Source organism: Halorubellus litoreus (genome assembly GCF_055378595.1).
Genome location: NZ_AP043835.1, coordinates 346,029 through 398,080, shown reverse-complemented (window position 1 = coordinate 398,080; position 52,052 = coordinate 346,029). Strand labels below are relative to the sequence as shown.

38 protein-coding genes (1 of these 38 only partly in view) are annotated in these 52,052 nt (G+C 64.2%); 28 read left to right on the top strand and 10 right to left on the bottom strand.

Annotated features, from left to right (window positions below):
- Positions 1–287 precede the first annotated feature (287 nt).
- The gene (locus ACZ48X_RS04350; RefSeq protein WP_336351900.1) at positions 288–3,809 is read right to left on the bottom strand and encodes a PAS domain S-box protein; all 3,522 of its coding nucleotides are present in this window, start codon (positions 3,807–3,809) and stop codon (positions 288–290) included.
- A gap of 315 nt (positions 3,810–4,124) precedes the next feature.
- On the opposite strand from ACZ48X_RS04350, the gene ACZ48X_RS04345 reads away from it, so the two are divergent.
- The 4 genes from ACZ48X_RS04345 (at position 4,125) to gdhB (ending at position 9,215) form a co-directional block, all read left to right on the top strand.
- Complete coding sequence (locus ACZ48X_RS04345) at positions 4,125–4,574, top strand: hypothetical protein (RefSeq protein WP_336351901.1); 450 nt, start codon at positions 4,125–4,127, stop codon at positions 4,572–4,574.
- A 213-nt stretch (positions 4,575–4,787) separates the two neighbouring features.
- The gene (locus ACZ48X_RS04340; RefSeq protein ID WP_336351902.1) at positions 4,788–7,664 is read left to right on the top strand and encodes a bacterio-opsin activator domain-containing protein; all 2,877 of its coding nucleotides are present in this window, start codon (positions 4,788–4,790) and stop codon (positions 7,662–7,664) included.
- Between the two features lie 103 nt (positions 7,665–7,767).
- The gene (locus tag ACZ48X_RS04335) at positions 7,768–7,911 is read left to right on the top strand and encodes a rubrerythrin-like domain-containing protein (protein WP_336351903.1); all 144 of its coding nucleotides are present in this window, start codon (positions 7,768–7,770) and stop codon (positions 7,909–7,911) included.
- A gap of 2 nt (positions 7,912–7,913) precedes the next feature.
- On the top strand, positions 7,914–9,215 hold the full coding sequence (gene gdhB, locus ACZ48X_RS04330; RefSeq protein WP_336351904.1) for a glutamate dehydrogenase GdhB: 1,302 nt from the start codon (positions 7,914–7,916) through the stop codon (positions 9,213–9,215).
- Positions 9,216–9,311: 96 nt separating this feature from the next.
- Here the strand turns inward: gdhB and ACZ48X_RS04325 are convergent, their stop codons facing one another.
- Entirely contained in the window at positions 9,312–10,544 is a 1,233-nt protein-coding gene (locus ACZ48X_RS04325) for an ABC transporter permease (protein ID WP_336351905.1), read from the bottom strand.
- A gap of 288 nt (positions 10,545–10,832) precedes the next feature.
- Here ACZ48X_RS04325 and ACZ48X_RS04320 point away from each other — a divergent pair, with 288 nt between their 5' ends.
- Together ACZ48X_RS04320 and ACZ48X_RS04315 are read left to right on the top strand one after the other, a co-directional pair.
- A complete protein-coding gene (locus ACZ48X_RS04320; protein ID WP_336351906.1) occupies positions 10,833–11,741 on the top strand; it encodes an ABC transporter permease in 909 nt (302 codons plus the stop codon).
- A 281-nt stretch (positions 11,742–12,022) separates the two neighbouring features.
- Positions 12,023–15,253: a hypothetical protein gene (locus ACZ48X_RS04315; RefSeq protein WP_336351907.1), complete on the top strand. Its 3,231-nt coding sequence runs from the start codon at positions 12,023–12,025 to the stop codon at positions 15,251–15,253.
- 81 nt (positions 15,254–15,334) lie between these two features.
- On the opposite strand, the gene ACZ48X_RS04310 is transcribed toward ACZ48X_RS04315, so the two are convergent.
- From ACZ48X_RS04310 to ACZ48X_RS04300, 3 genes are all read right to left on the bottom strand, one after another.
- Positions 15,335–16,645 carry a tyrosine-type recombinase/integrase gene (locus tag ACZ48X_RS04310; protein WP_336351908.1) on the bottom strand — a complete coding sequence of 437 codons (1,311 nt, stop codon included), beginning with the start codon at positions 16,643–16,645 and terminating at the stop codon, positions 15,335–15,337.
- A gap of 135 nt (positions 16,646–16,780) precedes the next feature.
- On the bottom strand, positions 16,781–18,169 hold the full coding sequence (locus tag ACZ48X_RS04305) for an ATP-binding protein (protein ID WP_336351909.1): 1,389 nt from the start codon (positions 18,167–18,169) through the stop codon (positions 16,781–16,783).
- 540 nt (positions 18,170–18,709) lie between these two features.
- Positions 18,710–18,874: a hypothetical protein gene (locus ACZ48X_RS04300; RefSeq protein WP_336351910.1), complete on the bottom strand. Its 165-nt coding sequence runs from the start codon at positions 18,872–18,874 to the stop codon at positions 18,710–18,712.
- Between the two features lie 1,117 nt (positions 18,875–19,991).
- Here ACZ48X_RS04300 and ACZ48X_RS04295 point away from each other — a divergent pair.
- From ACZ48X_RS04295 to ACZ48X_RS04245, 11 genes are all read left to right on the top strand, one after another.
- Positions 19,992–20,303, top strand: coding sequence for a HalOD1 output domain-containing protein (locus ACZ48X_RS04295; protein ID WP_336351911.1), 312 nt, complete (start codon positions 19,992–19,994; stop codon positions 20,301–20,303).
- Between the two features lie 44 nt (positions 20,304–20,347).
- Positions 20,348–21,211, top strand: coding sequence for a zinc metalloprotease HtpX (gene htpX / locus ACZ48X_RS04290; RefSeq protein WP_336351912.1), 864 nt, complete (start codon positions 20,348–20,350; stop codon positions 21,209–21,211).
- 129 nt (positions 21,212–21,340) lie between these two features.
- Positions 21,341–21,940: a TetR/AcrR family transcriptional regulator gene (locus ACZ48X_RS04285; protein WP_336351913.1), complete on the top strand. Its 600-nt coding sequence runs from the start codon at positions 21,341–21,343 to the stop codon at positions 21,938–21,940.
- Positions 21,941–22,134: 194 nt separating this feature from the next.
- Positions 22,135–22,653, top strand: coding sequence for a zinc ribbon domain-containing protein (locus ACZ48X_RS04280; protein ID WP_336351914.1), 519 nt, complete (start codon positions 22,135–22,137; stop codon positions 22,651–22,653).
- Positions 22,646–23,260, top strand: a complete 615-nt coding sequence (locus tag ACZ48X_RS04275; protein ID WP_336351915.1) for a TetR/AcrR family transcriptional regulator — start codon at positions 22,646–22,648, stop codon at positions 23,258–23,260. Before ACZ48X_RS04280 ends, ACZ48X_RS04275 begins: the two co-directional genes overlap by 8 nt.
- Positions 23,257–24,717: an MATE family efflux transporter gene (locus tag ACZ48X_RS04270; protein ID WP_336351916.1), complete on the top strand. Its 1,461-nt coding sequence runs from the start codon at positions 23,257–23,259 to the stop codon at positions 24,715–24,717. The genes ACZ48X_RS04275 and ACZ48X_RS04270 overlap by 4 nt, the downstream gene beginning before the upstream one ends.
- On the top strand, positions 24,710–25,618 hold the full coding sequence (locus ACZ48X_RS04265; protein WP_336351917.1) for a hypothetical protein: 909 nt from the start codon (positions 24,710–24,712) through the stop codon (positions 25,616–25,618). Before ACZ48X_RS04270 ends, ACZ48X_RS04265 begins: the two co-directional genes overlap by 8 nt.
- A gap of 323 nt (positions 25,619–25,941) precedes the next feature.
- Positions 25,942–28,965, top strand: coding sequence for an MMPL family transporter (locus ACZ48X_RS04260; protein WP_336351918.1), 3,024 nt, complete (start codon positions 25,942–25,944; stop codon positions 28,963–28,965).
- Between the two features lies 1 nt (position 28,966).
- Entirely contained in the window at positions 28,967–29,374 is a 408-nt protein-coding gene (locus ACZ48X_RS04255; RefSeq protein ID WP_336351919.1) for a TrmB family transcriptional regulator, read from the top strand.
- 9 nt (positions 29,375–29,383) lie between these two features.
- A complete protein-coding gene (locus ACZ48X_RS04250; protein WP_336351920.1) occupies positions 29,384–30,205 on the top strand; it encodes an IS5 family transposase in 822 nt (273 codons plus the stop codon).
- Positions 30,206–30,455: 250 nt separating this feature from the next.
- Positions 30,456–30,779 carry a hypothetical protein gene (locus ACZ48X_RS04245; RefSeq protein WP_336351921.1) on the top strand — a complete coding sequence of 108 codons (324 nt, stop codon included), beginning with the start codon at positions 30,456–30,458 and terminating at the stop codon, positions 30,777–30,779.
- A gap of 120 nt (positions 30,780–30,899) precedes the next feature.
- Here ACZ48X_RS04245 and ACZ48X_RS04240 read toward each other — a convergent pair whose 3' ends face one another.
- Positions 30,900–31,535, bottom strand: a complete 636-nt coding sequence (locus tag ACZ48X_RS04240; protein ID WP_336351922.1) for a hypothetical protein — start codon at positions 31,533–31,535, stop codon at positions 30,900–30,902.
- Positions 31,522–34,293, bottom strand: coding sequence for a hypothetical protein (locus tag ACZ48X_RS04235; protein ID WP_336351923.1), 2,772 nt, complete (start codon positions 34,291–34,293; stop codon positions 31,522–31,524). Before ACZ48X_RS04235 ends, ACZ48X_RS04240 begins: the two co-directional genes overlap by 14 nt.
- 360 nt (positions 34,294–34,653) lie before the next feature.
- Between ACZ48X_RS04235 and ACZ48X_RS04230 the strand changes: the two genes are divergently transcribed.
- From ACZ48X_RS04230 to ACZ48X_RS04200, 7 genes are all read left to right on the top strand, one after another.
- Positions 34,654–35,475 (top strand): IS5 family transposase, encoded by an 822-nt coding sequence (locus tag ACZ48X_RS04230; protein WP_336351924.1) that lies wholly within the window; start codon positions 34,654–34,656, stop codon positions 35,473–35,475.
- 676 nt (positions 35,476–36,151) lie between these two features.
- Positions 36,152–36,475, top strand: a complete 324-nt coding sequence (locus ACZ48X_RS04225; protein ID WP_336351925.1) for a hypothetical protein — start codon at positions 36,152–36,154, stop codon at positions 36,473–36,475.
- A gap of 119 nt (positions 36,476–36,594) precedes the next feature.
- Complete coding sequence (locus ACZ48X_RS04220; RefSeq protein ID WP_336351926.1) at positions 36,595–37,104, top strand: PAS domain S-box protein; 510 nt, start codon at positions 36,595–36,597, stop codon at positions 37,102–37,104.
- Positions 37,101–37,580, top strand: coding sequence for a sensor histidine kinase (locus ACZ48X_RS04215; protein ID WP_336351927.1), 480 nt, complete (start codon positions 37,101–37,103; stop codon positions 37,578–37,580). Before ACZ48X_RS04220 ends, ACZ48X_RS04215 begins: the two co-directional genes overlap by 4 nt.
- A 1,489-nt stretch (positions 37,581–39,069) precedes the next feature.
- The gene (locus ACZ48X_RS04210) at positions 39,070–39,867 is read left to right on the top strand and encodes an IclR family transcriptional regulator (RefSeq protein WP_336351928.1); all 798 of its coding nucleotides are present in this window, start codon (positions 39,070–39,072) and stop codon (positions 39,865–39,867) included.
- A 310-nt stretch (positions 39,868–40,177) separates the two neighbouring features.
- Positions 40,178–41,548 (top strand): aspartate aminotransferase family protein, encoded by a 1,371-nt coding sequence (locus tag ACZ48X_RS04205; protein WP_336351929.1) that lies wholly within the window; start codon positions 40,178–40,180, stop codon positions 41,546–41,548.
- A gap of 32 nt (positions 41,549–41,580) precedes the next feature.
- Complete coding sequence (locus tag ACZ48X_RS04200) at positions 41,581–41,967, top strand: Rid family detoxifying hydrolase (RefSeq protein ID WP_336351930.1); 387 nt, start codon at positions 41,581–41,583, stop codon at positions 41,965–41,967.
- Between the two features lie 26 nt (positions 41,968–41,993).
- On the opposite strand, the gene ACZ48X_RS04195 is transcribed toward ACZ48X_RS04200, so the two are convergent.
- Positions 41,994–42,647 carry a hypothetical protein gene (locus ACZ48X_RS04195; RefSeq protein WP_336351931.1) on the bottom strand — a complete coding sequence of 218 codons (654 nt, stop codon included), beginning with the start codon at positions 42,645–42,647 and terminating at the stop codon, positions 41,994–41,996.
- Positions 42,648–43,118: 471 nt separating this feature from the next.
- Here ACZ48X_RS04195 and ACZ48X_RS04190 point away from each other — a divergent pair, with 471 nt between their 5' ends.
- Together ACZ48X_RS04190 and ACZ48X_RS04185 are read left to right on the top strand one after the other, a co-directional pair.
- Positions 43,119–44,738: a BCCT family transporter gene (locus tag ACZ48X_RS04190; RefSeq protein ID WP_336351932.1), complete on the top strand. Its 1,620-nt coding sequence runs from the start codon at positions 43,119–43,121 to the stop codon at positions 44,736–44,738.
- A gap of 108 nt (positions 44,739–44,846) precedes the next feature.
- On the top strand, positions 44,847–46,205 hold the full coding sequence (locus tag ACZ48X_RS04185) for an aminotransferase class III-fold pyridoxal phosphate-dependent enzyme (protein WP_336351933.1): 1,359 nt from the start codon (positions 44,847–44,849) through the stop codon (positions 46,203–46,205).
- A 32-nt stretch (positions 46,206–46,237) separates the two neighbouring features.
- Here the strand turns inward: ACZ48X_RS04185 and ilvA are convergent, their stop codons facing one another.
- Both ilvA and ACZ48X_RS04175 read right to left on the bottom strand, forming a co-directional pair.
- Positions 46,238–47,497, bottom strand: a complete 1,260-nt coding sequence (gene ilvA, locus ACZ48X_RS04180; protein WP_379762816.1) for a threonine ammonia-lyase — start codon at positions 47,495–47,497, stop codon at positions 46,238–46,240.
- A gap of 35 nt (positions 47,498–47,532) precedes the next feature.
- Positions 47,533–48,813: an amidohydrolase gene (locus ACZ48X_RS04175; protein ID WP_336351935.1), complete on the bottom strand. Its 1,281-nt coding sequence runs from the start codon at positions 48,811–48,813 to the stop codon at positions 47,533–47,535.
- A 167-nt stretch (positions 48,814–48,980) separates the two neighbouring features.
- On the opposite strand from ACZ48X_RS04175, the gene ACZ48X_RS04170 reads away from it, so the two are divergent.
- Both ACZ48X_RS04170 and ACZ48X_RS04165 read left to right on the top strand, forming a co-directional pair.
- Entirely contained in the window at positions 48,981–49,949 is a 969-nt protein-coding gene (locus tag ACZ48X_RS04170; protein WP_336351936.1) for a D-2-hydroxyacid dehydrogenase, read from the top strand.
- A gap of 6 nt (positions 49,950–49,955) precedes the next feature.
- Positions 49,956–52,052: the 5' portion of an FAD-binding and (Fe-S)-binding domain-containing protein gene (locus ACZ48X_RS04165; RefSeq protein WP_336351937.1), read on the top strand. 1,107 nt of this gene lie beyond the right edge of the window; the window shows 2,097 of its 3,204 coding nt (coding positions 1–2,097); the start codon lies at positions 49,956–49,958; its stop codon lies beyond the right edge, outside the window.

The window sequence follows — 52,052 nt, the reverse complement described above, 5'->3', positions numbered from 1 at the left end:
GGGATGGTCGACTCAACGAGTGTACTCAGACCTTGCGTTCGGACCCTCATCTGGCGTGTCGCTATCAACATAGGGACCGGACCCTATGGGGGGCTACGTGAGTACCCTCTCCTCCCGCTCCCTTCGCCGACCCCTGCCCGTGTCCCCCACTTCTCCCAGTATCCCGTTCAGAGACAACATCCGTGCCCCGACGGATCATACGTCATCCATGGCGTACCGGGTCCGTCACAGCCGCGCGACCCGACTGTCGGGGTAGTCGCTCCGACCCGGTGCGCTCGATGAGCCGCTCAGTTCACGCCGTCGAAGAGCAACGACATGACGACGCGCTCCCCGGTGCGCCGATGCGACTGGTACGTCGACGACGCTATCGAGAGCACCTCCGCGAGGTCCTCGTTGGTCGCCGACCGCGGCCACTCGTAGTACCCACCGTAGAACGCCGCCTGCAACGCCTGATACTGTCGGTCCGTACACCCCTCCCGCACCCGCTCCCGGATGGCTACCGGCGTCTCGACCGCCGACACGTCCGACCGCCGCGCCGCCAACTCCACGCCCGAGAACCGCTCGGACAGCGCCTCGACGAACCCCCGAACGCTCGTCGACGACGCCACGCGAACCGTCACCGCCGTCCCGCCACCCGTCGTCTCCATCGCCTCCAACGCCGCCCCGTACTCCGAGAGCAACTCGAAGAACGGCGATTCCGAGACAGTACACTGATAGAGGCCCGACCCCTCGTCCTCGGCCAGCACGGCCGCCGAACGCACCACGTGCAACGCCGCCGGGAGCGACCGAACGGCCGCCGCCGACTCCTCGGCCTGCACGTACGCGACGTGCGACCCCGACCCCGACGGCATCGCGCCACGGAGCACTACCTCGCCCTCCAACTCCGCCGCGATGCGATTCCACACCAGTCCCGGGTCCGAGATCTCGACGTCGAGTTCGGTTCGCCTCCCCGGCAACTGCGGCGTCGTCACGCCAAGCCGACCCATCGCACTCCCGATGAGGTGGCCGAGTTCCCCGAACACCTCGCGCTGGTCGGGCGTGAACGAGTTCGCAGCCGACGCGTGCACGACCAGTACCTCGTCGGGCTCGTTCTCGAGAGGAATCGGGACGGCCGCAACCGACTGGAAGCCGTGCTGGAGCGCGGTCTCTCGCATCGGCCGCCACGCGTCAGTGCCGACAACCTGGTCGACGACCTGGACGGCGTTCGACTCGACGGCCGTCTCGAGAAGCGACTGGAGTGGCGCGCCCACGGCGTCGTCCTCGACCGCGTCCAGCAACCCACCCATCGACCCGGCCGTCGACGCCGCGACGAACGACTCGCCGTCGTCGGCCCGCTCCCCGACCCAGACCGCCGAATACTCCTCGCGGTTCCCCAGTCGCGTACACACGGCGTCCCTGACCGCCTCCTGCGTGGTCACGTCGTACATCGACCGCGTGATGTCTCGGATGATGCCGTTCAGTCGCTCCATGGCCTCCAGGGTGTCCGTCTGACGCTCGAGTCGCTGTTCGCGCTCCCGGAGCGCCACCTCGCGCTGGACGCCCTCGAACGCCGCCTCCAGGTTCGCAGCCAGAATCGAACACAGCTCGATCTCGGTGTGCGACAACCCGTCCGGTCCCTCGGCCGTCGCACGAAACACGCCGTGCTCGCCGAGCGGAATGAACAACCCAGTCGAGGATTCGTCCACCCCAACGGGCGCCGCGTCGACACCCCCAGGGTCCTCCAGTTCACCAGCGACCGCGTCGACAGCTCCCACTCCGTCCCCCCTGGGGACGTGACGTCGACTGTCAGAAGCGAACGCCTCCCACGCGACGTGGTCGTCCGCGGGCCCGACCGCGCCTTCCTCCCCGGCCACATCGACCTCGGGTGCAGTAGCCGCGATCGGACACAGCGCGTTCCGCGACTCGTCGTACTCGTACACCACGCCGTCAGCGATATCCAGTAAGTCCCCGACCGCCGCCGTCGCCACCGCCGCGATGCTCTCCGTATCGTCAGCCCTGAACATGTCCCGCGTATTCTCGTGAAGCGACCGCACCGCACTCTGGTACCGATGCGCCTGCGTCCGGTCGTTCAGCACCGTCAACACCGCCGTTTCGTCCTCGTAGACGACCGGTCGGGACGTCGTCGTCACGTACCGGGTCTCTCCCGTCACGGTCCGTATCTCTCGCCGCCTGTTCGTCGGCAACCGGTTTCCGCGCTCGGTCGCCCGCGCCTGCTCCAGGACCGTCTCCTCGTCCGACGCCGGCACGTACTCGAGCACCGACGTCCCCACGACGTCGTCGGCGGCGCCCACGCCCACCTGGTGGGCGAACGACTCGTTCGCGTACAGTATCTCGCCGTCGGTATGCACGAGGATGGAGTGCGGCGACATCTCCACGAGCGTCCGGTACCGATTCTCCGACCGTCGAAGCTCCGCCTCCTTCTCCCGGAGTTCGGTCAGGTCCACGACGACCGCCTGCCCGACCTGCTCGCCCTCGAACCAGCCGGTCGTCGTCTGCACTTGCACGTGCCGGACGTCCCCGTCCGCTCGCTCGAGCCGGAAGTTCGTCGGCCCGACGGCGCTCTCACTCCCGAAGATGTCGTCGATCTCGCCCTCGGCCACGGGTTCGTCATCCTCGTGAATGAACTCGAATATCGACCGCCCGACGAGGTCGTCGAGGTCCGAGAGCCCCAACAGGTCCAAGACCGCGTCGTTCCCCCAGACGGTCTCGCCCGTCCCATCGAAGAGGTTGATCGGCGCCGGCGAGTTCTCGACGAGGTTCCGATACCGGCGTTCGCTCTGCTCGAGTTTCCGCTCTCGCTCCTTCCGGTCCGTGATGTCGCGGCCTTCCGGCACGAGGAACTGTACCTCCCCGTCGTCGTCGCGAACCGGGCGAATCGAGAAGTCGATGATCGCGTCCCGGTCCTCGCCCTGCACCCGGTACTCGTCCCGGAACAACTCCCCGTCACGCGCTCGTTCGACGCCCTCCTTGACCGTTCGCTGTGTCTCGGGTTCGATCTGGAACGAGTACGTCTCCCAGATGGGCTTCCCGACCACCTGCTCGCGGTCGACGCCCGCGAACGCCAGCGCGGTGTCGTTCACCTCGAGCAGCGTGCCGTCGGTATCCATCAGCCCGATGAACGTGTACGTGTTGTCGAACACCGCCTCGAACCGCCGCTGTCGCCGTCGCCGGTCGGTGACGTCCTGGAACTGGGAGATGACGGAGACGACCTCCCCGTCCTCGACCAGGACGCGATTGTGCCACTCGCAGTGAACGCGCTCGCCATCCTTTCGGACGTTCTCGTTCACGTGCTTGAACCCGCCCTCGTTCTCGAGGAGGGCCTCCACCATCTGCCCCACGGACTCCTGCTCGGACGCGGGCACGATCTCCGTCCACGACTCCCCGCGGAGGTCGGCCTCGGAATACCCCAGGATGTCCTCGGCGGTCTCGTTCACGCGCAGGCATTCCATGGAGTCGTTCCACTCGATGACGCCGAACGGTGACTGGTCGAACAACAGGTTCAGGCGTTCCTGTTCCGCTCCCCGACCCCGAACTGCCTCGTACTCGTCAAGTGCCTCCCGAACCCGCTCCAGGAGGACCTGCTTCGACCCCGAATCCGGGTTCCGAACGACGTAGTCGGTGACACCTTCCGCGATCGCCGTACTGGCCACTTTCTCGTCCCCCTGCGACGCGTACAGAATGAACGGCAGGTCCGAATCGCCAGCACGAACGGTCTCGAGCAACTCGACGCCGGTTCCGTCACCCAACTCGTACGCCGCCACGACGCAATCGAACGACTCCTCCGCAACGGCCTCACGTGCAGCAGCCACACCGCGCTTCTCGACCACGGTGGCGTCGACGTCCCGTGGCCACCGCACGGTTGATTCTTCGGCGAGCGGCTCGACGCACAGCAGACGAGCCGATCCTCGCCCAGCACTTAACATGCCTCGCTAGTCAGGCAGGAATCACCATATAGTTCAGGATTGTCGGTATTCCCGGGGACTCGCCAGTGTCGCACTGCGGATGGAACGACGCCACCTGCAAGCCACGGTTCGACCATCGACCAACGTTTTCCGTCCCTTCCCAGTTCAAGGGGTGACCTAACACATCGCTTCATGAGGCAGCCATCGTCTCCTCGGACGTCCATGACCGAACTCACCGAGTACGAGACGTGCATCTCGAGAGGAGTCAAAGTGATCTGTCCGTGTGACTGGTTGGACGACGAAATGCCCCACTCTGTTCCGGTGTCGCACGTGCTGTCGCGGGGGGCGTGCGATCGAGCGGGGGCGTCGCTGGATGGGATGCGGTTGGTGATGAACGACCCCGACACCGGAGCGTTCGCGCAGGAGTATCGGCTCGACCGCCGCATCGAGACGACCAGGAAGGGGGGCGAGATTCCGTACTACGTCGCGCTCGCGCAGTGTCCGTACGACTCGTGCGACGGCGAGATGAGCGTGAATTGGATCGAAAGCACCACCGGGTCCCGTGCCATCGACCGCGACGAGCACGGGCACTGCAAGGAGTGTTCGCGTCCGATCGCGGGCGTGGACTTCCGGGTCGGGACGGACTGCGTCGGTCGCCTCTACCCGGTTTGACGACGATAGCGAGCGCATACCCCCGATTTGAGGCGGGGGCGTGAAGCGGAGACGACGAGCCCGAGGGGGTTAGATAGCAAACGATTTTGAACGTGGGGGGTTTGATGGTGGACTAGTGATGTGTTCGCGGTCGAGTTCGGACGACGAGGGGAACTGGGAAGCGCGCCCGTTCGAAGCCGCGTTGATCGGTCGCGGTCGTCGCGGGGTGGCCTGATGGAGGCGTCCTCCCCGGTCGTCGATTCGGCGACGGTACTGGTCGTCGGGGACGCCGACTGGACCGCGGGCTTCACCGCGACGCTCGAAGCCGAGACCGAGGCGAGCGCGAAGCGTGCGGAGACGAAGGCGGCGGCGCTCGACGTCCTGCAGGAGGGCGGCGTGGACTGCGTCGTCAGCGCCTACGAACTCGGGGACGCCACCGGCATCGAACTCATCAGAGAGGTGCGGGGCGAGACCGGGACGCTCCCGGTCGTGCTCTGTACCGGCGAGGGGAGCGAGTCCCTCGCGAGCGATGCCATCGCGGCCGGGGTGAGCGATTACGTCGCGCTCTCGGACCCGGTCGACGACCAGTTCGAGGACGTCCTCGAGCGAGTGGAGCGCGCGCTCCGGACCGCCCAGCGCAGTGGGACCCAGCGGGAGCGCGCCAGACAGTTCGACGCCATGTTCGACGATGCGCGGACCGCGACGTGGGTGCTCGACCCGGACGGCCGGCTCGAACGGGTGAACGAGACCGCTCGCGAGATGGTCGACGCATCGACCGCCGACCTGGTCGCGGAGCCGTTCTGGACGCTCCCGTGGTGGGCCGCGGACGGGGAGAACGCGGACGTCGAGCGACTCGTCCAGACGGCGCTCGACGGCGAGTTCGGGAACGCCGTCGTCATGCAACCCCCGGAAGTCGCGGGGTCGCGGGTGTTCGACCTCTCCGTGCGACCGGTCGAGAACGACCGCGGCGACGTCGTGTCGGTCGTCGTCGAGGCCGTCGACGTCACCGAGCGCGTCGACCTCGAACGCGACCTCCGGCAGTCCGAGGAACTGCATCGCGTGACGCTCAACAACATGACCGACACCGTCCTCATCACGAACGAGGACGGCGAGTACACCTACGTCTGCCCGAACGTGCACTTCATCTTCGGGTACACGGCCGAGGAGATCCACGAGCAAGGCACCATCGACGACCTGCTCGGGTCGGACCTCTTCGACCGCGAGGAACTCGCCGCCGAGGGCGTCCTCAAGAACATCGAGACGACGGCGGTCGACAAGGCGGGCCGCGAGCACACGCTGCTGGTGAACGTTCGCGAGGTCGCCATCCAGGACGGCACCCTCCTGTTCAGCTGTCGTGACATCACGAAGCGCAAGCAACGCGAGGAGGCGCTCGCGACGCTCCAGGAGACGGCTCGCGACTTCCTGTACGCCGAAACCCAACAGGAGATCGCCCAGCACGTCGTCGACGATACGAGCGGCGTCCTCGGGCTGGACGCGAGCGCGGTCTACCTGTTCGACGCGGCGGTCAACGAACTCCGCCCGACGGCGTACACGTCGCAGATGCGGGAGCTCAACGGCCCGCTCCCGACGGTTCGCGCCGACGGCGAGACGCTCCCGAGTTACAGCTTCGTCGAGGACGAACCGCTGTTCTTCGAGGACGTTCACGACGCGTCTCGACTCGAGAACCGGGCGACCGACCTCCGGAGCGCGACGTACATCCCGCTCGGCGAGCACGGCGTGTTCGTCAGCGGGTCGGACCAGGTCGGTGGGTTCGACGCCGTCACGGGAGAACTCGCCGACCTGCTCGCGGCGACCGCCGAGGCCGCGCTCGACCGCGTCGCTCGCGAGTCGCGACTCCGGGAGCAGGACCGGATGCTGCAGGCGCAGAACGACCAGCTGACGGCGTTGAATCGCATCAACGAGACGATCCGCGAGATCGACCAGGCCATCGTCGCCGCGGAGACCCAGGAGGAGATCGACCACACGGTCTGCGAGCTCCTGACCGGCGACGACCGGTTCGCGTTCGCGTGGATCGGTACCGTCGACGCGACGACGGACGCGGTCACGCCGCGCGCGTGGGCGGGCCGCGAACAGGGGTATCTCGACAGCCAGGCGTTCGCGGTCGACGCCGCGAACGCGGAACCCGCGGGGCAGACCGCGGCGACCGGCGAGGTGACGAAGGTGCCGAACGTGGCTGCCGGGCTTCGGGACGACCCGTGGCGGAAGGACGCGCTCGCGCGGGACTACCTCTCGGTGGTGAGCATCCCGCTCGTCTACAACGACCTCACGCACGGCGTGTTGACGGTGTACGCGCCCAGTCAGGACGCGTTCGACGAGACGACGGAGGCCGTCCTCGCCGAACTCGGCGAGACGATCGCCGCCGCGTTGAGCGCCATCGAGCGCAAGCACGCGTTGCTCACGACGTCGATGACGCGCCTCGAGTTCGAGGTCGACGACCCGGCGTTCGTCCTCTCGCGGTTGGCGGCGGACGCGGGGTGTACGCTCTCCTACCAGGGCGGCGTCCAGCAGTCGACGGAAGGCAGCGACGTGTTCGTGACCGTCGAGGACGGGAGCGTGGATGCGGTCGTCGACGCCGCCTCGCAGTTGGTCGGTATCGACGACGCCCAGCGCATCAGCGGCGACGGCGAGGGCGGCGTGGTCCGGTTACGGCTCACGCAGCCGTTCCTCGCGCTCGAACTCGCCGACCACGGAGCCGTCTTCCAGGAGGCGACGGCGAGTCCGAGCGCCACGACGCTCGTCATCGACATCCCGGGTGGTATCGACGCGCGAACGCTCACGGGGCTCGTCCGGGAGACGTTCGACAGCGTCGCGCTGCGGTCGAAGCAGACGCTCGACCAGTCCATCGAGCACGACTTGACGGCGACGGTCCTGGAGAAGCTGACTGACCGACAGCTGGAGGTCCTGCAGACGGCGTACTTCAGCGGGTTCTTCGAGTCGCCGCGCGACAGCACCGGCGAGGAGGTCGCGGAGACGCTCGGCATCTCCCCGCCGGCGTTCTACAAGCACTCGCGGACCGTCCAGCGGAAGCTCTTCGAGACGCTCTTCGAGGAGTCCAACGCGCCGGTCACGGGCACCGGTAGGGTTCAATAACGAACCGGGGTCTTCTGTCGGGGTTGGGTGATTAATCCCTGTGTATTCCCTAATACACTTATTACACTGGGTCGGGGTGCCTCGCCGGCACACCCGACCAATCATGAGAGACGTCGACCCCGAATCCGACCAAGAGACACCGTACGAGTGCTTCGGCTGTGGCAACATCATGATCGCGGAGAACCCCCCCGAGGGGTGCCCGGACTGCAGCGGCGCGATGCGGAATCGCCGAACACCACTCGAATAACGATGGCATCACAGACAGATTCCGCGCGACCGACGTCGGACGATGCCGCGACCGAGGACCCGGAGCCCGAGACAGCGCTCGAAACCGCTCGGCGACAGCTCCACCACGCCGCCGAGCACCTCGACATCGACCCGAGCATCGTCGAACGACTCAGACACCCGAAGAACGTCCACGAGGTGACCGTTCCCATCGAGCGCGACGACGGCTCCGTCAACGTGTTCACGGGCTATCGAGCACAACACGACAGCGTCCGCGGCCCGTTCAAGGGCGGCCTGCGGTACCACCCCGACGTCACCAGAGACGAATGCGTCGGCCTCGGCATGTGGATGACCTGGAAGTGCGCGGTCATGGACCTCCCGTTCGGGGGCGCCAAGGGCGGTATCGCGGTCAACCCGAAGGAGCTGAGCGCGACCGAGAAGGAGCGACTGACGCGTCGGTTCGCGCAGGAACTCCGCGACGTCATCGGCCCGAACCAGGACATCCCCGCGCCCGACATGGGAACGGACCCCCAGACGATGGCGTGGCTGATGGACGCCTACTCGATGCAGGAGGGCGAGACCACGCCCGGCGTCGTCACCGGCAAACCCCCCGTCGTCGGCGGCAGCGAAGGCCGCGAGGAAGCGCCCGGCCGGAGCGTCGCCATCGTCACGCGACTCCTCTGCGAGTACTACGACCGCGACCTCGCGGAGACGACCGTCGCCATCCAGGGGTACGGGAGCGTCGGCGCGAACGCCGCCCGACTGCTCGACGACTGGGGCGCGACGATAGTCGCGATCAGCGACGTCAACGGCGCGATGTACGACCCCGACGGCATCGACACCCGAAGCGTCCCGTCGCACGACGAGGAACCCGAAGCCGTCACCGAGTACGCCGACGACGTCATCTCGAACGCCGACCTGCTCACGCTCGACGTCGACGTCCTCGTCCCGGCCGCACTCGGGAACGTCATCACCGAGGAGAACGCCCGAGCCGTCGCCGCGGACCTCGTCGTCGAAGGCGCGAACGGCCCGACGACGTCCACCGCCGACGCCATCCTCGCCGAGCGAGACGTCCCGGTGATACCCGACATCCTCGCGAACGCGGGCGGCGTCACCGTCTCGTACTTCGAGTGGCTGCAGGACATCAACCGGCGCGCCTGGTCGCTCGAACGCGTGAACGAGGAACTCGACGCCGAGATGCAGGCCGCCTGGGAGGCCGTTCGAACGGAGTACGAGACGCGCGACGTGACGTGGCGCGACGCCGCCTACATCGTCGCGCTCTCCCGGATCGCCGACGCCCACGAAGCACGCGGCCTCTGGCCCTGACCCCGCAGTTCTCCCACCCGCCCCCGAATTCGTCTGCTCTCGACGCGACCACAGAGCATCGAAACCAACTGACTGTGGGCACGTTCGACGCGCCGGTCAGTTGTCGGTCTGTGGGGTGACGGCTTCGCCGAGCGTCCGGCCGAGCAGGGCGAACGCCAGCATCGTTCCCACGAGCAACGCGCCCGGGATGGCGGCGACCCACCACTCGGGTGCGACGCCGCCCTTGGCGGTGCCGAGACTGATCGTCTGGCCCCACGACACGACGGTCGGGTCGCCGAGCGTGACCATCTCCCCGTCGAACGGCGAGCGGAGGACGATGAACGACAGTGCTGCCTCCGTCACGACGAGTAGCGGAATCTGGAGGGTGACGTTCGTGAGAACCGGCTGCGCGATGTTCGGGAGGAGGTGCTGGCGCATGACGTCGAGTTTGCTCGCGCCGGTCGCTCGCGCCGCCTTCACGAACGGGCGGTCGCGCAACTGGATGGCCTCGTTCCGGACGAGGCGGGCGAGCCCGCCCCAGTTCGTCAACCCGAACACGAGGAGCAAGACGAGCAGGCGGTACTCGTCGTTCCACCACCAGAACAGGAGGTAGACGACGAGCGCGGGCACGGTCTGTGAGACGCCGGCGGCGCGCATCAGGACCTCGTCGACGCGCCCGCCGGCGTACGCCGCGAGCAGCCCGACGCCGATACCGGTCGGGACCATGAGGGTCGCGGAGACGACCGCGACCACCAGCGCCGTGTGCGCGCCGAGCAGGAGGAACGGCAGGAGGTCCTTCCCCGTCGAGGTCGTCCCGAGCGGGTACTGGAGCGTGCCGTGACACCGCCCGTTCGCGACGTCGCCGACGCACGACCCGGGCGTGAACAGGTGCACGGTCTCGACGGAGAGCCCGACGGGTGGCTGGCTCGCCCGGTCGAACGCGATACCCGTCGGCTCGGAGACGAGGACGGGCGCCGCGATCCCGACCGCGACGAACGCGACGACGAACGCGAGACTCAGGAAGGCGGCCGGGCTCTGCCGGAGTCGCACCCAGTGTCGCTTCGCCGCCGCGGGCTCGCGAACGAGCGGTGCGACGACGAACGCGAGGATCGCGAGTACCGACGCCGCGAACAACCAGTCCAGCGGTTCGAGGTTCGCGACGAGTGGGAGCGAGTTTCCGGCGACGTGCTCGTGGGAGAAGCCGACCGCGAGCACCCCGAGTCCCGCGAGGAACAGCCACGTCGACCGAGAGAGCCACCGCTCGCTGCCGGTGGCCTGCTCCCAGTCGACGTCCTGGAAGCGCTCCGGCTGAGCGGCCGAATCCGACTGCTCTGTCGTTGGCGGGGTCATGGCGGGCGGCTCGCTGCTGTCGTTGGCGGGGTCATGGCGGGCAGGTCGCTGCTGTCGATGGAGGGGTCATGGCGGGCGGCTCGGTGTTGGGGTCGCGTCGAAAGATTAAGTGGTTCCAGTTCGCGAGGTGAACGTATCGATGTATCATCAAGTGTCCCCATCCCAAGTAAACGTTACCCCCGGCGGTCGCGCTCTGGTACCGGCCGCTGACACGGGCCAACTGCCAGCCCTCCACGACGCTGACCCGTCGACTCTGGCGACGTCCGACAACGTCGCCGTCCCGGCGCCATGAACCGACTCGGGTTCCTCGTGCGTCGGACGCTGGGGCTCGCGGTGACGGTGTGGGCGGCGTTCACGCTCGCGTTCGCGTACATCGCGCTGACGCCGTTCACCGAGGGCCTGCTCGCCAGCGACCAGGTCACTGCGTCGCCGTCGGACCCCGTGCTCGCGCAGTACGTCGACTGGCTCGCGTGGACGCTGACCATCTGGGACGAACCGGTCGTCGCGACGACCCTCGACCACCTCGCGTACACCGCCGCGTACCTCGTTCCATCACTCGCGCTCGCCGTCGTCGTCGGCGTCGGCATCCGCGTGTACACCATCGGCCGCGAGGGCACGACGCTCGACTCGTACGTCACTGCCGCGTCGCTGGTCGCCGTCAGCATCCCCGTCTTCCTGCTCGCGCTCGCCATGCGCGAGACGCTCCTCGTGCCGTTCTTCGAGGCCTTCGACGTGATACGCATCTACGACCGCGCGAGCGGCGCGTTCACCGTCCGGAACCTCGAAGCAGCCCTCTGGTCGACGACCGTCATGACCCTGTTCCTGCTCGCGGTCCAACTCCGGTACGCCGGCGACATCCTCAAGCAGTACGCGTCGGCCGACTTCGTCAAGGTCGCCCGCGCGAAAGGCGGCGGCAGCTGGCAGGTCGGCCGCCACGTCTTCCGACAGACCGCCATCCCCATGGTGTCCGTGTTCTTCACCGAACTCCTCGGCACCGTCGTCCTCGCCGTCTTCATCGTCGAGTACGTCTTCGGCGTCCCCGGCATCGGCGAACTCACCATCGAAGCCGTCCTCGACCAGAACCTCCCCCTCGTCCTCACCATCGCCGTACTCACCGTCCTCACCGGCGTCCTCGCGAACTACCTCCAGGACGTCGCCTACATGGTCTACGACCCACGCGTCGACTTCGAGAACTAGACCCACGCCTCGACGCGGGGAGCGTGGGACCGCGCGACGCTCGACCCAGCGACCTTCGCGAACCTGACGACGTTGCCGACCAGAGGCGAACGCTGAAGGCTACACGAGTTGTAGCCGGAGAGCAACGTGACGGCCGTTCGTGAACCGGTTCCCGACGCGAGCATGCTGACGGCACTCCTCGAATTGCCTGCTATCGAGCCGCCGCGGTCGCGTCGGGACCACAGCGGTGCCAATGCGACGCCGAAGAACGACCCTCCGCGTGACACGGTCGGTGAGTCTCCATGACCAGACCGCTACTGCGGTCGCCCGACGCCATCGAGGACGAGGCCGTCCGCGAACGGGTCGTCGACCTCGCCGAGCGACTTCGCGCACCGGACGGGTGTCCGACCGAACTCGGCGCGCTGACCGACCGACGAAAGGCATGCGCGGCGGTCAGAGAACTGGAGGACCGTTCTGCCAGGACGCTCCTCGTCCCGGTCCTGCTCGAGGTGTTCCGCGAGGAAGCGAAACGGTCGTTCGGCCATCGGGCGGGAACGATGCTCCACCGACCGATCTCACGGGCGATCCGCACCGAGATACGCCATGCACTCGACCGGTTGTGGGGGCTCGCCACCGTCAACGCGTACGAGGACGCGGGCGAACCGCTCCGGTCGTTGCTAGCGCCCCTCGTCGACGTGGTCCACCTGGACGGACGACCGCGGGCGTCCGGCGGCGGTCTCCTGCTCCTCGGGGAGGCCGCGAAGTGGCGCCCGGACGCGGTCGCCGAGTCCGTCGTGGCCGCGGGTCGCCCAGCGGAGTTCGCGTCCACAGTCGGCGCGTGGCTCGAGACGGTCGACGACCGCGCGGCCATCGATGGCGTCAGACTCCTCGCAGCCGTGGCGACGCGATTCCCCGACACCCTCCCCGCCAGCGACGAGACGCTCCGCCGCGGCCTCGAATCGACGCTTCGATCCGACTCCACCGCAATCAGCAGTGTGGCGCTGCTCGTCTGCGATGCACTCGGAATCGACGTCACGGACGACGACGGGGACGTCCGCTCTGACCCGAGAGCGTACCTTCGAGCGTGCCTCGGGGCAGCAGACGCCGACGTGCGGCCGACACTCTCGGTGCGGCTCGGACACGTCGTCGCCACCGACACGAACCCCGACGCACTCGTCGAACCGCTCGTTCACAGGGCGCGCCAGCGGCGTAACTTCGAGCGCGACCCGGTGCTCCGCGCGATAGGTGAACTCGTCGCGTCGGACGTCGACTCGCCCAGAGGCGCGGTCCGAACGCTCTCGACGCGAGTCCGGGAGTCGTCGGACCACTCCCAGTCGCAGTTCGCCAGGTCGCTCGGCGAGGTGGCGACGACGTATCCCGAAGTCCTCCCCGAAGCAGTGCGGTCGCTCGCCGTGGTCGTAGACCGAATCGACCCCGGCGACGCCCACCTCTCCAAGCGAACCCTGACCGAGTTCCTCGGTCGGGTGGTCGTGGCCGGCGACGAGTCGTCGAGCTGCGTCTTCCAGGCGCTCAGCCGCGAGTGGGAGGTCGACTTCGGCCACCTCGCCGTCATCAGGAGCGAGTCGGTGCTGCCGACTGCGGGCGCGGTCGCGCTCGAGGCTCCAGACCTCGCCCCTGACGCGCTTCGACCGCTCCTCGAGCGCGCACGCGCCCTCGGTGACAGGTCCGACGAGGCGCTCCTGACGGCCGTGGGGGACGTCGTGCTCCGTATCGCCGACGACGACGAGAACGTCGCGGCGGTGCTGTGCGAGCGAGTGACAACGACCGAGCATTCACGACACGAGCAGGTGGCGTGGCTCCTCGGCGCGTTCGTCACGGGCAGCGTCATCCCGGAACCGTTCGAACGAACCGCATCCGTGGCGCGAACCGCCGTCAGCGACGCCCTCGACACCGACCGTGCACTCGGAGTGGCCGGTGAGGTCGCCGCGCTCGAGCCGGAATCCGTCGCCGACGCGACCGACGCCCTCGCGGCCCGGGTGCAGGACGCGGATCGAGGCTCGAACCGCCGTGACCGGACGGCACAGGCGCTCGGCGAACTCCGAGCGACCGCATCCGCCGCGGACTCAGGCCTCGACCTGCTGGCCGAGCACGTCCGCACCGCTTTCGGCGACGAACGCACGGCGTACGCTATCGCACTGGGCGAGACGACTGCCGCGAACCGGACGAGCCCCGCCGAGGGACTCCGGACGCTCGTCGAACACGTCCGAGCCCAACACGTAACCGACCACCAGGAGTTCGGGCCGCCACTCCGAGCGCTTAGCCAAGCCGCCGTGACCCCGGACGTGCCACTCGCGGAGACCCACGCCCCGCTCGTCGAGTGGACTCGAGACCGTCCGCCGACTGGCCAGACCCAGGAAGCAGACCCACCCGTCATCGTGGGTCAATCCGAGTCGACGGCGGACGAGTCGGCGAGCAACGAGCGGGACGAACCACCCATCCATCCGCGCAGGCACACCACGCTCCCCGCCGAAGTCCTCGGCGAGACCGCACTCGCGACGCCCTCGGTCGTCCCGGACGCCGTCGCCACGGCCGCTCGAACGATACGCGGATCCGGGGAGCCGGCCGCGGCAGACCGCCAGACGCTCGGCCTCCTCGTCGCCGCGGAGGACCCGTTCGCGCGAACGCTCGGCCGGGAGCTCCTCGAGGGATACGGACAGCACGACACATCGATCAGCGACAGCGCGCTGACGTCCATCGGACAGACCGTCGTGTCGCCCTCGACAGGACTCGCGACCGTCACCTCAGTGGAGTGCGAGCGAGCGCGCAGGACCGCTGGACTCGAGCAATGGCTCACCGTCGGCGGCCTCGCGTGCCGGTCCCTCCGGGACCGTCGACGCGCCACGGCGACAGTGAACTGCCTCGCCGACGCCGTCGAACTCACCGAAGACGGCTACGACGGGCCCGCCGAAGCCCTCGGCGAACTGCTCGTCGCGTCCCCCGAACTGGCGTCGGACTCGGTGAGGCCGCTCGTCGACTACCACCGCCAACGAACGTGGGGCGGGATCTCGGAGCTCGAATCAGAGTTCCTGTCGCTCAAGACGATCGGGCTGCTCGAAGCCGTGGACCCGATCGAGTTCGCGACGGCCGTGGTGACCCAGCTGCTCTCTGGAGCGGGCGACCTCCGTCGATACGTCAGGCAAGCGATCAGGGCGACGAACCACGACGTGATCTCGCCGGCGGACCTCGTCCAACCGCTCGAAGACGCACTCGCGTCCACGCCATCGGGCCCACCCGACTTCTTCTCGGGCTACCACTCCCACGAGTCCGGCTCCGGAATGCAACCACTGTGCAGCGGGTGCGGCAGTCGCGAATACGCCGACGCCTTCTTCGAGCTCATCGCCCTCACTGCCACGCACATCCCGGCCTCACCCGAGTTCCAGGCGCTCCGCGATCAGATACGGGATCTCCTCCGCGAGGTACCGACCACGACCGTTCGCGACCGATTGACGATCACGGACACGCTGTCGCAATTGGACGCCGTCGCCGCGCACTCACACGACGAGACGTATTGAGAGACTGGACTACCCGATCGAGCTCGACCCTCGGTGGACTCACCCTGCCCCGCTGATTCACGCGCGGCATCCAGATGATTCTCAATCATCAAGCGTCTCGTTCGGTGGGGCGAATGCTGCTGCAAGGCGCTCGCGCATGGCATCCCGTCGCAGCCGTCGGGCGCGGTCCTCGGACAGGTAGTTCTGGAGGACTACCTCGGGGTCGCTGCTGCCCTGTTCGGCGGCGATATCCTCGAGCCCGCTGATGACTTCCTCGAGCGTCTCCGAGTACTTGTCGTACCAGAACCGCCGACACAGCTGCGGCGACGGCCGCTCACCGTCGATACGTTCTGGCAGTCCGGCGGCGTCGGCGAGCTCGCGGAAGCGCCGCCAGACCGTCTGCCGCGAGATGTGGTCCGCGTCCGCTTGCGTCGACGGAAACAGGTACCCGTTCCACGACGAGCGGTCGCTCAACTGCGCGAGTCGATCCTCGAGGACGTCCATCCCGTAGAGGATGCTAACCGACCCGGGACCGTTCTTCCGTTCGGCGAACTCGAGACGTGGGACGTCCCCACCGTCGCGGTCGAGCTGCCTGACGTGCAGCTTGGCGACCTCGTTCGCACGCAACCCCCACGCGGCGAGGGCGACGACCAACAGTTCCTCCTCGAGCCCTTCGACAGCGTCCATGAGTGCTTGCACGTGCTCCGTTCGAAGGGCGGGCGTGTCGCCGTCGGTGGTAGTGTCCCACTTGAATTCGTCGTCGAGCCCGGCGGCGGGATTCGTGGCGGCGACCTGGCGGGACACGAGGTGACTGTAGAACGATTCGACGATGTCGGCGACCCGCTTGATCGTGGTGTCACTCTTCTCGGTACGCTCGTTTAGGTGGTCGAAGGCGGCGAAAACCTCGTCGACGCTCTCGTACGCAGGGATGTCCGTGTCTCGAGCGACAGAGTGGAGGAGGTCGGCGTGGTCGTTCGCACCCTTGAATGCTTTGAGGTAGGTGTTGAGGCGGTAGCGGAGGGTGTCGACACTGGCGTCACTCAGGCCGTAGCGGCTCGCGCGCCGGTCCAGGAAGTGCTCCAGGGCGTCGATTGTGACTTGGTCGTTGGACGCCCAATCGTAGCCATCCACGTCCGCGTCGGGGGCGATGTGCTGGCTCCAGAACTCACTGAAAGTCACGTCGTGGTGACGGCGGAGGGCGGCGACGAACGGCCGATAACCGTTGTCTGCGAGCCAGCTGGCAGTCGGTTTCTCGGTGTCGACGTCGATGCCGTCGGCGCCGGCGTCGGAGGCGACGTGCCGCCAGAAGTACTGCTGCATGTCGCCGAGGTCCTGGTCGGTCCAGCGGCGCGTAGGTGGTCCGTGGGCGTCAGTTCCTTCGAGTTGGTCCGCGGAATTCGTCGAATCAGCCATAGATTGGAGAGTTGTGTGGTCGGCCCGACGCGATGGTGTGCAACCTATCCTGGTTTTCTCATCGTCCTCGCTAGTACTTTGTGGTTGTTACAGTCAGATTACGGCCCTGTCAGGGGATGCGCGGCGTCGTACAGCTCAGCTAGAGTGCGACGTTTCGAAGAGGTCGACGACAGCACCTGGTGTGAACAGACGGAGATCCTCCCGGGAGGCAGCCGCTTCCTGGAGTTCGCTGGTGAAGCCTTCGCGAGCGAACAGGGCATAGACGACCGACCGGTCGGTTCCGTGCCAGCGGACGTCGCTCTCGAGCGCTTCGAGGTCAGCAAGCAACCCATGCCCCACTTCGCCCGTGGTCCATTTGCATTCACCGAGCAGGAGCGTCTCCGTTTGCTCGTTGATTCCGGCCACGTCGATCTCGTTCTCCCCGTACCACCACCGGCCGACTCGCGAGCAAGTCACGGGGAACGCAGCGGTTCGAACGACCTGTCTGCAGACGGTTTCGAACGTCCAACTTGTATGCTCGGATAGCGTGTTCTCGATAGCTCGTCGAACCGGCGTCGTGTTGCCCTGTTCGAGGGTCGCTCGGTTCGGGAGGACGTATCGGAACCAGAACCGGAGGAACTGGTCGGTGATCCGGTAGACACCACGGCCGTCGGGGTCAGTGACTGGTGTTTCGCGTTCGACGAGTGCGATGCGCGTGAGGTTCTGGAGGTACCGAGAGATGGAACTGGCGTCTCGGTCAATCTCGTTCCCGATTTCGCTCACTCGCGTCGCTCCACCGGCGATGGCTTCGAGAATCGCCATGTAGGTTGGTGGTTCGCGGAGTTCCTGGCGGAGCAGGAACTCTGGTTCTTCGTTGAGGAAAGCGCCCTTGGAGAGGACGAATTGTTCGACGTTGTCGAGCAGGGCTCGGTTGGTATCGAACTGTTCGAGGTAGGCAGGGATGCCGCCGAGGATGCTGTAGGCTTCAATCAGTTCGCGTGGGTCGTAGTCGGGGAAGAAGCCGGCGGCGTCGCCGAGCGTCATCGGTTCCATGCGCCATTGGCCGGTTCGGCGGCCGTAGAGTGGGCTCTCGTAGCTGAGGACGCCTTCTTCCATCATGGAGATGGACGAGCCGAGGAGGACGAGGGAGATGCCTGTGCCGTCGAGTGTTTGGTCGACGATGGTCTGGAAGACGGAGGGGATGGTGTCGTCTTCGTCGACGAGGTAGGAGAATTCGTCGAAGGCGACGACTGCAGGGCTGTCGAGGCGGCGGGTGAGGTATTCGAAGGCGTCGACGAAGCCGTCGACGTCTGGTGGGATGTCGTCGAGCTCGGTTGCGCAGTGGTCGGCGAAGCGGCGGGCGTTTTGGGTGGTGCCGCGTTCGTCGCAGAGGTAGTAGAACGTTGGTGTGTCGAGTGAGTTGAGGACGCTTGTGACGAGGGTGGTTTTACCGACGCGGCGTCGGCCGTAGAGGACGAGGAGGTCTTCGGTGTCGCTGGTGAGGTGTGAGTGGAGCCAGTCTCGTTCTGCGTCCCGATCAATCATTATGTGCACGATAATATTATCTCCTGCATAATCAGTGTGTGGGTCAGTCAGGAGCCTGACCGAGAATCAGCAAGAAGCAACCAATGACCGAGGTTAGCCGAGAGCTGGCGGTTCTCGGAGTGCAGATCGCGGGGTGGGAACCTGATTCGGGGAAGAGCTGGGTTCGCTTGCGGTGGCGGATTTTGAGAACAGGGTTTTCGCGGGATTGGGCATTCTTGTTGTTCAGCAGTAACATATTTGTGTGTTACTGACGAGACCAGTCAGTTGCACACACGATTTCTGCCCACCACAGGGACCGAACCGGAGTAAACCACATATCGCTATACAAAAAACTACTACGTCTCCTTCCCCACAGGTTCGGAGGATGGGCTAGTTCTAGACCATCTCTCCGTCTACTCGTGGTTTTTCTCGGCGGTCAAGGGAGGATATCGAACTGTTATGGCCGTGACTATCGGATAGAGGTGCGAAATTGCGTGAATTCTAGCGTTGCTGGATAGTGTCGCCACTTTCGAGCAGCGAACTCAGCGGGGGTTCAGCTTGTCAGTCGGGAGGGATCAACGCCGAGACGACGATCTCGACACATTCGCCCGCGGTCAACACGGGTGCGTAGTCCATCTCTCCATCGACGCCTGCTTTCAGCAGGAAGTCGGTGAGTCGCCAGATGTTGTAGAGGAGGACGGCGAACACGAAGTAGAACAGCCGCACCCTGTAATCCTTCGAGTGCCTTGTGGCGTGCCACAGCCGACCATCCCCATGAACGTCTGTAACTCGAAGAATTGGGTGTCCTCGTAGGTGGCGTTCGCGGCACGACGGGAGTCGAATCCGTCGAAGCCGTGGTCCCGAGCGAGTCGCGTTGTCCGCTTGATCTGCTCGGTAGTGAACTCGCGTGGGTCGTTCTCGTCTAAATTGTCCGGGAACGCATTCGGGTCTCGGTCTGAGGACACGACCTCCGCTTTGGGTCGGGCTTCGGGGACGTGGATGTCGTGGTCGTGAATCTCTTTGACGACGTAGTGTGCGGCTGTAGTGACGAATTCTCTGGTGGTGTCATCGAATCGGTTGCGCCAGGTCCGGGAGAGCACCGATTCGTTGGGGATCTTCTTGAGTCTGAATACGTCGGCCAGTTCGGGATATCTGGTGAGTGCGCGGTAGCTCTTGCCGGTGAGCTCTCGGTAGATGAACAAGCGCATCATGCCCTCGAAGGAGTGGGGTGCGGGGTGCCATTCGGGATATCCGTCATCGAGCAAGCCGAACGGCCCCGCCAACTGTCGAAGTGCGGTACAAAGCGACTGGTCGCTTTCGAGTGCGGTTCTGAGCTTCGTCCCGACGATTTACGCATCGGTCAACAGCTGCTCTTGACAGGCCATAATCGCCATCCAAGAAGCCAATCAGACAAGCAATGTGCTTCATCTTCTCGCACCTACCGCAGGCGTTACTGTCGGATTGATAGACACAGACAATCTTTCCCCCTCGGGGCACCTCGGTCGCTTCGCTCCGTGTGGGCACCGCTCGCGGCAACAACAGGGGTCAACAAGTCCGCCTCCGCCGTCTTCGATGGCTCCGGCGGCGAAATGCGCTTGCGATGCTCGCGTGGACGGTCACTGACGGACTGACGGCCGTTGGTCAACACGCAGATGGACTGAGTAGATAGCCTACGATGAAAGAAAGGCACACATTAAATCCACCTCTCTCATCGAGGTTGTGATAGTGCCCGTTTGGCTCTCATCGGAGGTTCCCATTGGAATATTGCGTCTCCGACTCAGGACGACAAGGCTTATATTGACTGAACGTTCATTCAAAAATGGGCATGAGCCCACCTCAACCAATGTCCCGCACCAGCCAGACCACCACAACGACCGGCATCTATCGCACCACCTGGAACGAGACCACCTCGCTCCACGACGTCATCGTCGAGGGAGTCGTAACCGCAACTGGCAGAACCCGCAGCACAATCGAAGACCAGTACGACCGCGCACACGCACGCTCGCTCCGTGACCTCTTTGACACAGATAACACCTCGGTCCCCTCCACAGGCGTCGTCAAATTCGTCGTCGCAGCCTGCACCGTCTCCGTCCACAGCGACGGCCGTCTCATCGTCGAACCACCGGACAGTATCCACCACGGCACCAGCACCTGAGTAAGCCACTACGCTACACCTGACGAGACCCACCCACAACCCATATGACACGCACACTCCCAACCGACCGCGGACTTCAGGCACGCATGGTGGTCACCGTCGTCCTGCTCGCCGGCCTCTACGCTGGCTTCGTCGGCGTCCTCGTCCTCGTCGACGCCAGCCTCCTCGTCAGCGTCCTCGTCATGGGCACGCTCCTCGGTGGCCAGTTCCTGCTCAGCGACCGCCTGGCACTCCGCGCGATGGGTGCACGCACCGTCGACGCCGACGAGTATCCACAGCTCCACGCGGTCGTCACCCGACTCAGCCAACAGGCAGACCTCCCGAAACCGTCGGTCGCCGTCGCGCAGACCAAGACTCCGAACGCGTTCGCGGCCGGGCGCTCGCAGTCCGCCGCCACCGTCTGCGTCACCACCGGTCTCCTCGAGACCCTCGAGGACGACGAACTCGAAGCTGTCGTCGCCCACGAACTCGCGCACGTCAAGAACCGCGACGTCATGATCATGACTGTCGCGTCGTTCTTCTCGACCATCGCGATGTTCGTCCTCCGGTGGGGCTGGCTGTTCGGCGGTGACGACGAGAATCCGTCGGCGCTCGTCGCCGTCATCGCCTCGTTCGTCGTCTGGATCATCTCGTTCCTCCTGATGCGTGCGCTCTCGCGGTACCGGGAGTTCGCGGCCGACCGCGGCGCGGTCGCCATCACGGGCCGGCCGAGCGCGCTCGCCAGCGCACTCCAACGCATCGACACGCGGATGGACGCCGTCCCGAAGCGAGATGCTCGCGAGCGGGCCGAGATGAATGCGTTCTTCATCCAGCCGCTCAGGAGCGGTTTCGTCGGCCGCCTGTTCAGTACGCACCCGAGCACGGAGGCGCGCATCGAGCGCTTGCGGGACTTCGAACGATCGCTCTGACAGCGGCGTTCGGCCAGTCACCCCACGACGTGTCCGTCATCGCGAGTCTTCGCGACTCCTTCGGCCCCGGGCAACGGTGCAGGTGGCGAGTGACAACGGTTTACTGCGGGGTCCGTCTATGACCGGGTAATGAGCGAGTCGAGCGACGATGCGGAGACGACCGACGAGATAATGCGGGCGACGTACCGGGCGTTGTTCCAGCACGGGTACTCCGCGACGACGATCTCGAAGATCGCCGACGAGTTCGACAAGAGCAAGTCACTCATCTACTATCACTACGAGGACAAGGAGGAGTTGCTCGGGGCGTTCCTCGAGTACCTCTTGGACCAGTTGGAGTCGGATCTGGCAGCCTCGGACGGTGAGGATCCGAAGTCGCACCTGCTCGAGGTCGTCGACCTGTTGTTGCCGAGTGAGCTCGAGGACGAGCGGTTCACGTTCCTGCGGGCGTTGCTGGAGTTGCGGGCGCAGGCGCCGTATCACGAGTCGTACCGCGAGCAGTTCGAGCGGTCGGACGAGCTGGTCGTGTCGTTGCTCGTGGACGCGATCGAGTGGGGTATCGAGGAGGACGTGTTCCGGGCTGTGAACTCGCGTGAGGTTGCGGAGTTCGTGTATTCGACAGCGTACGGTGCGATAGAGCGCGGGGTGACGGTCGACGACCCGTCGGTGCTCCACGAGAACCGTGGGTACATTGAGTCCTATCTGGAGGCGACCCTGTTCAAGTACTCCTGAGTCGGGTTCGGCGCGGTCCTCGGTGCGTTCGCGTGGAGGCGTTGCGTGTCTGTCTCTGGAGTGTGGTGTGGGTGGCGGTCGCTGGTGGTCGATTCTTGCGGGTGTTGCTTCGACGGGGACGGGGGTACGTCATTTGGTGCTGTGGTGGGTGACGGGTCACAGGACTTATGCTGACTGAACGTTTATTCAGCATCATGGTCGAACGTTCATCCGCCAGACGCCCCTGGCTCGCCGCACTGCTCGGCGTCCTCGCTACAGGCGCCGGCCACCTCTACCTGCGCCGCTGGCTCCGCGCCATCGGGTGGCTCGCCCTCACCACCGCCGTCACCGTCCTCTACGTTCCCGAACCGGTCCTCACAGCAGCGACCGCGGCCGACACCGTCCCGCTCGAACCCTTCCTCCCAACGCTCACCGTCATCGCACTGAGCGTCACGGACGCCTACCTCATCGCCAAACTCAGTAACCGCCTCCACGCGTCGCTGGGCAACCGCGGATCCAGCCAGACCAACACCACCCCCCGAGACGACGCCGCCAACGCCACGTACCCCGTCGGCGACCCCGACACCGACAACACCGACGCCACCGACGACAGCGTGGACTGCCCACACTGTGGGAAGCCCCTCGACCCCGACCTCGAGTTCTGTCACTGGTGCACGACCGACCTCGGCGACTTCGACAGCCACCGACCCGAACGAGGACGGGACGATGTCTGAGGACACCGCCGACGCGGAAGGCACCAGCACCCAGATCCAGATCATGGAAGCCACCTACCGCGCCCTCCGCAGATACGGTTACACCGACCTCACAATCGCCCACATCGCCGAGGAGTTCGACAAGAGCAAGTCCCTGCTCTACTATCACTACAGCTCCAAGGACGAACTCGTCGCTGCCTTCATCGAGTTCGCCGGCGACCGCTTCCTCGCGTCCCTCGACGACATCGACGAATCCGACCCGCTTGCGACGGTCCGGCGAATCGTCGACGTGTACCTCGCCGTCGACGTCGACGACGACATGCGGGACGCCCAACGTACCATCATCCAGCTCCGAGCACAAGCCATCGGTACCCCCCAGTACCGCGCGGAGTTCACGCGAATCGACGCCGCCCTCCGCGACCGCATCGCGACCGCGATCGCCGACGGCATCCAGACCGGTCGTATCCAGGAGGACATCAACGCCGAGCGTGCGGCCACCTGGCTGCTGTCGTCGCTCAACGGCGCGATGCTCGAACGTTACACCGCTGACCACGACGTCGTCGAACCAGTCCGCGGGATGATTCACGCGACACTCGACGACCTCGCGGCCGACGACCTCCAGGCATGAGTACGCGAGACGTCAACCTCACCGACGGCGACCTCCTGAAGCCACTGTTGGTCCTGTCGCTCCCCATCGTTCTCAGCCAACTGCTCCAGGTCGGGTACAACCTCGCGGACACCTTCTGGGTCGGCCGCCTCGGACAGGAGGCCGTGTCGGCCCTGTCGTACTCGTGGCCGCTCGTCTTTCTCATGATATCGGTCGCGGGCGGCTTCACGGTCGCCGGAACCGTCCTGGTCGCCCAGAACAAGGGCGCGGGCAACGACGATCAGGTGAACTACGTCGCCGGGCAGACCATCGCGTTCGTCACGATCGTCGCACTGGCGTTCTCCATCCTTGGATACGTCCTCTCGCCGTGGCTCGTCGACCTCGTCGGCGCAACTCCGGGCAGCGTCGAGTACCAGCTCGCCGTCGAGTACACTCGCACGATCTTCATCGGCGTGCTGTTCATGTTCGGGTTCTTCATCTTTCAAGCGCTCCTCCAGGGTTGGGGTGATACGCGAACCCCGCTGTACCTGATGGCTCTGGGCGTCGCCCTGAACGTCCTCCTCGACCCGTTCCTCATCCTCGGATTCGAGGGGAACGTGCTGCTGTCCTGGCTCGGCCTCGACGGGTTGCAGTCGTCGCTGTACGCGCTCACCGGGTTCGCGGGGTTCGGTGTCCAGGGGGCGGCGCTCGCGACCGTGTTCTCGCGGGGAGTGGGCGCCCTGCTCGGGTTCTTCTGGTTGTTCTCCGGACGGGTGGGCATCCACCTGTCGGCGTCGGACCTCGTCCTCGACTGGTCGATGGTCAAGCGCATCGTCTCACTGGGCGCGCCGGCGAGCGTCGAGCAGTCAACGCGCGCACTGGGCATCACGGTCCTGACGGCGCTCGTCGCGTTCGCCGGCGACGACGCGGTCGCGGCGCTCGGTATCGGGAACCGCATCAACTCGCTCGTGTTCCTCCCGGCCCTCGGCCTGGCGCGCGGGACGGAGACGATGGTCGGGCAGAACCTCGGCACCCAGCAGTCGGGACGCGCCCGGAGGGCAGTGCTCTACAGTTCCGGTATCGTCGCGGGAGTGCTGGCGGTCGTCGGCGTGGTGGCGTACGCGTTCGCCGACCCGATCACGAGCGTGTTCATCGCGGACGCACCCGACGTGGTCGCACTCGGTGCGGATTACCTCCGCATCATCGGACCGACGTTCCTCTTCATCGGGGTGTTCCAGGTAGTCCAGGGTGCATTCCGTGGGAGTGGGAGCACGCGGCTCGCGATGGCGTTCGCGATTCTCTCGCTGTGGGTGTTCCGGTTGCCGCCGGCGTACGTCTTCCAGGAGGTTCTCGGCATGGGTGCCAGTGGCGTGTGGCTGGCGATAGCGCTGTCGAACGTGCTATCGATGGTCGCCGCGGTGGCGTGGTTCGCGCGTGGGACCTGGACGAGCAACGTGGTCGCAGCGGAGCCGGCTGGGAAGGTGTCGGGCGATGACTGAGATCGAATCGCCGGCCCGTCTGGTGTCGGCACGCGCGGCGTCGCTTGCTCGGGCGACGGAGTCCCGGCTGGACGGGCCCGTTGCCATGGAGCGACCGCGTGCGCTCGGGTCGGGATTCGGCGCGGGCGACGTGGGAGTGCCGTCGCTGGTTGCGGCGTTGGTCGTCGAGACGATGCAGGACGGGACGGGAGGCGGGACGGCGGGAAGCGGAGTGGCGGGCAGTGAACCGCCAGCGGCGGCAGTCCGGACCGGGCTTGCCGTCGAGGCACTGGATCGACAGGGCCAGGCGTTGGCCACGGTCCCCGCTATCGCTGCGCGAGAGGGTGACGGGAGTGCGGTGACGGAGTCTGTCCTGTGGTGTGATTGGTTGCACGCTCGCGCCCACGAGTTGCTGGTGGGTGGTTCGGAGCGCGGGGAGCGGGTGGTGTCGGCGGTGCGGAGCATGGGGCGGGAGGTCGCGTCGCGGAACGAGCGTCGAGAACCGGGCCAAGTTGCCTCTGAACCGGTGGTCGCGGTGCCGTCGAGTGTCGTCGATGAGGGGACGGATTCGGTGATCGTTCGCGGGAGTGGGTGTTCGTGTGCGATGGCTGCGCGCATCGGTGGCCTGGTCGGTGGTGCGAGGCCGGACGTGCTCGACCATACGGTGACGTATGGCGAATTGGTCGACGAATCCGTTCGGGAATTTGGCCGGCAGATGATCGGTCGGTTGGGTGGGACGGCTGTCTCCGGGGGTGCGTTGGATCCTGCCGTCGGCGTCGCGGGTGGCGCGGGCGTGGTCCAGGATGACGTGGAGGGGTGCGAATCGGCGGGGTCGAGTGAGGGTTCGGACTCACTGTGCTGGCAGGCGCTGTGGTGGCTGCTCCTGGCGGTGGACGGAGGCGCTTCTGAGATGCAGCGGTGAGTGTACTGTCGGTGGTTTGGGCAGACGAGTCGCAACATACAAGTATTGACTGTACGTTCAGTAGATTTGCAGTGGTGGGCGGGGTACTTGCCGCCTCGTCTACCACCGACGACCGGTCGCCTGCTGAAACGAAGCGGTGGCAAAGATGCCGGCCCACAGGCACCTCAGGTTCGGAATCCCCCTGTTCGAGCCTTTTTTCGATGCAATCGTAGACAGTGACGAGAGCAAACGCTACCCTTTTGTAGACTGAACGTTTAGTCAGCACCGACGAACTGTGAGTACCACACTGACACCACGACCACGAATCACACGGAGGTATCGACATGGGACGGCTTGACGGCCTCTTCGAGACCGTAACGGAGCACTCGCGAATCGTCATCGCGCTCATGCTCGTCCTCACCGTCGCCGTCGGCGCCGGCGCCAGTGGAATCGACCAATCGAGCTCGCTCGACCAGTTCCAGAGCGAATCCGAGGAGTCCAAGAAACTCTCCTACATCGAGTCGAACTTCTCCACTGGCTCCGACAACACGACGAGCACACAACTCATCGTCAGGGACGACAACGTCCTCGACAAGGCGACCCTCGTCGACATCATCGAACTGGAACAGCGACTGCAGCAAAACGACACCATCGGGACCACGCTCGCGGAGAACAACTCCGTCGTCGGCATCTCGAACATCGTCGCAACGGCCGCCATCCAGAGCGAGATCGGCGCCGAACTCCAGCAAAAAGCGACGCGATTCGAGCGCCTGAACGCGACCGTCGTGGAAGAATCCGCCGCGCTCCAGCGCGAACAGGCCGCACTCGAACAACGGAGTACCGCGCTGAACGAGACCGTCGGGCTCCTTCGGGGCGCCCTCGACACAGTGCGTGCGAACCCGAACGCCGACATCCGAACGCAGTACGAACAGGTCGAGGCGAACACGACCGTCGACATCAGCGACGACTACGCCACGTTCGAAGCCGCCGCCGAACAGCTCCGGAACGCCACCTCGCGCGACGAAGCCGAGGCCGCGTACCGGCAAGGCACACAAGGCGTCCTCGCTGAACAGTTCGCCACGCTCCAGCAACGCGGTGCCGAACTCGAGGACCGCGGTGAAGCACTCGAAGCCAAGGCAACCGAGCTCAAGGAACTCGGCCGGGAACTCGCTGCCCTGAAGACCGAACTCGAGGCCAAGTCGAACCCGAGTCTCGACACACAACTCGAGCAGCTCCGCTCGATGAATCAGAGCGAGATCGACGACACCCTCTCGCTCGTCCTCGGCGAGGACAGCGACGGCGGCGGCGCCGCTTTCGCGTTCATGCCCACCAGCTACGAGCCGGGTAGCACGAGTGCGAACGCGACGATGCTCATCGTCACGCACGCGTCCGGTGGCGGCGCCGCGACGGGGACCGCCCCCGACCGCCTCGTCGACGCGCAACTAGCGATGCAGAGCGTCACGAACGACGTCGGCGACGGCACTGACGTCCTCGTCTTCGGGTCGGGCATCATCTCCGACGAGATCAACCGGTCGATGGCGGACAGCCTCGCCATCGTCGGGCCGCTCGCGCTCCTGTTCGTCGTCGTCGCGCTCGCCATCGCGTACCGCGACCTCATCGACATCCTCCTCGGCGTGTTCGGCATCGGCGCCGTCCTCGTCTGGACGTTCGGCTTCATGGGCTGGGCCGACATCGCGTTCAACCAGATGATGATCGCGGTGCCGGTGCTCCTCATCGGGCTGAGTATCGACTACGCGATACACATCTTCATGCGCCACCGTGAGGAGCGGAACAACCGCCACACCGCGAGTGACGTCCGCGGCGCGATGCGCGTCGGCCTCGTCGGCGTCGGCGTCGCGCTCCTGTTCGTGACCGCGACGACTGTCATCGGGTTCCTCGCGAATCTCACGAGTCCCATCCCACCGATCAAGGACTTCGGTATCGTGAGCGCGGTCGGTATCTCCGCCGCGATGCTCGTCTTCGGCGGTCTCGTCCCGGCGCTGAAGGTCGAGATCGACGAGTTCCTCGAAGGCCGCTTCGACTGGGACCGCAAGAAGACCGCGTTCGGGACCGGTGGCGGCCGATTCAGTAGCGTGCTCGCCGCCGGCTCGACCGCTGCACGCAAAGCGCCTTACGCCGTCATCGCCGTCGCGCTCCTCGTGAGCGCCGGCGGTGCGTACGGTGCCACGCAGGTCGACACGAGCTTCAACCAGGAAGACTTCCTCGCGCAGGACCCCCCTGAGTTCACGAAGGACCTCCCGGAGCCGTTCGCGCCAAGCGACTACACTGCCAAGGACAACCTCGAATACGTCAATCAGAACTTCCTCCGCGAGGACTCCCAGGCGCAACTCCTCGTCCAGGGTGACGTCGCGACACCAGACGCGTTGGAGCGGCTCGATGCCGCTCGCGACGCCGCCGCGGACAAGGACGCGGTGCAGGTACTCTCGAACGGCGAACCGAACATCCAGGGGCCACTGTCGGTCATGGAGACGGTCGCCGCGGAGAACGAGACGTTCAACGCGACGTTCCATGCCGCGGACACCGACGGTGACGGTGTGCCCGACCGGAACGTCAACGCCGTGTACGGCGAGCTGTTCGCAATTGCGCCCGACGAAGCCGCGGGCGTCATCCACCAGACGGAGGACGGCGAGTACGCCGCCGCGCGCCTCGTCATCTCCGTGAACGGCGGCGCGTCCAGCACGGCCGTCACCGAGCAGATGCGCGCCGTCGCAGACACCGCCGGCGGGAACGGGCTCGAAGCGACCGCCACCGGCCAGACGATCCTGTTCAAGATCGTGCAGGACAACCTGCTCCAGACGGTCATCGAGAGCCTGCTCATCACGCTCGTCGCCGTCGTCGCGTTCCTCATGATCACCTACCGAATCGCCGAAGGGAGCGCGACCCTCGGGTTCGTCACCATCCTCCCGGTCATCCTCAGCGTCAGCTGGATCCTCGGGACGATGTTCCTGCTCGACATCCCGTTCAACATCCTGACCGGGATGATAACGAGCCTGACCGTCGGACTCGGAGTCGCGTACAGCATCCACCTCAGCGAACGCTACAACCAGGAGCTCGAACGCGCAGACTCCATGTGGGAGGCGATGCGGACCGCTGTGACCGGGACCGGCGGGGCACTGCTCGGTAGTGCCGCAACCACCGTCGGCGGGTTCGGCGTGCTCGCGTTCGCCATCCTGCCGCCACTCCAGCAGTTCGGCATCATCACCGGAATCACCATCATCTACGCGTTCCTCGCGAGCGTGCTCGTCCTGCCGAGCCTGCTCGTGGTCTGGACGCGGTACGTCGGCCTCGACGAGGCAACGTCGATGGAGGCGACTCCCAACGCGGGTGAGGTGCCCGCAGAGGACTGACATGGACGAACGTGATGCGGTCGACGCGCTCGAGCACCTCGGACTCACGTCCTACGAGGCGAAGGTGTTCATCGCGCTCCAGAAGCTCGACACGGGGTCCGCGAGAGACATCAGCCGCATCGCGGACGTCCCCCGCTCGCAAGTCTACGGCGCTGCTGAGAGCCTCGAAGAACGCGGAATCGTCGAAGTCCAGCAATCGAATCCGATTCGGTATCGCCCCGTCGACCTCGAAGCGGCCAAGACACACTTGCGGTCGCGGTTCGAGGCGCACCAATCGGACGCGTTCCAGTACCTCGAACACGTCGAATGCGAACGGTCCGACACCGGGGATCGACAAGCGGACATCTGGACCATTAAAGGAGCGGAGGCTCTGTTGAAATCCTCAGAGAGTTACAGGTTCGCCTCGTAGTCTGACCAGATGGAAGCCCTCCCGAAGTCGCGGTTACTCCGGTTCGTTGAGCAAGCGATACACTTGGCTCGGCGAGCCGTCGCTCGTTACTCCTCGAAATTCTCGAAACGGCGGTACACACTTCATCAACACATCGTCTTGCTCTGTCTCAAGGTTCGGAAGAATACGACGTACCGGACGCTTCTTGACGAACTTATCGAGATGCCCCGGATTCTGAGTGCCATCGATCTGATGGAACTCCCCTCTCCCTCAACGTTGTGTAAAGCGTTCAATCGCCTTGATATGGCTGTTTGGCGGGTTCTTCTCAACCTCTCAGTCACGCTTCTTCCGACTAATGGTGTCGTCGGGATCGATGCCTCCGGTTTCGACCGCAGTCACGCCTCGAAACACTATACAAAGCGAACGAAGCTGACTATTCAGCAGTTGAAAGTCACGCTCCTCGTAGACACGAAGTCGAACGCAATCATCGACTTACACGTGACGACGACACGAAAACATGACTCGCAAATTGCGCCGTTGATTATCAAGCGGAATACCAGTGATGTAGGGATTCTCCTCGGCGACAAGGGAGACGATGACCAGAAGATTCGTGTATTAGCTCACGAGGAGGGTGTTCGCCCGCTCATCAAGCACCGCGAGTTTTCGTCGCTCCACAAGGCGTGGAACGCTCGGTTGGATGCTGACCTCTATGGTCAACGGAGTCAGAACGAGACAGTAAACTCCCGCCTCAAACGCAAGTACGGCGCATTCGTCCGCTCACGCTACTGGTGGAAACAGTTCCGTGAACTCGCTGTTGGCTGTCTCACACATAACATCGACAAGACACTCTGAGCGTTAGATACAGACAAAGCACTTACCGTTAGCATAAGTTCAGGTCGCTATGCGCATGCGCATTGGTTTCCTGACTGCGTTCGTCGTGGCGAATCTCGCTCTCGCAGGGTGTGCTACGTCGCCAGCAAGCCAGTCCACGCCAGCAGACACTACAATCGGTCCTCCAACTACGACGACCACGGAAGCCGGAACGACAATCGAGACGGCTGATGAAACATACTCATCGGCACCATCGACGACAGTGACCTGCATGGCGACGTCGCTCCGGTACAATGTGTCGGTGCCTGCGAAGCCTGCGAACCTGACCAGGGAAACCGCCACGGCGCTTGCAAAGAACTTCGACAGACGATACGAGAGAGCGCGGGTTAACGCCACCTACGACAACGTCACGGTCGATAGAATGTCGTTTCGGGAGGTCAATGTCCAGCGTATCGACAGGGGTTTCGAAGTTACGGTTCGATTGTACGTCCAGATCTCGGGTGAAGACCTCCACGCTAAATGGGCCTACCCGACAACCTATCGCATCACCGACCGCGAGTTTGAGCGAGAAGGACGAACACTCACTTGCTGGTGAAAAGCAGTCCTATCTAACGGCAGATTCATCTGGAAAGGTATCGAAACAATGGGATTTCAACAGAGCCTCTCAGTCATATCTCAGATGGTTTTCCGAATAAGCATCTGATGGGTAACTAGCTCACGACGGAGATTGGAGACGGGTTGAATACGAACCCGAATCTCTAATTGAAGCTAACGCTTCTTCGAAATGCTTGCGCTTCATCATGATTCGAGCTTTGTAATTGCCGAGCAGTTGGGTCGTCTCACGTTGGGAGAATTCGATATCGGTTTCGGAGCAAATTGCTCTAAAGAACGCAATTTCCCATTCGAAGAGCGGTTCAGCGAACCACGCGTATGCAGGATCTGATTCCTTTTTGTAATAACGGAGTGCTGCATCAAAAGCACTCTCTGCCTCCTCTATGTTACCGATGAGAATATTCAGGTCTGCTCTGGTCTCCTCCGCGAACCCCTGAAGCGCATTTCCAACCAACAATGACTCAGATGCATCTTTAAGCACTAATTTCGCGATATTGACCTGATTCTCTGCTCGCGTTTCGTTAGAATGGAGTTCAAAAGCGAGAGCAGAACACTGGAAATAGCACATCGATTGGCCCAACTCGTGTGGGATAATCGTAGCCGGATTTGGATAGTCGCACTGGGCTCGAGCACCATAAGCCGCAAGAGAGAAATGATGGCCTGCTAGCCCGTAGTCAGACTCCGAAAGGGCCGTTTCCGCGTTGGCTTGATGATCACGTACGGTATTAGCAGTCTTCATCGATTCTCTCTACACCATCTCGGTTTTCCATCTTGTTAACAGCCTCGTCTAAGGAATCATACATACCTTCGTTATTCAGCGTCGTGCTTACAACCCATTTTGCAAGGTCTCGAACCCCTTTGGGGCCTACTTTGATGATTACCCACCCTCCAGAACTGAGTTGAGAAATGTAGAATAGGTAAGGATCACCACTCGCACTGCCCCGCCAAACTTGTTTTGCGGTCTCAATGCTATCTAGTACTGTATCCCACTTATCAATTGGCTTCCGATCGTCAACGGGGTGGGTATTCGTTTTATCGATAACCACAGTGTTTCCACAGGGCCCCTCGACTGACTCATGTTGTTCAGCAGCCCGAAGAACCATATCACCGATGAGGGTAACTACTATCAGCTTTCCACCAGGAAGCTCTTTGATTATTTTTCTTTTTTCTCCACTTTTCCGGATAACTCGATCCGGATTCTGTAGAATGTCTTCAAGTTGATCCTGTGTAACAGAAGTCGTCTCGGAAATATACTCCCACCCATACCCTCGCTCGACGCCATCAGTTGTCGCATAGAATCCGCTCGACAGAATGACCGGCCTTGCTTGTCCGCTCATGTAATAGTGATCCACCACTTCCGCGCCACGCTTTCGGACCGTATTTGCGTCGTCAGCGGTGTAATCTACGGCGTAGAGGTAATAGGCGACGCCACCGACGGATGCGACAGACAGAGCAGTCGAGGTACTGATTAGAGACCCGACATTTCTGACAACATTGCGGGGATTAGTTGGATTTACTACACTGCCAGCTATGGCAGCACCCCCCTTCGATATTAGAGCCTTCTTTGCCGGACCGAAGTGATCAGTGCCAGTTGGCTCCACCAGAATCTGGCGCGAGTTCCCGTAAGTGTCGGAGACATTGATCCAGTACTTATCGGGGCGTTCATCAAGAGTTCCTGTTCCATCAAATGAGACTCGATACTCGCCCGATTCTCCGAATCCCTCTCCGAGTTTAGTTACAGAGGTCTCCCCCGTCGTCCATCCCGACCCGACATAATTATTATAATATCCGTTGCCGGAGATCGATATCGACGATTCGTCGTAGACGTAGAAGGTCACTCCCTTCTTGAAGTTGTCCGATGAGAGACCCGAGATTTGAGGGGGGTTGCTTTCGGTGAAAATTTGGGGGTCATACCCATCAAGGTATCCGTCATCATCGAAGTCAGCATTCCGAGGATCGCTTCCGAGAACGTCGATCTCTTCGTAGTCATTCAATCCGTCGTCATCTGAGTCTGGGTCAGCAGGGTCCGTGTACGCTTTTGCAGAAACGAACCCATTGCTATCGATGTCGATGGAGACCTCTTCAGAGTCCTCGAGGCCGTCCCAGTCGCTATCAGCAATCATTGGGTCCATGCTAGAGCGATCCCCCTCCCATGGAATTGGGACGGTGTACTGTTTTTCGACGTAGTCCCAGATCAGGTCTCCATCAGTGTCGTTTACCAACTGCGAGTTAGCTGTGACGACAGTGTCATCCGGAGCATCGACCGCGACGGCGACAGTTTCACCGGCGAAGTTGCTCGTCAGGTCGCGTTTGAACACCCCCGATCTCTTGGTCAGTGGAACGCTCGCATATTCATCGGAGTCGAGACTATAGATGAAGATCGTCGGTGGATCACGGGTGTCCAAGCCAGATACCTCATAGTCGAAGCGGAGCTGGACGGTGGCCTTCGAACTGTCGACATGGTACTCGTAGGTCGCGGTGGAGTCGACTGAGCCGTCGGAGTCATCTCCTCCCCCACTGCCATCAGAGGTCGTGGTTTCGGATGGCTGTTCAGTGGACGTGCCACTTCCGGTACCCCCTTCCGTGGTCGTCGTTGATTGGGTCGTTGTCTGTGTGGTTGTCGTGGTCGGGGGAGTCGTGGTTGTCGTTTCCGGACAACCGTCATCCGAATTCGGCGCGTATTGCTCTGGGCAGTCGTCCTGATTGTTCAGGAATCCGTCGCCGTCCGTATCGTCGTTGCCGTCACCGTCACCTAGACCAAACGTCGACACTGAATCGCTCTCGTCAGGATCCCCGACCACGAGCTTGCCGTCTTCGATGGAACAGGAACCCTCGCATTCAATTTCCTTCGACCCCATTGCTGGACGGTCCAGGTGGACCGTCGTCGCGTCCCGATACTCGGACATGTCGAAGACCGTAACCAGTCCATCTGTCTCGACAGTCCCCATCACCTTCCCATCGCTGACCGTCGTCGGGACCGACTGCCAGAGGTCCGGCGTCGAGGGATCGTAGACGAAGATCGAATACCTCGACGTGGCAGTCTTCGATTTCGTCGACGACAACGAAAGACTCTGACCCTCGTCATCCGAAGGTATATCGAACGTGACGTGCGTCGACGCGGACGTATCGGTTCCCGAGATCTCGACGACTGCAGTTTGATTCAGCGAGTTATTTCCGTAATTCCCGGTCTTATGGGAGACATTGACGCCAGCACTCGCGTTCCCAGCCCCTTCGATGGTTACTGAGGCCGTGGTATTCCCAGCACGGTGTTTCGTCCGATACGTCTCCTCAGCGTCTGGGACCCCGTCGCCATCTGTGTCCGCCTTGGTTGGATCGCTGCCGATTTCGAGTTCAGCCGCATCGTCGATCGAATCTCCATCGGTGTCAGGGTTCGCCGGGTTCGTTCCCAACGAGAGCACTTCTCGTGAGTCGTTGAGACCATCCCCGTCTGAATCGACGAGGAACAGACTCGAGTTGTGAGCGATCTCGGACTTCACCGAGAGTCCGTCTGCATCATAGTCGTCCTGTGGGTCGAGAACACCATCCTGGTCTGAATCCTCGTTCGACGCGTTGAGGTACGGACGGGTGAGCTCGTCGAAGTCACTGAGCGAATCGTTGTCCGTATCGACCGCGAACGGATTTGTCCCGGCGCTCGTCTCGATACGTGTCGGGACCTTGTCGCCGTCGAAGTCTTCGGCCCCGTCCTGGATGTCGTTTCTCGACTCGTTTGCCTGCGTATGCGTGCTATTGGAATTCGCGCTCAGCGGGCTCGTACCAGTGATCGTAATCTCAGAATAGTCTGTGAGGCTCTGTTGAAATCCTCAGAGAGTTACAGGTTCGCCTCGTAGTCTGACCAGATGGAAGCCCTCCCGAAGTCGCGGTTACTCCGGTTCGTTGAGCAAGCGATACACTTGGCTCGGCGAGCCGTCGCTCGTTACTCCTCGAAATTCTCGAAACGGCGGTACACACTTCATCAACACATCGTCTTGCTCTGTCTCAAGGTTCGGAAAAATACGACGTACCGAACGCTTCTCGACGAACTCATCGAGATGCCCCGGATTCGAAGCGCCATCGGCCTTGAGGAACTCCCGTCTCCCTCGACGCTGTGTAAAGCGTTCAACCGGCTTGATATGGCGGTTTGGCGCGTCCTGCTCAACCTCTCGATCACACTCCTCCCGACCAACGGTGTCGTCGGAATCGACGCCTCCGGTTTTGACCGGAGTCACGCCTCGAAGCACTACACCAAGCGAACGAAGCTGACGATTCAGCAGTTGAAAGTTACACTTCTCGTGGACACGAGAGTGAACGCAATCATCGACTTACACGTGACGACGACACGAAAACACGACTCACAAATCGCACCGTCGCTCATCAAGCGGAATACCGAACAAGTAGCGATTCTCCTCGGTGACAAGGGATATGACGACCAAAAGATTCGCGCGTTAGCCCGTGGAGATGATGTTCGTCCGGTCATCAAACATCGGGAATTTTCGCCGCTCCACAAGGCGTGGAACTCACGGTTGGACGCCGATCTCTACGGTCAGCGTAGTCAGAACGAGACAGTGAACTCTCGCCTCAAACGGAAATATGGCGCATTCGTCCGGTCACGACTCTGGTGGAAGCAATTCCGTGAACTCACTATTGCCTGTCTTGTTCATAATATCGACCGGTCACTATGAGCGGTAAAGATGGTTTTCACACACTGTTCAATCCAGAGTATTATCTGACAGTCACGAGACCCGCGAGAACGAGTAATACACCATACGAGATCGTTAACAGCGGTGTGACGAGACTGGAGGTTGAACCAATCGTGAGCCAGAGTGCAGTACCCAAACAACTAAGCGCGACAAGTGAGCTGAAAATTTCGATACGACGTGGCGTGGCAGTTCCAGTACGGACTCGACTATACAGAGCGTGTCCAAGGACAGCGATAGGAAAGACACCTGCGACCACGACCGCGAACTGAACTGCAACCACACCTGCCATGTTGAGTGCTGGCATAAAGTCGCTCAGAAGTGTCCCAAGGGCGTATAATCCGAGTAGGCTCACCAAGAGAACCGCAAGGGAACGTTCGACGCTACTGGCCGATGGACGCGGGAAGCGGGAGACCGTCTTACCCATGCAAAATCAACTCGTCCAAAGCGACATAAAGTCTCCGTCAAGAAGTCGGAATACTCTATTGAATAGTGCGCAGTCTGTATTCAGCATGGCCTCAGTAAACTACCAGCGGCTGAGGATTTCAACAGAGCCGGAGCGGACCAAATCGAAGCACGAGTCCGCAGCCTCGCATCGAACGCGGAGTCGAACCTGCTCTACGCCTGCAGCGGCGACGCACTCACGGCCGAGACCATCGACGTGTTGAACGAGCGTTCGAGCGCGCAGGTCGACGTCACATGCGTCAGTCGCGACGGCGACTTCGACGCGTTCCGTGACGCTGTCCAGACGGTCCGGTTCCCGGAGCGACTCCAGCCACCGCGCGAGCAGTCCGGGCGAGCGCTCTCGGTCGACAACCATAGTTTACTCCTGAGCGTCCGCGGAAACGACAGAGTTCCCGGCGCACCGGCCGAGACTGCCATCTGGAGCGACGAGACCGCGTTTGCTGCGGTGCTGTCCGAACTCCTCCAGAGCTGGTTCGCCACGCACCTCGACGTGGAGGTTCCGAGAACCACACCGGACTGACGTTCGGGCGCGAGTCGTGACGGTCGAACGACTCGTGCCAGGCGTCTCACTGCAGTCATACGGTTCAGACCTGACCCGCGGCACTATCCTTATTGTAGAGACTGCCCGTTCAGTCACCAATGGAAGACCGTACGACCCCTGAGAAACCGAAGGAACGCGACACCGAGTGGTATCGGACGATCGTGGAGGAGGTGAATGACCTCGCAACGGTCGTCGATTCCGACGGCACCATCACCTATGTGAGTCCCGCAATCACGCGAGTGTTGGGGTACGAGCCCGAGGATTTGATTGGTCATCAGGGGTACGGGTTCGTGCATTCCGACAACCAGGACCGGAACGCTGAAGCGATGGAATCCGTGCTCGAGGACGGGTCGAACGCTGAGAGCGTCGAGGTCAGGTTCCGGGACGCCAAAGGGTCCTGGCGGTGGATCGAAGCCACGATACGAAATCGCCTTGACGACGGCGTCATCGACGGCGTTCTGTTGAGCAGTCGAGACATTACGACACGGAAGGCAACGAGGCGGAGACTCGAGAGCTCGCCGAGGGCGCGCGCTTCTGGCAGACGAAACTCGCACCGGTCGCCTCCGATGGTGAGATCACGCAACTCGTGGGTATCACTCGGAACGTGACTGAGTGCGTGGAGCGGGAGCGACAGCTACGACAGCAAAACGAACGCCCCGACGAGTTTGCGAGCGTCATCTCACACGACTTGCGCAACCCGCTGAACGTCGCCGAGGCACGGGCGACGATCCTCGCCGAACAAGCAGAGAGCGAACACCTGGAACCATTACTGGAATCGCTCGACCGAATCGAAGCGATCGTCGAAGACACGTTGACGCTGGCGCGCCAGGGCAACACGATCCACGACGTGTCGGTCCGCGTCGGACGCCACGGCGAACGAGAAATCTACGTCGAGGACGACGGTCCAGGAATTCCAACCGACGAGCGCGACGCCGTGTTCGAACCAGGGCATTCATCAGATAGTGGTGGCACCGGCTTCGGCCTGACCATTGTCAAACGAATCGTGGAAGCTCACGGGTGGGAACTGGCTGTCTCCGACGGCATCGACGGTGGAGCACGCTTTGAATTCGAAACCACAGAATAAGGAGAGTGAGGCTTGTGCTGGGTGATTGAGCATTTTACAACGTCCAAGCCGAACTGTTGTTTGGACTGGAAGTAAGGTCGAACTCGACGAGTGGCTGGTTACACGGTAGATTCTAAAGAATAGAAGGCACGCATCAAAAGCCATCCTCCGAAGTTGTGTCCTTCCCTGAGTCCCAGAGAATCGCCCAGTTCTAGCTCTAAACTTTGCTATAGTCTGCTGCGGCTCGACGCCTCAGCAGCCGTTTGAATTCTTTTGGCCGCAACTATCGTTAGAATCAGAAATAGTGGCCGAATTCTGGCGGTACTGAACAGGTTTCTCCTCTGGGAGAGCAACCCCACGGAGTTCAGTCGGTGACTCAGGTGACATCAAGAAGCCCTTCCAACAGATTCAACGAATTTCCCAACTAGTGCGCAGTGTCTTGAGATACCAGAGTATAGTGTACGATTGACAGGTTTGTACGTCGGGCCTTGGAGTGGTTGGTGGACCACCTCGACGAGACGTCCGTCAAAGACCTTCAGGATGCCGTCGACAACGTAGAGGTGAATATAGCCAAGGAAGTGGCCAGTTGTAGCTCTCACGTACAGCTCGGTGTCTCGCAATATGGGCTAGGCAAGTGGTACGACCTTCGGCGGCACGATCGACCTGACACCGACGAGTCGCTCGAACGTGCAGTATCTAATACTCACGAAGATGGGTGGACAAGAGACCGCTCAGGAATATGTGAGGATGTGTTCGAGCAGACTCGATCGTTGGGCTGGAGGGTGCGCGTACTTCTAGACGTCGGCGGTACCGGGCCTGTGGGTCTGGATCGCTCCCCTGTGGCAGCGATAGGACGTGTCGATTGACGGCGTCGCCGCCGATGCTATCGTCGGTATCGATGTCGTGAACGAGGACTCTGTCAAGTCGTTGTGTTCCGGTCAACGAATTCGGGTTCGGTGCTGAACCTGTTGCCATGTTCCTCTGTCGTTACAGTCATATCCATGTAACACACTACGTCGGACCGCGTTCGAGTCGCTCGGGTGCACGTCGGTACTACCATCGAGCTGGGGAGAACCACGGCGCGGACGGTGTTACACCGGAAAGTAGCAGAGTATAATGATCGTTCAACGTGGGTTTGATACTTGAACGTTCGTCTCTCCGGAATAGTTCGAGGGTCGTACCAGTATTCCGGAGATTCAGACCGTGTTGACCCCTCTCAGTATCGACTGCGCCTGAGTTCATCCACGGAGACCGAACTCGTAAGAAGAAAATCGGGATCGGCCGGAAGAATTGAGATGATTTCATCTGGCTCTCGTGGCGAAACAACGCTGAGCCTATGTGTGACAACTACTCGCAAGGGACTATCGTGATAAACGTCCGACGCTGCGGAACCCTTGGCAGACCGTTTCTTCCGCCTCACAACCGCCATTTGACGGTTTCCAGGCGGATGACTCACGGTCTCGGGAGCGTCAGGCGTAAATCTATTAGCCCGCATCTCATGTCCCCGAGCATGGGCGACCACGACACGGCTGGCGGGCTCAAGACCACCGCAGTATCGCTATCGCTCATCGACCACATCCTCGAACTCGAGGGGGCGTCGATGGCGGACCTGACGGCGGCCACAGGTCTCGCGAAGAGCACGGTGCACACCCACCTCACGACGCTGGCGGAGTACGGCTACGTCGTGAACGTCGACAACCGGTACCACCTCGGGGCGAAGTTCGCCCACCTCGGCGACTACGTGCGAACGCGGAAGGACTACTACCGCATCGCAACGGAGGTCGTCTCCTGGCTGAGCGAAGAGTCGTCGATGGAGGTGGACTTCGCGGTGGAAGAACACGGCCGGATCGTGTCGCTGTACGGCGACCTCGAGTTCGCGAACTCACCGCACTTCCTCATCGACGGGAGCCCGTTCCACGTGCACACCACCGCCTCCGGCAAGGCGATAATCGCCGAGTACACCGACGATCGGGTCCGTGCCATCCTCGACCGGTGGGGACTCCCGGCGGCGACGGACCAGTCAATCACTACCGAGGAAGAACTGTTCGGGGAACTCGAACAGGTGCGCGAGCAGGGGTACGCGGAGAATCGTGGGGAGGCCATCGACGGATTCTGGGCGCTGGGGATGGCGGTGAAGTCACCGCTGGGTGAAGTGTACGGGTCGCTCAACCTGAGCGGCCCGGCCTACGTGGTCGACGACGAGACGAAGACGACGCAGATCGAACTGCTGGAACGGGCGGTCGAACGGTTCGAGAACGGTATCGAGGAGATGTACGAAAATCGAGCGAGTTCGGACGACGACGACTGACCCCTGGCGACGTGACAAGTCTCGGGCGGGTACCGCGTCGGTGAGACCCCGACCTTCGTCTGTTCAGCCAAGACGGTCGCCGTACTCCGCCAGTGGGCCCGAGCCCGTCGAGCTGGTCGGCGTCGGGTGGAGGGGTTTCGTCGCCCCGGTCGAACCCATGCTGGTGCTGCCAGTGTCTATCCGGGACACACCCAGCGCACGGACCGGTCAACTGTCGTCGCGCGCGCGTCCGAACGGGAACAGTTTCTGTGTACGTCTTCCATGGGAAGTGTGGACAAGTTATTTATAGTGGTTTCACATGGGTTGGGATATGGGCGCAGGTCCACCGATACACGAGCTACACTTCGACGACGCACCATCTGTCGAGTCGGTCCCGGGACCGAACTCGCAGCGACTCATCGAGAAGCAACAGCGCATCGACAGCAGCGCGGTCGCGTACCCAGAAGACATCCCGATCGCTCTCGAGGACGGGAAAGGAGCGACCGTCCGAGATGCCGACGGGAACACGTTCATCGATATGTTCGCGGGCATCGGCGTGATGAACGTCGGGCACTCGAACCCCTACGTGCTGGAGGCCGTCCACGAACAGACCGACAAGTACGTCCACACGGTCGACTTCCCGACCGAGGCACGGCTCGAACTCATCGAGAAACTGGACGAAATCGCACCGGGGAGTCTACAGGGCAACAACAAGGTCGTCTTCGGGGGCCCGACCGGGAGTGACGCCATCGAGGCCGCCATCAAGCTCGCGAAGTACAACACCGGCGGCACCGGACTCGTCGCGTTCCGCGGCGCGTACCACGGAGCGACCAGTGGCGCGATGAGCATCACGGGGAACAAGGACTTCAAGGGCGACTACACGCCGCTCCTGCCGGACGTGACCCACGCCCCGTACCCCAACCCGGTCGAGATGGAGAAGTCACCGCCCGAGGCGGTCGAGCACTCCCTCGAGGAGGTCAAGGCTATCTTCGACGACCCCTACGGCGGGTTCGCGAACCCGGCCGGCATCTTCGTCGAGCCCATCCAGGGCGAGGGCGGTGTCGTCGCCCCGCCGAAGGGCTTCCTGCAGGGGCTTCGCGACATCGCCGACGACAACGACGTCCCCCTGGTCTTCGACGAGATTCAGAGCGGCCTCGGTCGCTCCGGCCAGTGGTGGGCCAGCGAGTGCTACGACGTTACCCCGGACGTGATGACCACGGCGAAGGCGCTCGGCGGGACCGGCTTCCCGCTCTCGGCGACGATCTACGACGAGGAACTCGACACCTGGGGCTCCGGTGACCACGCCGGGACCTACCGCGGCCACGTCGTCGGCATGCGCGCCGGCACCCGCGCCATCGAGTACATCCAGGAGCACGACCTGCTCGCTCACGCCCGCGACCTCGGCGGGTACATCCGCGACCGGTTGGAGGAAGCCGCCGAAGCGAACCCCCGCATCGTTGAGGTCCGTGGGAAGGGCCTGTTCATCGGCGCGGAGTTCGTCGACGAGGACGGTAGCCCCGACGACGAGGCGGCGGACGAACTGCAGGACTACTGCTTCGAGCACGGCGTCCTCGTCTGGAAGGCCGGGCGGCACGGCAACGTCCTGCGCCTGCTCCCGCCGCTCGTCCTCACGCACGAGCTCGCCGAGACAGCGCTGGACGTCATCGTCGAGGGCATCGACGAGGTCACCGACCAACACTGACAGCGACTCGACCAAAGCACCCACCCCATCCCATGCCCGCAGACCGAGTCATCACGGACGACGCACCGCGCAACGACAATCCGTATTCGCAGGGCGTCCGGGCTGGCGACACGCTGTACGTTTCCGGCTATGGCCCCGTCGACCCCGGCACTATGGAAGACGTCGAGGGCGATCTCGAGGTCCAGACCGACCGGGTCCTCGACAACATCGCGGCGGTCGTGGACGAGGCCGGCGGCGACGGCCTCGACGACGTCGTGAAGGTTACCGTCTACGTCGCCGACCTGGACGATTACGACCGGGTCAACGAGGCCTACGGGGCCCGGTTCGGCGAGACGCCGCCAGCCAGGGTTTGCGTCGAGGTCTCGCGCCTGCCGGGTGACGTGCGCGTCGAGATGGACGCCATCGCTCACCTCGGCTGACACCGGGAGAAACGGCCGGAACCGGTTCAGTCGTTCTGTTCCTCGACGCGCTCGTCGCGACGGCGGTTCGCCGCGTCGACCTTCTCGACGAACGCCGACATCTGTGCCTTCATCTCCGAGCGGAGGTCCGCTGCGGAGAAGTCCTCGGATTCCGCGAGGAGCCTGACGAACGCCTGGAGTTCCTCGTCGGTGAGCTGTTCGAACTCGCCGTCCTCCAGTTTCCCGATGACGGTATCGACGTCGATCTGGCCGACCGGCTCGACGTTGAAGTCCACCGTCACCATCCGGTAGTCGGAACCCGCCAGTTCCTGCTCGGCCTTGTTGACCCCTTCGGCGAGCATGTCCTTGAACGGGGTGTAGTAGCCCATCGTTCCGAGGTGGAGGAACGCGAGCATGTCCGTGATGCCCTGCGTGTAGGCTTCGCGGTCCGTGGCGTTCGGGTTGAACACTGTCTCTCGGTCGCGTTCCTCGAGACACTCGAACAGGATTGTGAAGTCGAGGATGGCGTTACGAAGGCGGCGCCGGATGCGATTGCGTTTCTGCTTCTTGGAGTGCTCGGTGTAGTCGGTCTTGCGCCCGAGGAGGTACTCGCGGTCGCTCGGGGTGAGGATACCCCGGCCTCGGTCAGCCGAGTAGGTGAGGGCCGGGTCGTCGTCCGCGCGGTCGCCGTGTTCGTTCATATACAGAACCTGTTTACGCGTTCGATTAAACCTTACGAGAACTGGCGCGTTCGGGCGGCGTTTCACGCAGGTGGCGCTGGAACCGCCGATCTGTCTACAGTTCCCGTGTACTTGCGCGACGCGCCGTCGTGAAGACGCGGTTTCGACTGCCCGTTCGAGCGGTCCTCCCGCTGTGCCCGGGTTCGGTTACCCGAGTGCCCGGCGGGACAGCGCCCCGGATACACAGAAACCGTAGCCGACGTTACCAACAATCGAAAGATTTATGCTGGATATAGTTCTTTACCGTGGTACGGCACCGCGTAGCACAGCCACCCTCCACTGCACACACACGATGGGCTCCACCACACCTAACGAACGCGACGGTCGTCGTAGCGCACAGCTAAGGACTCTCCCTCGGCCCGACCCGGCCGCCACCACCGATCGGAGTGGTTGGCGTGCCCGGAGGGGCGCAACGACCGGGGGTGTTCGGCCGTGAGTACCTCTGACGGAGCAGTGTCGGAGTTCCTCGACGAGATCGAACCGACAATCTTCGCGTTCGGCGCGGCGATAACCATCCTCTTCGTGGTCGCGTTCAGCCTCCGGCCGGACGCCTCGCTCGAGCTGGTCAACGGCATCCGGCTCTGGATCCTCTCCACGTTCAACTGGTTCTTCCTCATCGCGATGCTGTCGTTCGTCCTGTTCCTGGCGTTCGTCATCTTCGGCCCGTGGGGGAAGCTCACGCTGGGAGACGAGAAGCCTGAGTACAGTTACTTCTCGTACTTCGCGATGATGTACTCGGCCGGCCTGGCCGCGGGTATCGTGTTCTGGGGCCCGGCCGAAGCCATGTTCCACTACTCCTCGGTCCCGCCGCTGTTCGGCGCCGAGGCGCAGAGTGCCGCGGCGATGCCGATCGCCGTCCAGTACTCCATCTTCCACTGGAGCGTCATCCAGTGGTCCTGCTTCACCGTGATGGGGCTGGGCATCGGCTACTTCGTCTACAACTACGACGCGCCCCTGCGCGTGTCAGCGGTCCTGACGCCGATCATCGGCGCGGACAACGTCGACGGTATCCTCGGCAAGTCCGTGGACATAGCCGCGGTGTTCGCGACGCTCGGCGGCGTCGCCACCTCCCTGGGGTTCATCGGGAGCCAGTTCATCACCGGCCTCGACTTCCAGTGGGGCATCCAGCTCGGTGACATCGGGACCATCCTGGTCATCACCGGCATGGTCGTCATCTTCACCACCTCCCTCGTGCTCGGGGTCGACAAGGGCATCCGCCGCCTGTCGAACTTCAACATGGTGATGTTCCTGCTCCTGATGGTCGCGACCCTCGTCTTCGGTCCGACCCTGCGCATCCTCGAGCTTGGGACCCAAGCCGTCGGTGGCTACATCGGGAACTTCTTCGAGATGAGCCTGTACACGCAGGCCGCCGCCACGCAGACGCAGAAGTGGGTCAACATCTGGACGGTGTTCTACTGGCTGTGGCCCCTCGCGTGGTCGCCGTTCGCCGGCCTGTTCATCGCCCGCATCTCCCGCGGTCGGAGCGTCCGGGAGGTGGCGTTCGCCGGTATCGGAGCGACCTCGCTGGCGACCATCCCGTGGTTCGCCATCGTCGGCGGCGCCGGCGTCCTCATGCAGAACAGCGGCTCGGCGAGCATCCTCGGTCCCATCTCCGAGTACGGCGAGGCCGTCTCCGGCTACGTCCTGTTCGGGAACCTCCCCGTCGTGGGACCGCTGCTCCTGTTCGCGTTCCTCGTGCTCGTGACGACGTTCTTCGTCACCTCCGCGGACTCCTCGACGCTGGCCGTCGCGATGATGACCAGCGGCGGGAAAGAGGAGCCCTCGTCGATCAACCGCATCTTCTGGGCGCTGCTTCAGGGTGCGGTCGCGTCCATCCTGATGGTCGTCGGAGGTGTGCAGGCGCTGCAGTACGCGGCGATCGTCACCGGCGCGCCGTTCGCGTTCATCTGCGTGGTCACGATGCTCGGGCTCATCCGGAGCTTCCAGCGGGACTACGGGAGCGTCCTCCTGCAGGAACGGACGAACCTCTTCGGTCGGCCCGAGGAGAAGAAGCAACAAGCGGGCAATGCCGCCGTGACGGACGACGACTGACCTCGCGGCACCGTTTCGGTCTCCTTTCTCGCGCGGCACGCACCGGGAAGCTCCCACGAGAGCAGTCCCATAACAAGTTTTAATGTATGCCATCAACGATTGTTGTGTATGGATAGAGATTCCGCGGAGCCCGACCCAGCAGCGCTGCCCGGGCCCAACGCCGAGAAGTGGATCGACCTCCACGCCGAGAACGCCGCACCGAGCGAGTACTCCCACGAGTTCGTCTGGGACGTGACAGCCGAAGCCGACGGCCCGTTCGTCACGGACGTCGACGGGAACGTCCTGCTCGACTTCACCTGCCACATCGGGGCCGCGCCGCTCGGGTACAACAACGAGAAGGTCCTCTCGAAGTTGCGCGAGTTCGACCTGGTCGAGCCGATGAAGATCGCAGGCCAGGACATGTACTTCGGCACCGGCTCGGACCCGGAGACCGCCGAGTTCCCGGGGTCGAGTCACCTCATGGACCAGTTGACGGACGTCTCCTCGCAGTACGGAATGGACACCGTCTTCCTCTCGAACTCCGGCGCGGAGGCCGTCGAGAACGCGATGAAGATAACCCACGACCACCAGCCGCCCGCGAAGTACGGCTACGCCTTCGAGGGGAGCTTCCACGGACGCACCCTCGGGACGCTCTCGCTCACGAAGTCCAAGGAGGTGTACACGCGTCACTACCCCGAGGTCGCGGGCATCCAGACGGTCCCGTTCTGCGAGGACCGCGGCTGTTCGACCGGTAGTTGCGACTGCGGCTTCTTCGAGCGCGACGGCTCCCGGTTCCGGAACTCGCTCTCGCCCGAGGGCGGGCACGTCAACCCCGACGAGGTCGCCTTCGCCATCCTCGAACCCATCCAGGGCGTCGGCGGCTACCGCTTCCCCAGCGACGAGTTCATGGCCGAGGTCGGCGACGTCTGCGACGAGTACGACATCCCGCTCGTCGTCGACGAGATACAGGCCGGAGTCGGGCGGACCGGCGAGATGTGGGCCGCCGACCACTACCCGATCGAGCCGGACGTCATCGCGAGCGCGAAGGGACTCCGCGTCGGCGCCACCATCTCCCGGTCGGAGATCTTCCCGGACGAGAAGAACCGACTCGGATCCACCTTCGGCGGCGGCGACCTGCTCGCGTCGATGCAGGGCGCGCTCACGCTGGAGGCCATCGACGAGTACGACCTGCTCGACAACGCGACAGAGCGCGGCCGGCAGGCGAAAGAGCGCATCCGCGACGACGCGCCGGACCACGTGGTCGACGTCCGCGGGAAGGGACTCATGCTCGCGGTCGAGTTCGACACCGCCGAGCGCCGCGACGCCGTCGTCGAGGCCGCCCTTGAACGCGGCTTGCTGACGCTCGGCTGCGGGAAGAAGACCATCCGCCTGCTCCCGCCGCTCGACTCCACCGAACGCGAGATCGAGCTCGGCACGAGTCTGTTCTGCGAGGCGATGGACGCGGTCGCGACCCAGGCGGTTGCTTGAACGGCCCCGCGAGAAGAGAACCCGCTCCGTCCTCAGTCGTCCAGCGAGAGCCCGCCGATCGCCACCGCTTCCAGACTCGCCAGTTCGGCCAAGACGTCGCGGAGGTGGCTGGCACCGCTGCCCGCGAGCCCGACCGATACCGGGACGCGGTTCGGCGGGTCGGCTGCGGTGCGTCGCGCCCGTTCGACCACGTCGAGTTCGGCGCCTCCCGAGTCGACGGTCTCCGCGACCGCGCCGAGCGACCGCGGCCAGTCGTCGAGGTGGAGGCGGGCCTCGACGTATCGGTCGAGTTCCTGCAGGCCGGCCCGCGTCAGTTCTGCGTGTTCGGTGAGGTCGACGTTGCCCCCGGAGACGACGGCTGCGACGTGTTCCCCATCGACGTCGACCGCGCCGGAGAGGAGAGCCGCGACGGGGGCCGCGCCCGCGGTCTCGACGACAGTCTTCGCCCGCTCGGCGAGCAGCGTCGTCGCCACGGTCAGGTCGGCGTCGCTGACCGCGACCACGTCGTCCACGCGCTCGCGGACGACCGCGAACGTCTGCTCCAGCAGGCGTGCGTCCGCGATCCCCTCCGCGACCGTGTCTATCTCGGAGAGCATCCGTATCTCGTCGGCCGCCAGCGACGGCTTCGCGTGGGCCGCCCCCTCTGGCTGGACGCCCACGACACGAATGTCCTCGTCGTGGGCCTTCAGGACGGTCCCAATCCCGGATATCAGGCCGCCGCCGCCGATGGAGACGAGGACGGTGTCCACGTCAGGGGCCTCGTCCAGGATCTCGAGCCCGACGGTACCCTGGCCGGCGATGACGTCGGCGTCGTCGAACGGGTGAACGAACTCGAGGCCGTGTTCGTCGGCGAGCTCGAGCGCGTACTCGTAGGCGTCCTCGTAGATTGGTCCTTCGACGACGACCTCGGCGCCGTAGCCCCGCGTCGCCGCGATCTTCGCCGCCGGCGTTATCTCGGGGACGACGATGGTGGTGTCGATGCCGAGCAACTGGCCGGCGAGCGCGACGCCCTGAGCGTGGTTCCCGGCGCTTGCGGCGACGACGCCGCGCTCCCGGACGTCCTCCGGGAGCTGCGCCATCGCGTTGTAGGCGCCGCGGATCTTGAACGAGCCCGTGCGCTGCATGTTCTCCAGCTTCAGGTCGACGTGGGCCGCGCCGCACCGCTCGGCGATGGTCCGGGAGCTGTCCAGCGGCGTTCGATGGACCACGTCGCGGAGGCGGTCGTGGGCGCCCTCGACGTCCGCGAGCGTGGCGACCTCGGCGGCGGCAGGGACGGCGTCGGTGCCGGGCATCGGCTCGCCCGCGACGTCCTCCTCTCGCCCCTGCGTCATGGACCGTCCTCCGCGACGGCGAGGATGGTGTCCGTGAGTACCTCGACGCCCGTCGAGAGGCTCCGCTCGTCCACGTCGAACGTCGGCGTGTGGTGGGCGGTCGGGTGGTCGGTGCCGACGATGCTGTAACACGCGAGGCCGCCGTCCTCCTGGACGCGCTCCATGAGGAACGTCGCGTCCTCGCTCGCGCCGAAGTCCGCGGTCCGGACGACGCGGTCGACGCTCGAGACGCCCTCGGCGACCTCGCTCACGACGTCGACGAGCTCCGGGTCGCTATCTGCGCGCGGGCTCTCGCTCACCACGTCGACGTCGGCCTCGCAGCCGTGCATCTCGGCGGCGGTCTCGAAGCGCGTCCGGAGTTCGTCCTTCGCGTACTCCATCAGCTCGGTCGTCTCGCCGCGGGCCTCCGCGATGGCCTCGACGTCTTCCGCGATGACGTTGCTCGCGGTCCCGCCCTCGACCCGGCCGACGTTGACGCGAGTCATCCCGTCGGCGTGCCGCGGGATGCCGTAGACGTTCTCGATGGCGGTTCCGAGCGCCTGGATGGCGTTCGCTCCCTCCTGGGGCGACTGGGCGGCGTGGGCGGACTCGCCCTCGATCTCGACGTCGACGTGGCACATCGCGAGCGGCTTCTCGATACCGGCGACGACCTCCCCGGTCGGGTGGTCGAGACCGACGTGGACCGCGAACAGGTAGTCGATGCCGGCGGCGTACTCGCTCTTCGCCATCGGTGCGCCCCCGCCGGATATCTCCTCGGCGGGCTGGAAGAACACGACCAGGCGACCGGAGAAGTCGCTCTCCTTGATGGCCGCGAGGGTGGCGAGCCCCCACGTCATGTGGGTGTCGTGGCCGCAGGCGTGCATGGTCTCGCCCGTCTCGGACCGGAACGCCTCGTCGGCCGGCACGTGTCCCGGGTCGTCGGACTCCTCGATGTACAACCCGTCGATGTCGACGCGCAGGCCGACCGTCGGTCCCTCGCCCTGCTCCAGGACCGCGACGGCGCCGGTGGTCCCACCGCGAAGCCGTTCCAGGACGTCAGGGTCCGCCCCGCGGTCGAGGGCACGCTGGTACCACTCGTCCAGCGTCTCCTCGTCCGGGACGGCCATCCTGTCGTCGGGGTCGTACGCGTCGGCGCCGACGGCGAGCTCGTCGACGCCGATGTCGCGCAGCTCCGCGACGAGCCTCGCGGTCGTGTGGAACTCGCACCACCCCGGTTCGGGGAAGCGGTGGAAGTCGCGACGCAGCTCCGCTAGTCGGGTGCTGACAGACTGGGCCATGTGCAACACTACCAATCTCCACGCACTTAACGATAAACGATATCCGTGGACAACGGATACACAAAGGACTAAGGTGAACCCTTGCCTTGGGTGATTCATACGCGCGCCGGAGGACCGAGTATCGGTCTCGCGGCCGAGCGAGCGCCGCCGGCGCGGCCAGCCCACCCATGACAGAGACAGACATCGTCGTCCTCCGCGAGGGGACGGAAGGCCTATCGATGGAATCGTACGCCGAGACGCTCAGCGACCGCCTGCCCGACCGCACCGTCACCCTGGCGCGGACGCCGAAACAGGAGCGCGAACTCGTCCCGGACGCGCGGGTCGTCACCGGCATCACCATCGAGGAGGACCTACTCTCGCGGGCCGAACGCCTCGAACTGTTCGCGTGCACCTTCGCCGGGACCGACCACGTCCCCATGGACGCCCTCGAAGAACACGGGGTCGCGGTCACCAACGCCGGCGGCATCCACGCGCCCGGCATCGCCGAGCAGGCCATCGGGAACATGCTCGTCTTCGCACGTCGCCTGCACGAGGGCTGGCGGCGCAAACGGCGCTCCGAGTGGCGGCACTTCCAGTCCAGCGAGTTCACCGACAGCACGGTCACGGTCGTCGGACTGGGCTCCATCGGCCAGGCCGTCGTTCAGCGCCTCGATGGCTTCGAGGTCGACACCATCGGCATCCGGTACACGCCCTCGAAGGGCGGCCCGACCGACGAGGTGCTCGGGTTCGACGACGAGGACGTCCACGACGCCCTCGCCCGGAGCGACTACGTCGTCGTCGCCTGCCCCCTCAACGACCTGACCCGTGACCTCGTCGACGAGGACGCCCTCGCGACCATGCGGACCGACGCCGTGCTCGTCAACACCGCCCGGGGCGGCATCGTCGACACCGACGCGCTGGTGTCGGCGCTGCAGTCCAACAAGATCCGCGGGGCCGCGCTCGACGTGACCGAGCCCGAGCCGCTCCCGGCCGAGCACCCGCTGTGGGACCTGGAGAACTGCCTCATCACGCCCCACACCGGCGGCCACACCCCGAAGCACTGGGACCGCCTCGCCGACATCGTCGCTGAGAACCTCGCCCGCCTCGACGAGGGCGGACAGCTCCAGAACCAGGTCCTCGCCCCCGGACAGCACTGATCACAGATGGCGACGCAGGACCCGGCCGACGACCCGCGTGCGGACTACGAGTACAGCGCCGGCGACGTCGACCGACCCGACCTCGTCGCCGACCTCCAGGAACGAGTGGCGGGCGACGTGCGGTTCGACGAGTACACCCGGCAGCTCTACGCGACCGACGCCTCGGCCTACGAGGTGACGCCAATCGGCGTCGTCATGCCGCGCTCGACCGACGACGTCGCCAGCGTCGTCTCCTACTGCGCCGACCGCGAGATTCCCGTGTTACCACGCGGCGGCGGGACGAGTCTCGCGGGGCAGGCCGTCAACGAGGCTGTCGTCCTCGACCTCTCGCGGTACATGGACGAGGTCCAGGCGCTCGACCCCGACGCGGCGACCGCCACAGCGCAGGCGGGGACCATCCTCGCCGACCTGAACGCGGCGGCGGCAGAGCACGGACTGACGTTCGGCCCCGACCCGGCCGCCGGTGACCGGAGCGTCCTGGGGGGCGCCATCGGGAACAACTCGACGGGTGCGCACTCGCTCGTGTACGGCAAGACCGACCACTACGTCGAGGCGGCGGAGGTAGTCCTCGCCGACGGGACGGTCCACCGGTTCGGACAGATTTCGGTCGCGGACCTACGCGAGAAAGCCGACCCCGAGAGCGAGGCGTGGGGCAGTGACGGCCCCCCGAGTCCGCTGCTCCCGCGGATCTACGCCGAGGTCGTCCGCGTCCTCGACGAGGAGGCCGACGCGGTCGACGACCGCTACCCGGACCTGAAGCGCAACGTCTCCGGCTACAACCTCGACGTGTTGGTCGACGAGGCCCGAGGCGAGCGGCCGACCGCCGACGGGACCGGTATCGACCCCGAGAGCGAACCGGGAACCGTCAATCTCGCGCGGCTGCTCGCGGGGAGCGAAGGGACCCTCGCCGTCGTCACCGAGGCCACCGTCTCGCTCGAGGCGGTCCCGGAGACGAAGGCGGTCGCGCTGCTCACCTACGAGGACGTCTTCGACGCCGCCGCGGACGTCGCACCCATCCTCGAACACGACCCGGCCGCGGTCGAACTCATCGACGACGTGCTCATCGACCTGGCGCTGGACACCGCGGAGTTCCACGACGTCGCGGCCTCGCTCCCCGACGGGACCAGGGGCGCACTGCTCGTGGAGTTCTACGCCGACTCCGACGAGCACGGCCGCCAGCAGGTCGCGGACCTGCTCGGCGCCCGCGTCCCCTCGGTCACCCCCGAGGTGGACCCCGGCGAGGGCGTCGAGACCGCCCCGGACGCTCGTGCTTTCAGCGCGCTGGAGGCCCACGACGCCGAGGCGCGCGCCGGGCTCTGGAAGATGCGTAAGGCCGCCGCGCCCATCCTCCTCTCGCGGACCACCGACGAGAAGCACATCTCGTTCATCGAGGACTGCAGCGTCCCCGCTGAACGGCTCCCGGAGTACGTCGAGTACTTCCGCGAGGTCATCGACGACCACGACGCCAACACCAGTTTCTACGCGCACGCCGGCCCTGGGGTCCTCCACGTCCGCCCCCTCGTGAACACGAAGACGGCCGAGGGACTGGACTCGTTCGAGACCATCGCCGACGAGATAACCGACTTCGTCACGGAAGTCGGCGGCTCGGTCTCCGGCGAACACGGCGACGGTCGGGCGCGCTCGCAGTGGAACCGGAAGCTGTACGGCGACCGACTCTGGGCGGCCTTCCAGGACCTCAAGACCGCGTTCGACCCGGACTGGTTGCTCAACCCGGGGCAGGTCGTCGGGCGAGACGACGCCGACGCACCGGCCCGCGCCCGCACCGTCCAGATGACCGAGAACCTCCGGTTCGACCCCGACTACGAGTTCGAGCCGTCGTTCGACCCGCAACTCGACTGGCCCGAGGAGAACGGCTTCCAGGGGATGGCCGAACTCTGTCACGGCTGTGCCGGTTGTCGCGGGAAACAGGACACCCGCGGTGGCGTGATGTGTCCGACCTATCGCGCCGCGGAGGAGGAGAGCCTCTCGACCCGAGGGCGGGCGAACATGCTCCGGCAGGCGATGAGCGGCGACCTCGGCGACGACGCCGACGACGTCGAGTTCATGCGCGAGGTGATGGACCTCTGCGTCGGCTGCAAGGGC

Coding starts and splice junctions, on each gene's coding strand:
- ACZ48X_RS04345 (WP_336351901.1), top strand. CDS start 4,125: ATGACCGAACTCACCGAGTACGAGACGTGCATCTCGAGAGGAGTCAAA.
- ACZ48X_RS04340 (WP_336351902.1), top strand. CDS start 4,788: ATGGAGGCGTCCTCCCCGGTCGTCGATTCGGCGACGGTACTGGTCGTC.
- ACZ48X_RS04335 (WP_336351903.1), top strand. CDS start 7,768: ATGAGAGACGTCGACCCCGAATCCGACCAAGAGACACCGTACGAGTGC.
- gdhB (WP_336351904.1), top strand. CDS start 7,914: ATGGCATCACAGACAGATTCCGCGCGACCGACGTCGGACGATGCCGCG.
- ACZ48X_RS04325 (WP_336351905.1), bottom strand. CDS start 10,544: ATGACCCCGCCAACGACAGAGCAGTCGGATTCGGCCGCTCAGCCGGAG.
- ACZ48X_RS04320 (WP_336351906.1), top strand. CDS start 10,833: ATGAACCGACTCGGGTTCCTCGTGCGTCGGACGCTGGGGCTCGCGGTG.
- ACZ48X_RS04315 (WP_336351907.1), top strand. CDS start 12,023: ATGACCAGACCGCTACTGCGGTCGCCCGACGCCATCGAGGACGAGGCC.
- ACZ48X_RS04310 (WP_336351908.1), bottom strand. CDS start 16,645: ATGGCTGATTCGACGAATTCCGCGGACCAACTCGAAGGAACTGACGCC.
- ACZ48X_RS04305 (WP_336351909.1), bottom strand. CDS start 18,169: ATGATTGATCGGGACGCAGAACGAGACTGGCTCCACTCACACCTCACC.
- ACZ48X_RS04295 (WP_336351911.1), top strand. CDS start 19,992: ATGTCCCGCACCAGCCAGACCACCACAACGACCGGCATCTATCGCACC.
- htpX (WP_336351912.1), top strand. CDS start 20,348: ATGACACGCACACTCCCAACCGACCGCGGACTTCAGGCACGCATGGTG.
- ACZ48X_RS04285 (WP_336351913.1), top strand. CDS start 21,341: ATGAGCGAGTCGAGCGACGATGCGGAGACGACCGACGAGATAATGCGG.
- ACZ48X_RS04280 (WP_336351914.1), top strand. CDS start 22,135: ATGGTCGAACGTTCATCCGCCAGACGCCCCTGGCTCGCCGCACTGCTC.
- ACZ48X_RS04275 (WP_336351915.1), top strand. CDS start 22,646: ATGTCTGAGGACACCGCCGACGCGGAAGGCACCAGCACCCAGATCCAG.
- ACZ48X_RS04270 (WP_336351916.1), top strand. CDS start 23,257: ATGAGTACGCGAGACGTCAACCTCACCGACGGCGACCTCCTGAAGCCA.
- ACZ48X_RS04265 (WP_336351917.1), top strand. CDS start 24,710: ATGACTGAGATCGAATCGCCGGCCCGTCTGGTGTCGGCACGCGCGGCG.
- ACZ48X_RS04260 (WP_336351918.1), top strand. CDS start 25,942: ATGGGACGGCTTGACGGCCTCTTCGAGACCGTAACGGAGCACTCGCGA.
- ACZ48X_RS04255 (WP_336351919.1), top strand. CDS start 28,967: ATGGACGAACGTGATGCGGTCGACGCGCTCGAGCACCTCGGACTCACG.
- ACZ48X_RS04250 (WP_336351920.1), top strand. CDS start 29,384: ATGGAAGCCCTCCCGAAGTCGCGGTTACTCCGGTTCGTTGAGCAAGCG.
- ACZ48X_RS04245 (WP_336351921.1), top strand. CDS start 30,456: ATGGCGACGTCGCTCCGGTACAATGTGTCGGTGCCTGCGAAGCCTGCG.
- ACZ48X_RS04240 (WP_336351922.1), bottom strand. CDS start 31,535: ATGAAGACTGCTAATACCGTACGTGATCATCAAGCCAACGCGGAAACG.
- ACZ48X_RS04230 (WP_336351924.1), top strand. CDS start 34,654: ATGGAAGCCCTCCCGAAGTCGCGGTTACTCCGGTTCGTTGAGCAAGCG.
- ACZ48X_RS04220 (WP_336351926.1), top strand. CDS start 36,595: ATGGAAGACCGTACGACCCCTGAGAAACCGAAGGAACGCGACACCGAG.
- ACZ48X_RS04210 (WP_336351928.1), top strand. CDS start 39,070: ATGGGCGACCACGACACGGCTGGCGGGCTCAAGACCACCGCAGTATCG.
- ACZ48X_RS04205 (WP_336351929.1), top strand. CDS start 40,178: ATGGGCGCAGGTCCACCGATACACGAGCTACACTTCGACGACGCACCA.
- ACZ48X_RS04200 (WP_336351930.1), top strand. CDS start 41,581: ATGCCCGCAGACCGAGTCATCACGGACGACGCACCGCGCAACGACAAT.
- ACZ48X_RS04195 (WP_336351931.1), bottom strand. CDS start 42,647: ATGAACGAACACGGCGACCGCGCGGACGACGACCCGGCCCTCACCTAC.
- ACZ48X_RS04185 (WP_336351933.1), top strand. CDS start 44,847: ATGGATAGAGATTCCGCGGAGCCCGACCCAGCAGCGCTGCCCGGGCCC.
- ilvA (WP_379762816.1), bottom strand. CDS start 47,497: ATGCCCGGCACCGACGCCGTCCCTGCCGCCGCCGAGGTCGCCACGCTC.
- ACZ48X_RS04175 (WP_336351935.1), bottom strand. CDS start 48,813: ATGGCCCAGTCTGTCAGCACCCGACTAGCGGAGCTGCGTCGCGACTTC.
- ACZ48X_RS04170 (WP_336351936.1), top strand. CDS start 48,981: ATGACAGAGACAGACATCGTCGTCCTCCGCGAGGGGACGGAAGGCCTA.